This is a genomic window from Caballeronia sp. LjRoot34 (assembly GCF_964253815.1).
GTDB lineage: Bacteria > Pseudomonadota > Gammaproteobacteria > Burkholderiales > Burkholderiaceae > Caballeronia.
In genome coordinates, this window is the sequence record NZ_CAXUSB020000003.1 from 916,966 (window position 1) to 974,349 (window position 57,384).

Annotated in this window: 52 protein-coding genes and 1 pseudogene (2 of these 53 cut by a window edge); 28 read left to right on the plus strand and 25 right to left on the minus strand. The window is 59.6% G+C overall.

Annotation, left to right across the window (positions count from 1 at the left end; translation table 11 throughout):
- The 3 genes in view from ACSQ36_RS35095 to ACSQ36_RS35105 are tightly spaced (at most 50 nt apart) and all read left to right on the plus strand, a layout consistent with a single transcriptional unit that may run on beyond the window.
- Positions 1-341: the 3' end of a C4-dicarboxylate transporter DctA gene (locus ACSQ36_RS35095; RefSeq protein ID WP_436185631.1), read on the plus strand. It extends 982 nt beyond the left edge of the window; the window shows 341 of its 1,323 coding nt (coding positions 983-1,323); the start codon falls outside the window, past its left edge; it ends in the stop codon at positions 339-341.
- Between the two features lie 50 nt (positions 342-391).
- Positions 392-1,402 carry an allantoicase gene (gene alc / locus ACSQ36_RS35100; protein ID WP_436185632.1) on the plus strand — a complete coding sequence of 337 codons (1,011 nt, stop codon included), beginning with the start codon at positions 392-394 and terminating at the stop codon, positions 1,400-1,402.
- Between the two features lie 6 nt (positions 1,403-1,408).
- Positions 1,409-1,927 carry an ureidoglycolate lyase gene (locus tag ACSQ36_RS35105; protein WP_436185633.1) on the plus strand — a complete coding sequence of 173 codons (519 nt, stop codon included), beginning with the start codon at positions 1,409-1,411 and terminating at the stop codon, positions 1,925-1,927.
- A gap of 121 nt (positions 1,928-2,048) precedes the next feature.
- Here the strand turns inward: ACSQ36_RS35105 and ACSQ36_RS35110 are convergent, their stop codons facing one another.
- From ACSQ36_RS35110 to ACSQ36_RS35120, 3 genes and pseudogenes are all read right to left on the minus strand, one after another.
- Entirely contained in the window at positions 2,049-3,281 is a 1,233-nt protein-coding gene (locus ACSQ36_RS35110) for a diguanylate cyclase (RefSeq protein WP_436185634.1), read from the minus strand.
- A gap of 351 nt (positions 3,282-3,632) precedes the next feature.
- Positions 3,633-4,238 carry a pyridoxamine 5'-phosphate oxidase family protein gene (locus ACSQ36_RS35115; protein ID WP_436185635.1) on the minus strand — a complete coding sequence of 202 codons (606 nt, stop codon included), beginning with the start codon at positions 4,236-4,238 and terminating at the stop codon, positions 3,633-3,635.
- Between the two features lie 50 nt (positions 4,239-4,288).
- Positions 4,289-4,438, minus strand: a pseudogene (locus tag ACSQ36_RS35120) (substrate-binding domain-containing protein); the annotation flags it as partial.
- Between the two features lie 749 nt (positions 4,439-5,187).
- Here ACSQ36_RS35120 and ACSQ36_RS35125 point away from each other — a divergent pair.
- From ACSQ36_RS35125 to ACSQ36_RS35150, 6 genes are all read left to right on the plus strand, one after another.
- A complete protein-coding gene (locus ACSQ36_RS35125) occupies positions 5,188-5,619 on the plus strand; it encodes a hypothetical protein (protein WP_436185636.1) in 432 nt (143 codons plus the stop codon).
- A gap of 109 nt (positions 5,620-5,728) precedes the next feature.
- Complete coding sequence (locus ACSQ36_RS35130; RefSeq protein WP_213767519.1) at positions 5,729-6,427, plus strand: response regulator transcription factor; 699 nt, start codon at positions 5,729-5,731, stop codon at positions 6,425-6,427.
- Positions 6,428-6,456: 29 nt separating this feature from the next.
- Positions 6,457-7,854 (plus strand): FecR domain-containing protein, encoded by a 1,398-nt coding sequence (locus ACSQ36_RS35135; protein WP_436185637.1) that lies wholly within the window; start codon positions 6,457-6,459, stop codon positions 7,852-7,854.
- A 9-nt stretch (positions 7,855-7,863) separates the two neighbouring features.
- Positions 7,864-10,314, plus strand: coding sequence for a CHASE2 domain-containing protein (locus ACSQ36_RS35140; RefSeq protein ID WP_436185638.1), 2,451 nt, complete (start codon positions 7,864-7,866; stop codon positions 10,312-10,314).
- 19 nt (positions 10,315-10,333) lie between these two features.
- On the plus strand, positions 10,334-10,903 hold the full coding sequence (locus ACSQ36_RS35145; RefSeq protein ID WP_436185639.1) for a DUF4136 domain-containing protein: 570 nt from the start codon (positions 10,334-10,336) through the stop codon (positions 10,901-10,903).
- Between the two features lie 156 nt (positions 10,904-11,059).
- A complete protein-coding gene (locus ACSQ36_RS35150) occupies positions 11,060-11,887 on the plus strand; it encodes a MipA/OmpV family protein (RefSeq protein WP_436185640.1) in 828 nt (275 codons plus the stop codon).
- Between the two features lie 844 nt (positions 11,888-12,731).
- On the opposite strand, the gene ACSQ36_RS35155 is transcribed toward ACSQ36_RS35150, so the two are convergent.
- Positions 12,732-13,208 carry a transposase gene (locus ACSQ36_RS35155; protein WP_436185641.1) on the minus strand — a complete coding sequence of 159 codons (477 nt, stop codon included), beginning with the start codon at positions 13,206-13,208 and terminating at the stop codon, positions 12,732-12,734.
- 541 nt (positions 13,209-13,749) lie between these two features.
- On the opposite strand from ACSQ36_RS35155, the gene ACSQ36_RS35160 reads away from it, so the two are divergent.
- Positions 13,750-14,211: a hypothetical protein gene (locus tag ACSQ36_RS35160; protein ID WP_436185642.1), complete on the plus strand. Its 462-nt coding sequence runs from the start codon at positions 13,750-13,752 to the stop codon at positions 14,209-14,211.
- A gap of 531 nt (positions 14,212-14,742) precedes the next feature.
- Here ACSQ36_RS35160 and ACSQ36_RS35165 read toward each other — a convergent pair.
- From ACSQ36_RS35165 to ACSQ36_RS35175, 3 genes are all read right to left on the minus strand, one after another.
- Positions 14,743-15,381: an HAD hydrolase-like protein gene (locus tag ACSQ36_RS35165; protein ID WP_436185643.1), complete on the minus strand. Its 639-nt coding sequence runs from the start codon at positions 15,379-15,381 to the stop codon at positions 14,743-14,745.
- Positions 15,382-15,889: 508 nt separating this feature from the next.
- Positions 15,890-16,351, minus strand: coding sequence for a YccF domain-containing protein (locus tag ACSQ36_RS35170; RefSeq protein ID WP_436185644.1), 462 nt, complete (start codon positions 16,349-16,351; stop codon positions 15,890-15,892).
- 283 nt (positions 16,352-16,634) lie between these two features.
- Complete coding sequence (locus tag ACSQ36_RS35175) at positions 16,635-17,156, minus strand: GNAT family N-acetyltransferase (RefSeq protein ID WP_436185645.1); 522 nt, start codon at positions 17,154-17,156, stop codon at positions 16,635-16,637.
- A gap of 355 nt (positions 17,157-17,511) precedes the next feature.
- Between ACSQ36_RS35175 and ACSQ36_RS35180 the strand changes: the two genes are divergently transcribed.
- Entirely contained in the window at positions 17,512-18,339 is an 828-nt protein-coding gene (locus ACSQ36_RS35180) for a class I SAM-dependent methyltransferase (RefSeq protein ID WP_436185646.1), read from the plus strand.
- Positions 18,340-18,457: 118 nt separating this feature from the next.
- On the opposite strand, the gene ACSQ36_RS35185 is transcribed toward ACSQ36_RS35180, so the two are convergent.
- From ACSQ36_RS35185 to ACSQ36_RS35205, 5 genes are all read right to left on the minus strand, one after another.
- The gene (locus ACSQ36_RS35185; RefSeq protein ID WP_436185647.1) at positions 18,458-20,026 is read right to left on the minus strand and encodes a M56 family metallopeptidase; all 1,569 of its coding nucleotides are present in this window, start codon (positions 20,024-20,026) and stop codon (positions 18,458-18,460) included.
- 121 nt (positions 20,027-20,147) lie between these two features.
- Positions 20,148-21,716 carry a M56 family metallopeptidase gene (locus ACSQ36_RS35190; RefSeq protein WP_436185648.1) on the minus strand — a complete coding sequence of 523 codons (1,569 nt, stop codon included), beginning with the start codon at positions 21,714-21,716 and terminating at the stop codon, positions 20,148-20,150.
- Between the two features lie 5 nt (positions 21,717-21,721).
- Positions 21,722-22,090 (minus strand): BlaI/MecI/CopY family transcriptional regulator, encoded by a 369-nt coding sequence (locus tag ACSQ36_RS35195; RefSeq protein WP_436185649.1) that lies wholly within the window; start codon positions 22,088-22,090, stop codon positions 21,722-21,724.
- A 369-nt stretch (positions 22,091-22,459) separates the two neighbouring features.
- On the minus strand, positions 22,460-22,840 hold the full coding sequence (locus ACSQ36_RS35200) for a VOC family protein (protein ID WP_436185650.1): 381 nt from the start codon (positions 22,838-22,840) through the stop codon (positions 22,460-22,462).
- A 263-nt stretch (positions 22,841-23,103) separates the two neighbouring features.
- Positions 23,104-23,577 (minus strand): Lrp/AsnC family transcriptional regulator, encoded by a 474-nt coding sequence (locus tag ACSQ36_RS35205; protein WP_213767510.1) that lies wholly within the window; start codon positions 23,575-23,577, stop codon positions 23,104-23,106.
- A gap of 120 nt (positions 23,578-23,697) precedes the next feature.
- On the opposite strand from ACSQ36_RS35205, the gene ACSQ36_RS35210 reads away from it, so the two are divergent.
- Positions 23,698-24,597, plus strand: a complete 900-nt coding sequence (locus ACSQ36_RS35210; protein WP_436185651.1) for a DMT family transporter — start codon at positions 23,698-23,700, stop codon at positions 24,595-24,597.
- Between the two features lie 72 nt (positions 24,598-24,669).
- A complete protein-coding gene (dapA, locus tag ACSQ36_RS35215; protein WP_436185652.1) occupies positions 24,670-25,527 on the plus strand; it encodes a 4-hydroxy-tetrahydrodipicolinate synthase in 858 nt (285 codons plus the stop codon).
- Positions 25,528-25,580: 53 nt separating this feature from the next.
- Here dapA and ACSQ36_RS35220 read toward each other — a convergent pair whose 3' ends face one another.
- Positions 25,581-26,384: a hypothetical protein gene (locus ACSQ36_RS35220; RefSeq protein ID WP_436185653.1), complete on the minus strand. Its 804-nt coding sequence runs from the start codon at positions 26,382-26,384 to the stop codon at positions 25,581-25,583.
- Between the two features lie 308 nt (positions 26,385-26,692).
- Between ACSQ36_RS35220 and ACSQ36_RS35225 the strand changes: the two genes are divergently transcribed.
- The 3 genes from ACSQ36_RS35225 to ACSQ36_RS35235 all read left to right on the plus strand — a co-directional run bounded on the left by ACSQ36_RS35225 (position 26,693) and on the right by ACSQ36_RS35235 (position 29,687).
- A complete protein-coding gene (locus ACSQ36_RS35225; protein ID WP_436185654.1) occupies positions 26,693-27,841 on the plus strand; it encodes a CaiB/BaiF CoA transferase family protein in 1,149 nt (382 codons plus the stop codon).
- Positions 27,842-27,963: 122 nt separating this feature from the next.
- Positions 27,964-28,560 carry a hypothetical protein gene (locus ACSQ36_RS35230; protein ID WP_436185655.1) on the plus strand — a complete coding sequence of 199 codons (597 nt, stop codon included), beginning with the start codon at positions 27,964-27,966 and terminating at the stop codon, positions 28,558-28,560.
- On the plus strand, positions 28,557-29,687 hold the full coding sequence (locus tag ACSQ36_RS35235; protein WP_436185656.1) for a helix-turn-helix domain-containing protein: 1,131 nt from the start codon (positions 28,557-28,559) through the stop codon (positions 29,685-29,687). Before ACSQ36_RS35230 ends, ACSQ36_RS35235 begins: the two co-directional genes overlap by 4 nt.
- A gap of 150 nt (positions 29,688-29,837) precedes the next feature.
- Here ACSQ36_RS35235 and ACSQ36_RS35240 read toward each other — a convergent pair whose 3' ends face one another.
- A complete protein-coding gene (locus ACSQ36_RS35240) occupies positions 29,838-31,391 on the minus strand; it encodes a sensor histidine kinase (RefSeq protein WP_436185657.1) in 1,554 nt (517 codons plus the stop codon).
- Between the two features lie 257 nt (positions 31,392-31,648).
- On the opposite strand from ACSQ36_RS35240, the gene deoC reads away from it, so the two are divergent.
- From deoC to tnpC (ACSQ36_RS35285), 9 genes are all read left to right on the plus strand, one after another.
- Positions 31,649-32,662, plus strand: coding sequence for a deoxyribose-phosphate aldolase (gene deoC, locus ACSQ36_RS35245; RefSeq protein WP_213767502.1), 1,014 nt, complete (start codon positions 31,649-31,651; stop codon positions 32,660-32,662).
- A 42-nt stretch (positions 32,663-32,704) separates the two neighbouring features.
- A complete protein-coding gene (locus ACSQ36_RS35250; RefSeq protein WP_436185658.1) occupies positions 32,705-35,098 on the plus strand; it encodes an aldehyde dehydrogenase family protein in 2,394 nt (797 codons plus the stop codon).
- 83 nt (positions 35,099-35,181) lie between these two features.
- Entirely contained in the window at positions 35,182-35,670 is a 489-nt protein-coding gene (locus ACSQ36_RS35255) for an RbsD/FucU family protein (protein ID WP_436185659.1), read from the plus strand.
- Positions 35,667-36,623, plus strand: a complete 957-nt coding sequence (gene rbsK, locus ACSQ36_RS35260) for a ribokinase (protein WP_436185660.1) — start codon at positions 35,667-35,669, stop codon at positions 36,621-36,623. The genes ACSQ36_RS35255 and rbsK overlap by 4 nt, the downstream gene beginning before the upstream one ends.
- A gap of 15 nt (positions 36,624-36,638) precedes the next feature.
- Positions 36,639-37,673, plus strand: a complete 1,035-nt coding sequence (locus ACSQ36_RS35265) for an ABC transporter permease (protein WP_436185661.1) — start codon at positions 36,639-36,641, stop codon at positions 37,671-37,673.
- Positions 37,674-37,750: 77 nt separating this feature from the next.
- Positions 37,751-38,755 (plus strand): autoinducer 2 ABC transporter substrate-binding protein, encoded by a 1,005-nt coding sequence (locus tag ACSQ36_RS35270; protein WP_213767497.1) that lies wholly within the window; start codon positions 37,751-37,753, stop codon positions 38,753-38,755.
- A gap of 78 nt (positions 38,756-38,833) precedes the next feature.
- Positions 38,834-40,363: a sugar ABC transporter ATP-binding protein gene (locus tag ACSQ36_RS35275; protein WP_436185662.1), complete on the plus strand. Its 1,530-nt coding sequence runs from the start codon at positions 38,834-38,836 to the stop codon at positions 40,361-40,363.
- A complete protein-coding gene (locus tag ACSQ36_RS35280; RefSeq protein WP_436185663.1) occupies positions 40,360-41,433 on the plus strand; it encodes an ABC transporter permease in 1,074 nt (357 codons plus the stop codon). Before ACSQ36_RS35275 ends, ACSQ36_RS35280 begins: the two co-directional genes overlap by 4 nt.
- Positions 41,434-42,338: 905 nt before the next feature.
- Positions 42,339-43,751 (plus strand): IS66 family transposase, encoded by a 1,413-nt coding sequence (tnpC, locus tag ACSQ36_RS35285; protein WP_436183543.1) that lies wholly within the window; start codon positions 42,339-42,341, stop codon positions 43,749-43,751.
- Positions 43,752-43,948: 197 nt separating this feature from the next.
- Here the strand turns inward: tnpC (ACSQ36_RS35285) and ACSQ36_RS35290 are convergent, their stop codons facing one another.
- The 9 genes from ACSQ36_RS35290 to ACSQ36_RS35330 form a co-directional block, all read right to left on the minus strand.
- On the minus strand, positions 43,949-44,668 hold the full coding sequence (locus ACSQ36_RS35290; protein WP_213768352.1) for a DeoR family transcriptional regulator: 720 nt from the start codon (positions 44,666-44,668) through the stop codon (positions 43,949-43,951).
- Positions 44,669-44,834: 166 nt separating this feature from the next.
- The gene (gene mdcH, locus ACSQ36_RS35295; protein WP_436185664.1) at positions 44,835-45,764 is read right to left on the minus strand and encodes a malonate decarboxylase subunit epsilon; all 930 of its coding nucleotides are present in this window, start codon (positions 45,762-45,764) and stop codon (positions 44,835-44,837) included.
- The gene (locus ACSQ36_RS35300) at positions 45,761-46,402 is read right to left on the minus strand and encodes a malonate decarboxylase holo-ACP synthase (protein ID WP_436185665.1); all 642 of its coding nucleotides are present in this window, start codon (positions 46,400-46,402) and stop codon (positions 45,761-45,763) included. Before ACSQ36_RS35300 ends, mdcH begins: the two co-directional genes overlap by 4 nt.
- On the minus strand, positions 46,387-47,223 hold the full coding sequence (mdcE, locus tag ACSQ36_RS35305; protein WP_436185666.1) for a biotin-independent malonate decarboxylase subunit gamma: 837 nt from the start codon (positions 47,221-47,223) through the stop codon (positions 46,387-46,389). Before mdcE ends, ACSQ36_RS35300 begins: the two co-directional genes overlap by 16 nt.
- Positions 47,223-48,068, minus strand: coding sequence for a biotin-independent malonate decarboxylase subunit beta (locus tag ACSQ36_RS35310; RefSeq protein WP_436185667.1), 846 nt, complete (start codon positions 48,066-48,068; stop codon positions 47,223-47,225). Before ACSQ36_RS35310 ends, mdcE begins: the two co-directional genes overlap by 1 nt.
- A complete protein-coding gene (locus ACSQ36_RS35315; protein ID WP_436185668.1) occupies positions 48,065-48,367 on the minus strand; it encodes a malonate decarboxylase subunit delta in 303 nt (100 codons plus the stop codon). Before ACSQ36_RS35315 ends, ACSQ36_RS35310 begins: the two co-directional genes overlap by 4 nt.
- A 15-nt stretch (positions 48,368-48,382) precedes the next feature.
- Entirely contained in the window at positions 48,383-49,240 is an 858-nt protein-coding gene (locus tag ACSQ36_RS35320) for a triphosphoribosyl-dephospho-CoA synthase (RefSeq protein WP_436185669.1), read from the minus strand.
- A gap of 6 nt (positions 49,241-49,246) precedes the next feature.
- Positions 49,247-50,923 (minus strand): malonate decarboxylase subunit alpha, encoded by a 1,677-nt coding sequence (mdcA, locus tag ACSQ36_RS35325; protein ID WP_436185670.1) that lies wholly within the window; start codon positions 50,921-50,923, stop codon positions 49,247-49,249.
- A 45-nt stretch (positions 50,924-50,968) separates the two neighbouring features.
- Positions 50,969-51,709, minus strand: a complete 741-nt coding sequence (locus ACSQ36_RS35330) for a GntR family transcriptional regulator (protein WP_213768360.1) — start codon at positions 51,707-51,709, stop codon at positions 50,969-50,971.
- A 190-nt stretch (positions 51,710-51,899) separates the two neighbouring features.
- On the opposite strand from ACSQ36_RS35330, the gene ACSQ36_RS35335 reads away from it, so the two are divergent.
- Together ACSQ36_RS35335 and tnpC (ACSQ36_RS35340) are read left to right on the plus strand one after the other, a co-directional pair.
- On the plus strand, positions 51,900-53,207 hold the full coding sequence (locus ACSQ36_RS35335; RefSeq protein ID WP_213768361.1) for an MFS transporter: 1,308 nt from the start codon (positions 51,900-51,902) through the stop codon (positions 53,205-53,207).
- 930 nt (positions 53,208-54,137) lie between these two features.
- Positions 54,138-55,550 (plus strand): IS66 family transposase, encoded by a 1,413-nt coding sequence (tnpC, locus tag ACSQ36_RS35340; protein ID WP_436183543.1) that lies wholly within the window; start codon positions 54,138-54,140, stop codon positions 55,548-55,550.
- Between the two features lie 121 nt (positions 55,551-55,671).
- Here the strand turns inward: tnpC (ACSQ36_RS35340) and ACSQ36_RS35345 are convergent, their stop codons facing one another.
- Both ACSQ36_RS35345 and ACSQ36_RS35350 read right to left on the minus strand, forming a co-directional pair.
- A complete protein-coding gene (locus tag ACSQ36_RS35345; protein WP_436185671.1) occupies positions 55,672-56,031 on the minus strand; it encodes an EamA family transporter in 360 nt (119 codons plus the stop codon).
- A gap of 239 nt (positions 56,032-56,270) precedes the next feature.
- Positions 56,271-57,020 (minus strand): SH3 domain-containing protein, encoded by a 750-nt coding sequence (locus ACSQ36_RS35350; protein WP_436185672.1) that lies wholly within the window; start codon positions 57,018-57,020, stop codon positions 56,271-56,273.
- 324 nt (positions 57,021-57,344) lie between these two features.
- Between ACSQ36_RS35350 and ACSQ36_RS35355 the strand changes: the two genes are divergently transcribed.
- Positions 57,345-57,384, plus strand: partial view of an N-acetyltransferase family protein gene (locus ACSQ36_RS35355; RefSeq protein WP_436185673.1) — the 5' portion only. 524 nt of this gene lie beyond the right edge of the window; 40 of the gene's 564 nt are visible here — the first part of the coding sequence; its start codon is at positions 57,345-57,347; the stop codon falls past the right edge of the window.

The following is a 57,384-nucleotide window of genomic DNA, read 5'->3' on the forward strand; positions in this document are numbered from 1 at the left end:
ACCTGATAATAGTCGTTCTGGTGTCGCTGGTGACGTCGAAGGGTGCGCATGGCATTCCTGGTTCAGCCATCGTGATCCTTGCCGCCACGCTTTCTGCGATTCCCGCCATTCCCGTGCTCGGCCTCGTGTTGATCCTGCCGGTGGACTGGTTCGTGGGTATTGCGCGTGCTGTCACCAACCTGATCGGCAACTGCGTCGCGACGGTGGTCGTGGCCGTGTGGGAAAAGGATATTGACCGCGTTCGCGCGACACGTGTACTCAATAAGGATACCGAACTTCTTTTCGTCCCGGCCGATCACGCCGGCACAAGTCACGGCCACGAACCCGCACACGCTCTCTGAGCGCGCTCTTCATCGCCATCCCCTGAATCGTTAAAAAAGGAACTTACTTCATGGCCAGCCCCGTTCTCGACCCCAACGCTCCGGCATTTACCCGCCGTTTCATGAATCTCGCCGATCCGCGTCTCGGCGCCACAGCGCTCTTCGCCAGCGATGAATTCTTCGCGCCCAAGGAGCGCATGCTCGACCCGCAGCCGGCGGTTTTCATCCCGGGAAAATACGACCACAACGGCAAGTGGATGGACGGCTGGGAAACGCGCCGCAAGCGCACCACCGGTTACGATTTCTGCATCGTCAAGCTGGCGCGGCCGGGCACCATTCACGGCATCGACCTGGATACGAGCCACTTCACCGGCAACTTCCCACCGGCAGCGTCAATCGATGCCTGCACGAGCGACAGCGCCACGCCGCAAGACGACGCCGACTGGCGCGAGATCGTGCCGGCGACCACGCTGCAGGGCAACCAGCATCACTATCTTCCCATCGCCGATACTCGCGCCTACACGCACCTGCGCGTGAATATCTACCCGGACGGCGGCATCGCGCGTTTGCGTGTGTATGGTCAGCCGAAGGTGGACTGGACGCGCGTTGAACGCGGGTCGCGAGTGGACCTTGCGGCCATCGAAAATGGCGCTTATCTGGTGGCGGCGAACAACCAGCATTTCGGACCGGCATCGCAAATGCTGATGCCAGGACGCGGCGTGGACATGGGCGACGGCTGGGAGACGCGGCGTCGCCGTGAGCCCGGCAACGACTGGGCGATCGTGGCGCTGGCGCACCCCGGCGTGATCCATGCTATCGAAGTCGATACTGCACACTTCAAGGGCAATTTCCCCGATGGCTGTTCGCTGCAGGCAGCGCGTGTAACCGGCGGCACGGATGAATCGCTCGTCACCCAGGCCATGTTCTGGCCAGTATTGCTGCCGCAACAAAAGCTGTCGGCTGACAATATCCATCGATTCGAAAGTGAAGTGGCGGCTCTTGGACCTGTCACGCACGTTCGTTTCAACATGTTCCCGGACGGCGGCGTGTCGCGCTTGCGCCTGTTCGGTGCGATCGAGTAAGCAGCTATGCGCACGCTTACGCTCGAACCCCTGACGCGCGCGGCGTTTAAACCATTCGGCGATGTAATCGAACTCGACGGCGCGCAGCATTTTCCGATCAACGGAGGCACGACCGAGCGCTTTCACGATCTGGCGCGCGTGGATGTTGGCGCGCACGAGGGAGGCCGGCCGCTCATCAACGTGTTCCGGGGTCAGCCGCGTGCGCAGCCCGTCGAGATATCGATGATGGAGCGTCACCCGTTGGGCAGCCAGGCCTTCCTGCCGCTTGGCGCGGTGTCGTATCTGGTGGTGGTCGCGCCGGCAGGTGAATTCGACGCATCAAGACTGCGCGCATTTTTCACGCGCGGCTGGCAGGGCGTGAATTATGCGCGAGGCGTCTGGCATCATCCGCTGATTGTGCTGGATGTTGCTGCGGACTTTATCGTGATCGATCGTGGCGGGAAGGAGGGAAATTGTGAGGAAACCTATCTATTGGAGAGCCTGCGGCTGGTAGAAGGTGATCTTGTTTATTCGTCAGCCGCGTGAAGGCTGATAACCGGGCCTTGCTGTTTTTGTTCGCGTATATCGCGGCATCATGGCCCGGCTTCAAATCCACGATGTTGCCCGTGTCCGCGAGCCGATAAGCGCAGCGCTATAAAAACTAGGGCTATGTCACGGCAACCATGCCTTCTTGCCCGGCGTCCCGGCCCGACACGCTCGGTGCCGGACTGGCGCACACCCGATTACGCCCGGCGTTTTTCGCGCGATACAACTGCGCATCGGCGGCGCCCACCAGGCTTTCCTCGGTCACGAGACCTGAACCTGATTCGCCCGCGCAATTCACAGCCACTACACCGAAACTCGCGGTAGACCGCACTTCGCGGCCATCCCATGCGCGCGTGGCCGTCAGCTCGAACGACTGGCGTATTCGCTCGGCGAGCACCGTCGCGCCGGCGAGATCCGTTTGCGGAAGCAGCAGCAGGAATTCCTCGCCTCCGTAGCGAATCACGCTGTCGACCTGATGCCGCGTGTGAGCAAGCAGCATGGCGGCGAAAGTCCGCAAGACTGCGTCACCCGCGGGGTGCCCGTAGGTATCGTTGATCTGCTTGAAGTGGTCGATGTCGCACAGGATGACCGCAAGCTTGAGCTTGTACCGGCGGGTGCGCTGAAGCTCGGCGTCGAATAACACATCGGTCAGATACCGCCGGTTGAAGCAGCCGGTGAGATAGTCGCGCACAGAGAGGTTGCGCAACATGGCGTGCTGGCAGAACTCGTCGCGGACAAGACGATTGTGGCGGCGAGCCATCACATAACCGAGGGCGTTGGTGAAGACCAGGAGCATCGACGACGTCAGCAACGCCGACGAGTCCAGCACCTTCGACGCCGCGGAGATGGCGATAAATCCGCCCGTTGCAGCCAGTGCAATGAGCAAAGCCCAGATCAGCTTGTTCGGGATGAAGTTATAAACCACGATCAGCATGATGCCCATGGACATGCAGTGCACCGTCATTCCGGTCGGACGAAGCCATGTGATTGCCATGAAGGCGGCAAAGCCGACCACTTCGACCGCGCTCGCAGCCATGCGCAGGGAGGTGACCGAAACCTGCTGCAAGCCTGCGATGCGCAAGCTCACCACGCACGTCAACGCGACGGAGCAACGGGCCAGGAACAGCACAAGGGTCGTGCGGGAGTAGCCCAGGGCGCTTACGTCGGTTATCGCGAAAGCAACATAGAACAAGCTGCAAAAGACGAGCGCTCGCACGAGGGCAGCATGGTTTGCGCTCCGGTGATGGCGCTGAAACTCCTGTTCCACCGACGGGTCTTCGAACTCGGACCACAGGCGGTCAAGTCTGAAATTCGTCTCGGTGTCAAACCGTGAAATTTCGCTCAGTTCTGCCATCGCTCGCCATGTCGGATGTCGCGGTTGGGGCAACATCATAAGTCATTTCGATGTTCGACCCGACGGGCCGGCATTCCCAACCCCGCCCCTTGATTTGCGGCGAGCCCAGCCAGCGTGTCACGCAACCACACGTGCGCCGGATCGGCCCGACTGCGAGGCGGCCACGCCGCAAACAGCGTAAAACTGTGCGCCTTGAACGGCAGTTAGAAGATATCGAGGCATTCCCGATAACGCTCGGCAAAGCGGGCGTGGAGCGTCGAAATCCGTACGCCCGGTCCGGCCAGTGCCAGTAGTTGGTATGCGGTGACTCGCCGCGAGCGTGGGCGTAGGACGGGAGCGGGACGGCGCCGTTTAGTACAGGTCGGTCTTGAGGCGTCCAGGCAATGCGCGATCGTAGGCGTTGCCGTCGAAACTGGCATCGCTTACGTTCTGCAGCATGGCGCCGGCTGAGGGCAAGCTTGAGCGGTCGACGTATTTCTCGCCGTTCCACAAGTCCGATCTCACGACCGCCTTCGAACAGTGGAAATACACGGACTCCACATGCACGAGGATCACCGTGCGCGGCGGTTTGCCGTTGACGCTGAATGAGGCGAGCAGTTCGCTGTCGTCGGCAATGGATGCTCGGCCGTTCACGCGCATCATTTCTCCCACGCCCGGCACAAGAAACAGCAAGGCCACACGCGGGTCGTGCACGAGGTTCCTGAGTGTATCGATACGGTTATTGCCTGGGCGGTCGGGAATGGCGAGCGTATGGGCATCGACGATACGAACGAAGCCCATTGCATCACCTTTGGGCGAGCAGTCGAGGCCGTCCTCTCCCGCCGACGCCAGCATCACGAACGGCGACGCAACGATGAACGCCGCGTAGTCTTCGCTGATGAACGAAATTTCCTTGCGCACCGAACGCTCGTTCGGCTTGCCGTAGATACCTTCCAGTTGCTCGACGCTCGTCAACATGCTTCGCTCCTTCAATGACCGGGGTTCAGCCCATACATTAGCAGGCCGGCTCAGTGCGGCGTGACAGGATCGAGTCCCGTTTGCGTGACGACCGGCGCCGCTTCCGGCGAGGCGAGATAGTCGAGCAGCGCTTTCGCTCCTGCCGGATGTCGTGCGCCCACCGGAATGCCGGCCGCAAATCGCGTAATCGAATGCACGGAAAAAGACTGGATAAGTCGATAACGTTTGCGCAGGCAAAATTTAAACGCATTAACGGTAATGGTCGCTAGTGAACACCCGTCTTATTCAGCGCAGAAAGATGCGCAAACGATTACGGATTTCGCCTGACAATTAACTTACCGCGAAAGCAGACGCTTTACTTCAACGTCCTTGGGATGCATCCTGGGGCTGTGTGGGCGAATTGTTAAATACTGAAAAGTACGTCAAATAGTGCAGTGATTGGCGGTAGAGTGCGTCATCGAAAGACATTTTTCGGTTTGTCCTTCGATCAATAATATCAGTGGGAAAAAACATGCCCGGCGCCACACGCCAAAGGGATGAGAGCCCATGAAGGCGAACCGTATTATGTAGTGCTGAGAGGCGGGTTCGCCGCGCACAAGACGTCAGTTTTCGGGGATATCAATGGATACTAAAACGCCATACCAAGGAAATCGTGCGTCGATAATAATCGACGCGGAAATAGTGCATATTGAAGCGATCATGTCGCGTTGTCTCGCGATGGGAGCCGATGGCGCGATTTTTCACGCGAACTATTGGCGCAACCGTTTATTGACGTTGCGGGATTCCGGGCTGAGCCATATACAGAACGTCGCGGTGCAATCGCTTTTAGGCGATCTCGTGGAGTGCTGCTAGACCGATCGCTGGAAACAGGTCGGAATGAATCAACTGAATCCAGCTCGTTCTACAGTTCGTTCATGTCAGCCAACAGGACCGGACCAGGGTGCTTTGAATGTTGAATAAATCCAGCGGCGGCCCGCTTGCGTGGAAGTCGAAAATCCAGCCGGGGCAGCCGGCCGACAGCTTGCGTTATGTGACGCTGGATCTGGCGTCTGATTCGCATGCTCGTGCGGCAATCGAGGCTTATGCCGATTCATGTGCGGCCGAGCTGCCGTGGTTGGCGGATATTTTGCGAGCACGACTGGAGAGATTAAATAGTTCGGTGGACCGCGCTCAGGATCGGTTTACTGGACTTCAGGCCGGGCTTCAAGCCGGACTTCAGGAAGATGAGACCGCCCCAATGCCGCTGACTCATTGCGCACAGACGGCGCGGCGTTTGATGGCATTCGCGTGCATGTGCGCACGCACGCGTGAGGATTACTCGGATGCGGCGTGGGATCACGTCATGAAAAGCTTTGACCGGATGCTGATTCAAATGCGGTGATTCCGCATAAAAAAGTATAATAAAAATACAAAATAATCTGCCACCGGCATTCGGCGCCCAAGCAAATAAATGACATGGCCGTCTTGACTATTTAACGGGATATCAGGCAATGCGGATTTGCGTGCTGGACGACGACCTGAGCCAGACGGCGTTCGTGGCTCAGACACTGACTGCGGCCGGGCACTTCTGCCAGGTTTTTACGGATGGCAAGAGCCTGATCCATGAGCTGAGGCGTCAGCCGTACGACCTGCTGCTGCTCGACTGGAACATGCCGGAAATGCCGGGCGACGTCGTGCTGAAATGGGTCAGGCAAAACCTCACCACGAACCTGCCGGTTCTCTTCCTGACGAGCCGCAGTGTTGAAAGCGACATTGTCCAGATGCTCAACGCCGGCGCCGACGACTACATCCTCAAGCCAGTGTCGCGAGCTGTGTTGCTCGCTCGTGTCGAAGCGTTGCTGCGGCGGATCTACATGCTTCAGAACGAAGTGACCCAGGAAACCTACGGCATCTATCGATTCGATCTGACCGACCAGATCGCACTGGTCAGCGAAGTGCCGGCCGCGCTGACGCAGAAGGAATTCGAGCTTGCGCTGCTGCTCTTTCGCAACCTGTCGCGGCCGCTGTCACGCACCCATATCCGCGAATCGGTGTGGCGGCAGGACGTGGATATCCCGTCGCGCACGATCGATACACATGTGTCGCAGATTCGCTCCAAGCTGGTGTTGCGGCCGCAAAACGGTTACCGCATAACACCCATCTATAGCTACGGCTACCGGCTGGAAAAAGTGGGGAATGAAGCGCCGTGAACGGGATCCATAAAAACAGGCGGGGCCGGGTGGCGCATCAGCGTTTGCGTTCGAGGCTGAAGGCTGCAATGGCGGTGGCCGGTGTCATGGTCACTGTCTGTTCGATCCAGGCGGCCTACGCCAAACGCGTGCCGCAGCAGGACATGACGCCCTATGTGGTGCGCGCGGACGATTCGCTCTACACGCTGGCGGACCGCTACATGCAGAGTCCTGCCGACTGGCGGTTGTTGCGCGCCATCAATCACGTGGCGAACCCGCGGCGCCTGCAGGTCAATGCCCATCTCTCGATGCCCACTTCGCGCCTCAGGCAGACACTGCTGACGGCCCGAGTGGTGGCGGTGCGCGGCAGTGTCGATAAGCTCGGCACCGCGGGCGCGCCACCCATGCCGGTGAGCGCGGGGACGTTGCTGATGGAAGGCGACGAAATCAGCACCGGCCGTGACGCGTTTGTTTCCATGCTGCTACCCGACGGCTCGCATGTCGTCCTGCCGTCGAGCAGCCGGATCCGGATCGGACGTTTGCGGACCACGTTGCTGACCGGCGCGGTCGACCGGCAGTTCGACCTGAAGCAAGGCGAGGTCGCGACCGACGTCACGCCGTTCAAGAATCCACGCGATTCGTTCCGGGTCATTACGCCGTCGGTTGTGGCAGGCGTGCGCGGCACACGTTTTCGGGTGAATTACCTGGCGACGCAGGATGCGACCACCGTCGAGGTGCTGGCGGGCAAGATCGGCGTGGATGGAGCGGGGCCTGACGGAGCGGCCAACCGTACGGCCGCCCCGCAGCCGATCCAGGGCGGTGCGCAGACGCTCGTGCTGGCCGGCTACGGCAACCTGACGCGCACGGGCGATGCCGCCGGCGCGTCGGTGCGGCTGCTTGATCCGCCGGAGATTGCCGATCCGGGCAAGTTGCAGAATGCCCCCCAGGTCGCCTTCGACCTGACGCCGGTCGACGGCGCCGGCGCGTACCGTACGGAGATTGCGACCGATGCCGACTTCCTCGACCTGCTTCGCGACCAGCGCACGACAGGCCTGCACGCGGCGTTCGACAACATCCCGGACGGCAACTATTTCGTGCGCGTCTCGGCCACGGATACCCACGGCATCGACGGCTTGCCGCAAGTGTTCACGTTCAGCCGTCATCTCGATACCACCAACGCGGCGGCTACGCCCATCGAAGGTAATGGCTACGCATTCCGCTGGCATGTCGATGGCGAGGCGAACGGCGCGCGGTATCGGTTCATCCTGTCGAGTCATGCGGACCTGAGCGCGCCGCTTATCGACTTGCTCGACGTGTCGGGCGGCGAGATGTCGGTGGCGCATCTGAGCCCAGGCAAGTACTACTGGACGATCGTTGTCGATACCTTCGAGAACGGCCGGCTCTTGTCGATCCCGAGCGAAATCCGGTCGTTCACTCAAACGCGGTAGGCGCGACCCATGCCGTGGCGCTTCCCCTTCCACAACCGGCGCTGGGCGGGGCCGTCGATCGGCAAGCGCTTCTTCCTGGAATGGACGCTGATCGGCGTGGTGGGCGTGGCTGCAGTGCTCTTCGGCGTGGCGAGCCCGCTGACGGAACGCGCCAGTTTCCTGTTCTACGACCAACTGTTGTTGCACGCGGCGAGCCATCCGTCGGCCGGCATTGTGATTGTCGCGATCGACGACGAGAGCATTGCGGAACTCGGGCGCTGGCCGTGGCCGCGCGAGACCCACGCGGCGCTGTTGACGCAACTCGCGAAGGCGAAACCGGCGGGCGTCGCGTATGACGTGCTGTTCACCGAACCCTCTCCCGGCGACGCCGCCTTCGCCGAGGCAATGAAACATGTGCCGACCTATCTGCCGCTGCTCGTCGACCAGCTGCCCGTCAACCAGAACGAGCCCGCCGCGGTCGAACCCGTTCCGGTGTTGCGCGAGGCGGCGGCGGGCATGGGCCATATCGATCTGGAAGTGAATCACGACGGTATCGTGCGCAGCGTCTCGCTGTTCGAAGGCAGCGGCAAGGATTGGTGGCCGAGCATCACGGTACCGGTGTATCAGGCGTTGCGGGGGCCGGACGCCGTGTTGCCCGGGACTGGACGATCTGCTGTGGACGCCCAGTTCGCGGCGTCGGGACCGGCGGGCGCGGGCGACCTGAAGCGCGCGCACCGGATGATGATTCCGTTTTCGCGCACGTCGCTGGATTATCCGCGGGTGTCGTTCGCGGCCGCGATGCAGGGCGAGGTCCCGCCTGAATTCTTCGCGGGTAAGATCGTGCTGGTCGGCGCAACGGCGGCCGGCCTGCGCGACCGCTTTGCCACGCCGATCTCGGGCGAAGTGGGCGAACTGCCGGGTGTCGATATCTACGCGACCATCCTCGACGCGTTGTTCGACGGCCGCGCCATTGAACCGATAGGCGACAAGGCGGCCGGCTGGGCGAGTCTCGTGCCGGTCGGCATCTTGCTTGCGGGCCTGCTGGTGGTGTCGCCGTTGCAGTCGCTCATGCTGACGATCGCACTAGCCTGCGCGAGCCTGATTGCGAGCGCCTGCATGGTGTATCTGCGCTCGCGCTGGCTCTCGCCGGTGCCGGCGCTCGGTGGCCTGGCGCTGATCTATTTGCTGTGGAGCTGGCGGCGTCTCGAAGTCGCGATGTCGTATCTCGGACAGGAACTGCGTCTGCTTGCCGCCGAGCCGAATCTGCTGGCCGATCTCCAACCCAAACCGCAGGGCACGGCGGGCGACGTGCTCGAGCGCCTGATCGCCCTCACGCGCCAGGCCGTGCAGCGCCAGCGAAATATGCGGCAGTTCATCTGGGACAGCCTGAACAGCTTGCCCGAGCCGATCATGGTCTGCGATCGCGACGGCCGCATCCTGATGGTCAACGATCCCGCGCGGCTGCATTTTGGTCCGTTGCAGTTCACTGACCTGTCGATCACGCAGCTCTTCGGCGAGTTCCATTTCGTGCGTCTCGTCGACGAAGACAGCAGCGGCGCGCTGCCGACCGGCATGCAATGGCCGGCGATGCTCGACCCGCGCGTCGAGCGTCACACCGCCGTGATGATGCACGGCATTGAAGTGCGCGACCGCTACGGCCGCGATCACATGCTGCGGTATGCGCCCTGCACGACCAGCACGGGTGAGTCGCTCGGGTGGATCGCGAGCTGGGTCGATATCACCGCGCTGCACGCTTCCGAGCGGCAGCGCGACGACATGCTGCATCTGCTGTCGCACGACATGCGCTCGCCGCAGGCGTCCATTCTTGCGTTGCTCGACACCGAGCGGCCGCACATCGACTCGAAGCCGGCGATGGAGTTAATGGAGCGCGTCGAACGCTACGCGCGGCGCACGCTCGCACTGGCCGATGATTTTGTGCAGCTTGCCCGCGCCGAGTCGCAGCACTACAGCCTCGAACTGCTGAACCTGCATGAACTCGCGATCGACGCCAGCGACGAAATCTGGCCGCTCGCGAACGCGAAGGACATCGAGGTACGTTGCGAGAGCAAAGGGCAGGCCTTCTGGGTTTTGGCGGACCGGTCGCTGATGACGCGCGCGCTTATCAATCTGCTCAGCAATGCGGTGAAATACAGCCCGCCTGGCACGTGCGTCGACTGTGTCGTCACGGAGATGCCCGGCGCGATCGTGTGTATGGTGCGGGACGCGGGTTACGGCATTGCGCTTGAGCAGCAGGCGCATTTGTTCGAACGCTTCCGGCGCTTTCATCTCGATGGCCAGCCGCCGAGCGACGGAACCGGGCTGGGGATGGCGTTCGTCAAAACGGTGGTCAGCCGCCACGCGGGGGAGATCGCAATTCAAAGCGCGCCGGATCGGGGGACGACGGTGACGATCACCTTGAGCTCACAGACAATCGAACCACGCGAAGCGGGCGGCGAACAACCCGCGGTGCAGAAGCAATAAATGTTTTTTGGGGAACGAAGTGAACATACGATCGATGGCAAGCGCCATTTTCCTTCTCGCGCTCCTGAGCGGTTGCGCCAGCGAGCCGCCGGTGAGGATCAGTGCTTACAGTGCATCTGGCGGAGATTTCGCGACGGCGGGCGTCAAGACCTATGCGTTGCAATCATCGAATGTCGAGCCTCAGGGCGACCCTGCGGCCTCTGCCGCGTCGGCGCGCAGGCTTGATGAAGTACTGGCTGCGAAGGGCTTGCGGCAGGCGCCGCCGAACAGCGCGGACTACCTCGTCAAGCTGGCTTATGCAACGCGTCCGCAAGCCGTGCGCGTGCGCGCCGAGTGCACTGGCGCGCCCGAAAGCGCATGCGATGACGTCGTGCCGCAGAAGGAGTGGTTTGGACGCAAACACTATGTTCATGCGCTGACCGTCCAGTTTGTCCAGCGGTCGAGCGGAGCGCTGAGTTATCAGGTGAGCGCGACGCATGCGGATCGCGACCCGGCCGGCGGGGCGGCGCTGCACAGCCTCATGAGTTGTGCGTTCGCGGACTTTCCCATGCACAATGCCGAGCGGCGCGAAGTCGCGCATTGTGATTAGCGGCTAACGGAAGATCAGCGTGCGGGAGATTGGTGCGCGGAGATTGGCGTATTCTTGCGCCGGAACGAAGCGGCGAGCATTGCAGGCGACGCCCAAGCCGCTGAAGACGTTCAGTCCACACGAGTCCGAAGGACTCGATATGCCAGGGAACCCGCAGTGAAGTTTGCCGATTTTTGCCGTTGCACCGTAGCCTCATTCACTTGCGTCTGGCTGACGAACGCCGCCGTTGCGGACGAGCCAGGCACTGCGGCGGATGCCGGCGCTTCCCCCGACGCAAGCGTCGCTGCCGCCGGTCTATGGAAGGTTTCGATCGGCCCCGCGTTGATGGTGTCGCCGAAATACCCCGGTTCCCGTGCGTTCCAGGTGCTGCCGCTGCCGTCGCTCGATATTTCCTACGACGACCGGATCTTCTCACAAGGTCTCGACGTGCTCGGCATCAATCTCCTGAAAGGCCCGGCTTATCATTTCGGCACGGCAATCAGCTTCGATTTCCAATCGCGTAACGAGTCCGACGATCCGCATCTCCGCGGCCTGGGTAATGTGCATTACGGACCCAAGCTGAAAGTGTTTGCGGATTATTCGGTGTCTCTGTTGATGGGCTCGGTCGCGGCTTATCAGGACATCGCGGGGACAGGGCAGGGTTTGCTCGTCAGTGGCGATCTGGTGGCGAATATGCCGCTTACTTCGAAGCTGCTGGTGTCGGTCGGGCCCGGCGTGACGTGGGCTAATGCCGTCTATAACCGGACACTGTTCGGCGTTTCCGCCAGTCAAAGCGCTGCTTCTGGTTTGCCGGTCTATGACACGAGCTCGGGCATTCGGGACGTTCACCTCAACACCTACGTCAGCTACGATTTTTCGAAGAAATGGACGGGTTCGGTCTCGCTTACGGCGGGTCGGTTGGAGCACAACGCAGGGCATAGCCCAATCACCGAGCAACGAACTGAATTGAATTTTCTCGCTGCAGTGAATTATCGGTTCGAGTGAGTTGGGCCTTGGCGGTTGATGTGGTTCGGTTTGGAATTCGCGCTAGGCTTCGACTATACCGTGGTCGGTGGCGAGAGGTTTCCTTCGATGGGCGTCTGGCCCATCGATATCGGAACGAGTCCGACAAGCAAACCGAGATCATCCTGTCGGTGACGCCGCCGAATCCCTATGCGCCGCGTTAACACCGAATCGGGTCAGACCGATTTCGTTCGATCGAAGCTCGCGTCAGGCGAGCTTCTCTCCATCGATATCCGATGCAGGTTTATAAATTCAGGTATCCTTCATTTCTCATCGATCTAGGAATTCCGCTGTCTGGTCATGCATATCAACTCAGTACAACCAACTTTAAGCCAGCTGTTTGTACAAGTTCGAGGAACCAGACCGTCCGCGCTATTGCGAGTGCCGGACACAGTGAGACCGCAGTGATTGCCGTTGTCAAAGGAGAAAAGGATTTCTATACTTTGCAATGGTCTCGGAGAGGCGATGCAATGCCGACTCCGATGGATATCGACGTGAACATGTGGGCCGGAAGGATGAAAGGTCTCATGCCTTTGAAGCTTTGCTCGATCGTACCCGGGGAACAACCACCGTATCCGAGTTGCGTCGGACATTGAAGTGGGACGAGGCATTCACTCTGCTGATAAAACCACGACGCCTGTCATGGCCATCGCTTCAGTCGGTGACTGTTTTAACTCACAAAAGAGGCGTTCGGCAATAGAAGGCGGGCGTCCTACAATCCTTGACAAGTACCGAGTAGCCGGTCAAAACCGGTCAGTCAACACTGGCGTCCAGATCTTCGACAATCGGGAGCAGCAGTGCACCCGACGTCGCCAGGCTCGACGTCTTACGTGATTTGTATCATTCGCTCGCGCGTCAGGGCGTCGAGCTCTCTGGGTGGTTGGGGACGATCGGAGTGGCGATACTGCGCCGTTAGGCCAGTGCGCCGCGATGCTGGATCGGTCCAGAACGCGCCGCGCGAGCGATCGCTTAACGACTGTGTCAGAGGCTTTGCAGACGTGACGCGAATCTTGCCTGGCAGCGAAATTTCACGACCACTTGTCCCGAGTCGCCTGACTATTTCAGCGAACGTGCCATCGGCCTGCCACTTCTCGAAGCGGCGGCGACAGGTCTTCGGCGACGTATACCGGCCAGGCAACTTGGCCCAAGTTCCCCCTGACGCCACAACCCAAAGCACGGCGTTGACGACGGTGCGCGCTTCCACTCGCGGCCGACCGCGTCGACTGCTCGGGGCAAACTCCTCGTCGAATAATTTTTGGATCAGCTCCCACTCTTTATCTGTCAAATCGTCGAACACCTTCATCTGTTACCTCGTACAAGTTCATTCTGGTGCGCGGCCCCGCATACGTGCTCTGTTTCCGCACCCAAAATCGTGCCAATCAGGCACAGGTGCGAATCCCTGCGTACCTACACGGTTGACGCGCTCACCGACTTTGCGCAGTTAGTCTCTAAGTCGATGCCGGCTTAGATGGTTTGATAGTTGGCGCGAAAGCCTACCCGCTACGGAATGCTCGTCAAACGAAGCTTTCCGCCTAAGCTTATTCACATGGTTACCGCGCTAAACCCGTTCATGCTTTAGAGGATCCTCAGCCAGCAACTGAACTGAACATCATGTTGGCGGACGGGTGAGTGCGTCCAGCGCGAGGTTTCGAGCGTCTCTACTCGGAAAGTCGGCGGGCTGTTATGGGCTGCGTGCGTCGATCGCCGACAGGCGGCGTGCGGCCAGGAAGGGACGTTCGACGGCCGATGCTAAATCGTTGACAATGGAGCACTCGCCGCACTTCGGACATGGCGTGCGATGGCGTAGCGGGCGCAATAAAGCGTCCCTTGTAAAGAACGCATCAATGAAAATATTAGGCGTATTTCTAGGGTTATTCGGGGCACTGGTCGGCGTCGCTGCAATGTCGATTCTCATTGGTTTTTGGCTGGAGAATCCAGTCGGCCTTCCGTGCAATGTAGTTAGCCACGACGGAATACTGCACATCGACGGTGGATTTGGAACGAAGGCATATTTAGTCAATGGTAGCGATGCCTTTCTTTTGGCTGCGGGCGGCAGTCATCCCCACGGCGTTGTTCCGATGACTCTGCTTAAGGGGCTGCCGTCAGGTTCGCCCATGCATGTAGAGTTTTGTGGCTCTCAGCCTGTCCGTTTGCTTTCAAACGGGTATGAGGTCTTTAAACTGATTCAGAAGCAAGCGGAACAAAATATTGCAGGCGGCATGGCAACGATGGGGCGCGTCGCAGTGGCTTCTTTTTTCGCCGCCATATTAGGAATTTTGTTGATAAGGCGGTCATCTGCGTCTTGATTGCTACCCTTTGATAGACGGTTTCAGAAGTGTCCTTTTGGCGACAGGGATTACGCTGCTGTGCATCGCCTGCGAATCTTGCGCCAGTGCTCCAACCGCAGCGCCTTACAACACATCCTTCTGGGGCGGCGATGATTCGAATGTCATCGCATGTGCTGAGGCGGTCATCTACCCACGTAACGAGTTAGGCACGCTTTTCAAGTGTCAGTATCTTGAGCACGCGGCCGAGAATCACAAGGCACTTGACCGAATCGGTCGTACCGCATCTGGTCCGCAAGACCTGTCTACGCTCCACGTTCCTGGCGCATTCCATGTCGGACGCGACAAGCAGAATTGCGCCTTCAGGAGTACGCGCTCCCGACTCACCTTCAAGTTCCACATGCCGAACACGCCCACTTGAACGTCTCCTACAGGTATGGCCGAACGTCAGTAGTAGGTCGCGTACGGCCGAACGGAACAGCCGGGAAACGTCGGCCCGGAACGGCAGTTCAATGCATCTGCCAGTTGGGGCCTTGATCTTCGAGACCTACGTTAGTCCGAACGGAAATCGGGGAGAGTCTTTAGCTCATCGACTGCTTCGAGCAGCCGTAGGGGTGATTGCTGCGCCAATTCCGCCCTTGACCCGTAGCCCCATAGGACGCCGACAACTGTAATACCGTTCTCATGCGCAGCAAGCATATCCACCGCCCGGTCTCCTATCATGAGGGCCCGAGAATTCACCGTGCCTTCGACAAGCAGCCCAGCTATCTGTTGTCGCTCCGTCACCCCGACGTCGTCGCCGCTCACGAAGCCGAAGTACTCGCGTATCTCGAACAGCCGGAGGATCTTTTCCGCAAAGTCCGCGCGCTTCGAAGTACACACACCTAAACGGGCATCCCTTTCCGATAGTTCCCGAAGCGTCGATGGGATGCCCGGATAGATTGTGTTTTCGGAGAAACCGACTTCTGAGTAGCGACTGCGATATACAGAGACAAGATTAAGGATCTCCGCGTCGGACGCTTCGGTGAGAACCTTGAACGTCTCGTCCAGTGGCGGTCCGATATACTGCATAAGCTCGGACTGTGCGCGAGCCGGGTAGCCTGCGGCGGTGAGCGCGTGGTTTATGGACCGGCTAATGCCAAGTATAGGATCGCTCAGCGTACCATCCAGGTCGAAGATTAGAGTTGTCATATCCAGACCAGAGCGCTCATGCGGTAGCCTTGATTGTAACGTCAACGAACCCATCTCCGAGCGTCGCCGAGAGGCGACGCTATTAAAAGTGCGGCTTTCACTGGCAGCTCGCTGCCAGTCCCACCAGTATCGATGAAAGCGAGACGGGCTATCTATACCAGGTCGACTTCTGCCCGACGTGGACCGGATCAATGGTGGCCCACTCCGCCAGTTCAACGTCGCACCGGCCAACAACGGTCAGTCGGCAGACTTCGTCAGATCGTCGACGATCGATGTGTTCGGGGAATCATCTGAGAGTATCCCGCTAGCGGGTACTAAACGATCGCCATATCGCGCTGTTGATGGGACGGGCCTGGATAGCGGACGTTTTCGATAAGCCCTGCTTCGCCGCGTTCGACGCCGATTAGCTCACGTCCTGGATGGGCGGCCCAACCTTCACCCCTTCACCAAACGCCCTGTGCATCATTCGATGGATACGAAAGCGCGGCGCAGGGGCATGTGGCGTTAGTTACCCACCCGCCCGCAGGTTGGCTACATGTGCTTCGGCATTCATTTTGGCTGCGACTAACGCCACCTCGAGCGGCACCACGGTCTTACCAATGGGCATCAAGGCTAGTCCACCAAGCTTGAAATGCTGAATGCCGAAAGGGATGCCGATGATCGTGACGCAGCAGCAGGCACCGTAAAATGCGTGTGACAGCGCCATAATCCAGCCTCCTGTGACCAGCCACACAATATTTCCAAGTGTGCCAAGCGCGCCGGTTCCGACGTCCTTCTTAAGGCTCAAATCCTTTCGTGACATGACCGTCTTACCGAATGGAGCTAGTGTGAATTTCGCCATTACGAAACACGCGCGGCCCCAAGGTATCCCGATGATCGAAAGAAAGGCGATACAGCCAATAATCACCCATGCGAGGCTCGCAAAAAGTCCCCCCGCGATAATCCATAAAAAATTCCCCAATGCACGCATCTATATTCCCTTGGTTTCTGTTTTTTTAACCGCTCAACGGCCCAACTCGTCTTATCGACACCACTGAGAAAAACTTTAGAGTGGCATAGGGCCGACGGGCGATGGCGGCGGCGACCGTAAAGGCGGAGGGACTCGCCGATCCACACAGTTGCGGACCTGACTGTTGTATCTTGCGGGCTGCCGTTGCGGTCGCGTCGGGCCGGAGGGCAGAATCGGCTCGGCGTGTACCTGACGCATCGGGCGGCACGCGGCCAACAGGAGACGTTCGAGACGATGTTCCATGTTAGATCGAAGAACCGTCGCGACAAAGACGCCATCGAACCAGTTCCTCGCCATCGAAGTCGGTAAACTGGTCTCGGCGTTCGAATCCGAGTTTTTCCACCACCCGGTTTGACGCGACGTTTTTTGGGTTAATTGTTGCCAGTACCTGAGAGACAGACCGATCCGCGAAGGCTAGCTTGAGCAGCTCGCGAACGGCAGCTGTCGCTATTCCCTGGTTCTGGAAACTTGGGGTAACACCATAGCCAATCTCTACTTCGCCCCGAGTTGGCTGACCTTTAAAACCGCAACTTCCGGCGATGCCCAACTTCTGCGCGCCGACGATGAGAAACGGTAGGCACCAACTGGACGACTGTTTTGCCTCTATCCTCTCCAAGGCCCGTCTTGCCACATGCGGGGGAGGTAACCCCATCTCGGGAGCCGACAACCTGTCGTCGCGGTCAGCGATGCCGGCGATCTTTTCGAGTTCGAGAACCGACATCGGTCGAAGCGTGACGAACGACTTTGCGGAATCGCTGTTTTGCATTGATTGCCTTTTGGGAACGTAGCAGCCTTGTCTCCCGATGATGGTAGCTTATTGCTGCTTTCCGACCTCCATCGAGGAATAGCCAACAGGCCTTCATCGATTTTGATATCGGCGCACCTAGTAGAGGAATTTTCGAGGACGTGAGATGGTCATCTGGCAAATTCGTGAACGACGAATGACTGTTTTCGATAAATCTGGGGGACCGCTCAGGGTCGATGTTAGCCGATCGCCATCGGTCGCGGTCCGGCCAGCTGAGTCAATCGACCCACAGGGCTAGATCGTTGACAATTCCTCGAGAGGGACGATCCAGAGTCCAGGCGTAGAATCAAGAATTGAACAATCGGGTAACGCAAGAATGACATCCCAAGCAGAAATCTATTTAAAAGATTTTCATCGGCGCCGGGCGGGAGCAACGCGCCGGGCCTATGGCAACCACCCGGCGCGATCCACGCATGCAGAATACCCGTCTTCCTATCATGCGCTGGCAAAGCGGGTGCCGAATGATGGGATGTCGCGCACCGTGCTCGATCTGGCATGTGGTGATGGACCACTGCTGCAAATTCTGAACGACAGGGGCAACGCAGGAACGAAGTTGATCGGCCTCGACATGAGCGACGGCGAGTTGAGCGCTGCCCGGGCGGTGCTGCCGCAGGATGTTCGCTTGATCAATGAGCGCGCACAAGAGTTGTCGCTTGATACCGGTTCGGTCGACTACGTTCTGTCGCACATGGCTTTGATGTTGATGGACGACATAGAGCAAGTCATCCGTGAAATTCGTCGGGTATTGCGTGAAGGCGGTAGTCTTTCCGCTGTCGTCGGGCGGGCCTTTCTGACCGGGGAAGTTGGTGAAGTCTTTTTAGACATATTCAGGCCGATTGCGAAGGCGAACCTGACACACCTACCACTCGGTGACGCGCGCACACGCAGCGAAACCGGTTGGAGCGAACTACTCCAGCATGGTTTCGTTAATGTCGTCTTCGAGGACATCGAAGTTGACTGGACGCCTACGCCCGAGCAGTTATGGTTGGACATGCTGGACACTTACGATGCAGACAGGATGTCGGAAACAGCGCGCGCACGGTTCAAGAGCGAACTATTGTCGGCGTTTGCGCCCATGCAACGCGAAGACGGAACGTTAAAGACGGGATGGGGCCTGCGTCTTATCCAGGCTAGTGCTGCCTAACGGCCAAATTGAGCCACTCCCCGTGGCTCGTGCGCGGACATTCGGTTGTCCAATTCGGCCGGGAAGCGGTCGTTGAATCGATGCTGGCGGTTTCAGGCTGCTCGATCCCAGAACCCATTCATGGGCCTGACTGCACTAGCACGCCATCGATAATGCCGTTGTCCGCGATGTGAATACGCCAGGTAGACGATCCCGAATCATGTGTAACCTGATATATGTCCCAACCCTGGTTGCCAACACCCACGAACTGGACACTTTTAACAGGGCCTAATCGCTTTAGGCCCTCTTTCAGATCGGGCAGTTGCTTCCGCGTAGCCTCCTGTAAGACGGGCGACATTTCGGAATATATTGGGTTTCCCGACTGTAAGCCCTCAATGTTCCGGCGCAGTGCATTTTCGGTCCCTGGGGTGGCAATCTGGCTCTTGACCTTCGCGGCGAGAATCGCCTCAATTCTCTCCCCCTGGGCAGTATCGATTCGTGGATATGTGGCTTCGCGGCCGTTCTGGTAATGAATCAAGGCAGTAACGTGCCCCGAATCGTCAACCACAAATGTATCGGTTGCTTCGACGACCTTCGCAAAAAATTTTGTATCGCTCATTGGATACTTTCCAATCCATCCTTGCCCTGTACGTTGCGACATTAGGTGGTCGTCTTCACGTCGGAATTTCAGCACAGTTGTTTCGCTAGCTTTGTACGTGCCAACATACCGATCCAGAACTTCAGCGGCTATCTGCACTTGAGTATATTCATTCGAGGCATCGTTCATGATAGGAGGGCTCACTTGTGCGGCCAGAGTGACCAGCGTTATTGACATACATCCGAGAAGTACTGCGACCAGCAATTTCCGCTTAGCCGGTTTCCGTAGCATCAGTTTTAGACGTCGCTCTAAAAACGATCTGGACTCGGACATGCCGGCTACTGATCCGATGTATCGGGACTGCCGCTCTCCGACTGCGATTAGCGTTTCGCCGTAAACAGCAATCTTTTGCCCAGCTCTCAGGACTCTGGCGTCGCAGTCGACCTCGACGGCACATCTGAGTCGTCGCAACTGCCACCAAAGGGGCAGATTCCACGGCATGAGCGCGATCAGGCAGAGTGCGATCGTAAAGACGGTCGAATCATGGGCGTCCATGTGCGAGTTCTCGTGCGCCATGACGGAGGCCTGTTGCTCCGGAGGCGAATCGAGGAGCCAAACCGGAAGAACAATCCGCGGGTGGAGAAGGCCGACAACAGCAGGGCCGACGTCGGTCGATATATACACCGAAACGTCGCAGACGGACGCAGTAGCCCATTGCCGTTTTCGCCACTGCAAATGCGTTGCGCTGGCTAACAAAGCCAGAATCATTAATATCGACGCGCCATACCACGCATCTTCGGCATGGAGTTGCACGTGCTGGAACGCTAGGGAGCCACTGCCGTGATTTTCGACCCAGACCGCTGGGGATAAATGCATTGATGTGATCTCATGCAGGGCGATCACATTGCGAGGCACTGACGGCCTTAGCTCCGCGGGGATGTCAATGGACACCAACGTCGTCACCGCTGGGATTGCAAGAGATGCAACGATCGCGAGGAGCCAGAACCGTCTGCTGGGTGATCGCCGTTGCCGCGCGGAGTGTTCCGCAATGAGTGCAGCCACCGATAGAACTGCCGACACCGACACCGCATAAATCATCCACGTCAGCATCAGAGCTACTCCTCGTTGGGTTTCTCTTTCAATAGCTCACGCATACGACGAACTTCCTTGGACGTGAGATTCTTGCCGGTCGTCCTGTGGCGGCTTTAGACCTTTCGATTCCAGAAGCGATTCAGGGACCCACTTGTACCAGCAGGCCGTCGACAATGCCGTTGTCAGCGAGGTGAATACGCCAGGTGGAAGACCCCAAATCATGCGTAACCTGGTAGATGTCCCAGCCCTGGTTGCCAACACCCACAAACCGGACGCTTTCAACAGGACCTATTCTATTCAGGTCCTCTTTGAGTCTGGGCAGTTGCTCGCGCGTAGCCTGTTGTAAGTCGGGCGACATTTCGGAATAGATCGGGTTGCCAACCTGCAAGCCGTCAATATGCCGGCGCAGTGCAGCTTCGCTTCCCGGAGTGGCCATCTGGCTCTTCACCTTCGCAGCGACAGTCGCCTCAATTTCTTCCGCTTCGGCAGAATCGACGCGTGGCAATGTGAAATCGCGACCGTTCTGGTGATGAATCAAGGCAGTAACGTGTCCCTGATCATCAACCACAAACGTCTGGGTCGCTTTGACGACCTTTGCAAAAAATTCCGTCTCGCTCATTGGAAACTCCTCAACCCATCCTTGCCCTGTAAGTTGCAAAGCCAGGTGGTCACCTTCGCGTCGGACTTTCATCACCGATGTACCGGTGAACTTGTAGGTTCCAACATACCGATCCAGAATTTCGGTGGCTATCGGCACTTGAGTATGTTCGTTCGAGGCATCGTTCATGATAGGAGGGCTCACTTGTGCGGCCAGAGTGACCAGCGTTATTGACATACATCCGAGAAGTACTGCGACCAGCAATTTCCGCTTAGCCGGTTTCCGTAGCATCAGTTTTAATCGTCGCTCTAAAAACGATCTGGACTCGGACATGCCCGCTACTGATCCGATGTATCGGGACTGCCGCTCTCCGACTGCGATTAGCGTTTCGCCGTAAACAGCAATCTTGTGCCCAGCTCTCAGGACTCTGGCGTCGCAGTCGACCTCGATGGCACACCTGAGTCGTCGCAACTGCCACCAAAGAGGCGGGTTCCATGGCATAAGCGCGATCAGGAAAAGTGCTACTGTGAGGAAAAGCGGGTCATGGGCGTCTATGTGCGAGTTCTCGTGCGCCATGACGGCAGCCTGTTGCTCTAGGGGTGAATCGAGAAGCCAAACTGGAAGAACAATCCGCGGGCGGAGTAGGCCGACAACAGCCGGGCCGACGTCGGTCGATAGATACACTGAAACGCCGCAGACGGACGCAGTAGTCCATTGCCGTTTGCGCCAATGCAAATGCGTTGCGCCGACCAGCAAAATAAAAATCATTAGTATCGACGCGCCATACCACACGTCTTTGGCATGGAATTGAACATGCTGGAACGTTGCGGAGCCACTGTCGTGATTCTCGACCCAGACTGCAGGGGATAAATGTGTTGAGGTTATCTCATGCAGAGCGATCACATTCCGGGGCACTGATGGCCTCAGGTCCATGGGGATTTCGATTGAAACCGACGTCATAATCGCTGGAATTGCTAGCGATGCGACAATCGCGAGAAGCCAGAACCATCTGCTGGGCGATCGCCGTTGCCGTGCCGAGTGTTCCGCAATGAGCGCAGCCACGGATAGAACCGTGGATACCGACACCGCATAAATCATCCACGTCAGCATCGGGACTACTCCTCGCCGGGTTTCTCTTTCAATAGCTCACGCATACGACGAACTTCCTTCGGCGTGAGATTCTTGTCGGCCACCAGCTGCGCAAATAACAGTTCTGTCGATCCACCGAATAGCTTGCTCGTCAGGTGCCGCAGAGCACTTTTCCGGGCCGCTTGTTGCTGAACAGCGGCTGCGTAGCGGTGTCCCCGGCCCTCTTCCACGTGGGTTACATACCCTTTGCTTTCAAGCGTGCGAAGGATCGTCAAAACCGTGGTGTAGGCGAGGTCATCGGTAAGTCCAGCACGAACCTCACTGACAACCGATGGACCACGTTCCCACAGTATCTGCATGACGTCAGCTTCCCGGTCAGTCAGCGAGATGTCCAAAACGCCTCCTACTAGAGATGTAGTAGATCGTAGGATCGAAGTAATACTCTGTCAACTATTTTAATAGTAGGCAGGAGCGACGAAGGTAGCGAGGGAAGCTGGAGGCTTTCGCCGTGGCGATCATTAGAATTTGCAGCATTTACAGTCGACTTCCCACCGACGGTTCTCAAGAAGATCGACCATCCCTAACAAGGGCCATGCGCTATAGGTGCGCGAGGACTGCTGTACTTCCGAAAGCGGACATCAGGGGCGTATCGGTCGAAACAGCCGAGTTGGGTCGCTTGCTGCCGACCTGGCGCGAATCGCCCAGCTTGAGTCATTTACGGGGATTTGAATACAAACGGTCAATGTTGTTGCCCCATCGCGCGCTCAGCTCAATGGCCGCGCGAAGCTGATTTCGTGCCCGTCGGGGTCCATGACATGGAAATAGCGTTCGTTCCAAGGCGCATCGCGCGGGGTGAACGCCGACGGGAACCCGGCTGCGAGCGCCTTGCGGTACATTGCATCGACGTCTGACACATAGATGATCACCCGACCCCACCAGTTGATTGGACCGTGCATCTCGACTGTCAGATTGAGAAACGACACGCCCGCTGCGAATGATGTAAACGGTTCGTTTTCGCCGCCATGCAAGAGCGGGAAACCGAGCGCCTTGTAAAAACGCACGGCGCTCCGCATGTCGCGAGTGGACAACGTGATGGCGCTTAAGCCTTCGATCACCGGCTCGGTTTCGACGGGGGGCAAGTTCATCGACTGGTGTCCTCTATATAACAATGCCGTTGATAGCCTGGATGATGACGATGGCTCATCAAGACGGCCAAAAAGATGTCACCGGTCTGGCTCGCCGGGGGCTCAGAGTATCGCCGCGTTGCCTATAGTCTACCTGCCGCCGCCTATCGCAATCAACGTAGTGACTCGCCGCGACAGCCCGCTGAGGCCGGCCGCTTCGTCGCTGCTCGATCGTCCGCAGGACGCGGCGACGTCGCCAAGGTTTGCACGTCCCGACGCGCGGTTCAATCCAGGGGCGGTAACCGGCGTTCGACCGGCGTTGACTTGATGATCGCCGTGCTCGTCTCCGCTCGCTCTGCGACCTTCGAAAGAATCTCGTCGAGTTGTTCGATCGTCTTGAGAAATAGCCGGCAGACAAAACAGTCGTCGCCGGTGACCTTATCGCATTCGACGAATTCGGGAATGCGTCGGATGGCTTCTTCCACCAAGTGCAGTTGACCAGGCAACGGCTTGACTCGAACGATGGCCTGAAGCGTGTATCCCAGCGCACGGGGGTCGAGCCTGACCGCGAACCCCTGGATCACGCCACGCGCTTCGAGCTGACGCACGCGCTCGGCTGTGCTGGGCGCCGACAAGCCAATCCGGCGCGCGAGTTCGCTCATCGCGATCCGGCCGTCCTCGGATAGAACGGTGAGCAATTCGCGGTCGGTCTGGTCGAGCAAAACAAGACCCGGCGGGGAAGAAAGGCGATTCTTCAAATGGACCTTCGATTTGAAGTTAAAACGTCGATGTCCGCTCATTTTACACATGGAATCGCGCTTGGCCGCCTACTAAACTTACTAGACAGATGGAGTTGGCACCACTTGAAAGGCGAGGCGATGAGCTCGAGAGAAATGCGCGTTGGCTGCGTAGAAATGACTGTAGCAATGGTGATATCCGGCACGGTCGGCTGGCTCGTCGTGTCGTCGCAGCAGACGCCGCTGAACGTCGTGTTCATTCGTTGCGTGTTCGGCGCGGCGACGCTGCTTGTGATCTGTGCGTTAAAAGGGATGCTGCGCAAAAGCTTGTTTTCATGGCGCATGCTTGGACTGGTTGCACTCGGCAGCGTCACGATTGTCGGCAACTGGGTGCTGCTGTTTGCGGCTTATTCGCGAGCTTCCATATCGATGGCGACCACGGTCTATAACACCCAGCCGTTCATGCTCGTCCTGCTTGGCGCAGTAGTGTTTCGGGAACGAATTACCCTGCGTACGATTCTCTGGCTCAGTGTCGCGTTTGTAGGCCTCGCGCTGGTCGTGCGAGTGGAGCCTGCGGTGCTGGCCAAGCCTGGTGAATATCTGGAAGGTATCGGCTATGCGCTCGGCGCCGCATTTCTCTATGCGATCTGTTCAATCGTGACCAAGCAGCTCAAGGGAACGCCACCGCATCTGATTGCGTTGTTGCATGTGGCGCTCGGCATCATCATGCTAGCGCCATTCGTCGACTTTCACCATTTGCCGACCACCCCAAATCATTGGGCGGATCTTGTCGTGCTCGGTGTGGTCAACACCGGCATCATGTACGTGCTGCTTTATGGCGCCATCCAGAAACTGCCGATCGCGGTGACGGGGGCGTTGTCCTTCATCTATCCGGTCGTGGCGATCATTGTGGATAGGGTTGCATTCGGACAACGTTTAGGATGGCTACAGATTGTTGGCGCGGCGCTGATTCTGCTGGCGGCGGCTGGAACTACGTTAGGTTGGAAATTCACGCCGCGCAAACGAACGGCTTTCGAGTAGCCGATCATCAAGCATTTTTCCCGATCAACAAGCACATCCTGCGTTTTTATCGGTCGAACAGGAGAGTATGGAATGTCGATTTTTTCTGGTATCTGGATTCCGTTGGTCACGCCGTTTTCAAACGGACGTGTCGATCACGACGCGCTGCGAAACCTGGTCAAGTCTTACATTGAAGCAAAGGTATCGGGGTTCGTTGCGCTGGGAACAACGGGCGAACCTTCGTCGCTCGATCACGCTGAGCAAGAACAGGTGCTTGCGACCATCCTGAATGAGGCGAAGAACCTTCCGGTCGTGGTGGGACTGGCCGGCAATAACGCGATGGAGCTCCGCGAGCGCGCGCTTCGCTTGAACGAGCTTCCGATCGCCGGCTTGCTGGTTCCTGCGCCTTACTATGTGCGTCCGTCGCAGGTCGGCTTGACGAACCACTTCACCACCCTCGCCGATACCAGCAAGACCCCGCTGATTGTCTACGATATCCCCTATAGAACGGGTGTACGCCTGGATATAGCAACCCTGTTGACGCTCGCCGGTCATCCGAACATTCACGCAATCAAGGATTGCGCAGGCTCGCTGGAAACAACCCTCACGTTGATCCTTGATGGACGTTTGTCCGTGCTGGCGGGCGAAGACCTGAATATGTTCAGTACGATATGTCTTGGCGGCCACGGTGCGATCGCGGCGAGTGCGCATGTGCGCGCGGCGGACTTTGTTGCGGTTTATAACGACATCAAGGCGGGGCGTCTTGATGAAGCGCGTGCGCGGTTCCATCGACTAGTGCCGTTGATTCAAGCACTTGTGTCTGAGCCCAATCCGGCACCCGTGAAATGTGCGCTCGAAGTCTTGGGAATGATTCGCCAGGAACTTCGTGCGCCGATGACGCAAGCGACGGATCGGCTGCGCAACCAGCTTGGTGCCTTGTTGTCGAGCTAGCCGAAAATCAGCGTGGTGGCCGGCGCATGCGATTCACGTGAACAGGCCCGCGCTTATTTCACCAAGCGCAGTCCCTTCGCTAGCACGATGCCCTTTTCTCGATTGATCAGCCAGATATCGCCGACGTTCGCGTGCAGCGTTGCCGTGCGTGTGGTGATGTCGGTGGGCTCCTCGTTGCTTGGGTCGGTATGGTCCTTGGTCTGCGTCAGATAAGGCGGCACCACGCGACAGATCAACACGAGCGCGAGATCACCGTCTTCTGCGGAAAATGCCTGCGGCGAGAGCACGAAGCGCCCATGCACTGTCGTCTTGTTGTGCTTGTTGACGGGATCCAGTTCGACGATATCGATGTTCTGTATATAGCCCTTGGATTTCGCTTCGGCCGCTACCACCAGCTTTCGGCCGCGCGGTCCGGTGATGGTCCTTTTGAGGACGATGGTGTCGGGGTGATCGCTGTCCGACAGATCCACGTCTACCGTCATCACGTGGACCTTCGACCGATAGCGGATTCCATACGGTGCGGGCACAACGAACGCGAGATCGCGGCTTAGCTTGGCGTCCATCAACGCAGAGTCGTGCAGCGTCTTCGGCAATGCATCGCCGATCAGATCTTCTACTCGATGCGTGAACGAGAGCGTCTTGCCATCGGTGACTTTTCGGGCCAGCGCGTCCCTGACGGCAGCCGGCTCGTCGCCGGTGAAACCAGGCGACACCACAATGCCGACCGGCGTAACGTCAGGGGAGTGCGCGGGCGTAGCGACCGCGCTGCTGGCCGTTTGAGCCTGGGCAGTCGCGCACACGCAAAGAAGAACCCAGGCGGCGCTTGCGCTCGCTACCTTGATGTTCTGAAGACTCATTAGCAGACTCCCATGGACATGATCGCGGACCGCCTGGTCTTCGTGCTGCACGAGCAGCATTCGAGTCAATTCGTTGCCATTCAATTCTATTCAATGGTACCCGGCTAGAAAAGATAAATGGGGGACATTGGCGCGAGAGCGTATTAAACGTAAGGTGTAGAGTTTCTTGAATCGGAGAGCATCGGGAATTCAGGTGCTTAAGAGAAACGCTGGTCTCGAACAACCTTTGCGCTAGGGAAAACCAATATGAAGTCTCCCGCAATTCATGCGTCGCCGGGCCGGGATTGTTTATCGCATGGGACGTTGCGATGAGCGGGCCGCTCAAGGGGATCCGGGTAGTCGAGATGGTCGGGCTCGGGCCGTGTCCGTTCGCCGCCATGATGCTCGCCGACATGGGTGCGGAAGTGATCCGCATCGATCGTAAGCAGACCGGCGGTGCCACGCCGTATCCCATGCAAGGCACGAAATTCGATGTGATGGCGCGCGGACGCCGCTCGCTCGCGCTGGATCTCAAGCAACCGGAAGGACGTGAGCTGGCGCTGCATCTTGTTGCTCAGGCCGATGCGCTGATTGAAGGTTTTCGCCCTGGCGTGATGGAGCGGCTTGGCCTCGGGCCGGACGTATGCCTGGAACGCAATCCGAAGCTGGTGTACGGCCGTGTCACGGGCTGGGGCCAGGACGGTCCGCTAGCGAGGACTGCCGGGCACGATCTGAATTACATCGCGATGAGCGGGATGCTGCACGAGATTGGACGTAGCGATGCACCGCCGGTACCGCCGCTGAATCTGGTCGGTGACTTTGGCGGTGGCGGGATGATGCTCGCGTTTGGCGTGTTGTGCGCGCTGCTGGAAGCGCGCGGGTCGGGCAAGGGCCAGGTGATCGATGCCGCGATGGTCGAAGGCTCCGCACTACTGGGCGCGATGATCTACGGTTATAAGGCGTTTGGCGCGTGGGCGGGCGAACGAGGCTCGAGCATGCTTGCCGGCGGCGCGCATTTCTACAATACCTACGCGTGCGCGGATGGCAAATTCGTGTCGGTGGGGGCGATCGAACCGCAGTTCTATGCTTTGCTGCTGAAGCTCTGCGGAATCGACGATACGGCCTTCAATAGCCAGATGGACCGCGAGCAATGGCCGTCGCTGAAAACGAAAATAGCGGCCATCTTCGCGACGAAAACTCGACAGGCATGGTGTGAATTGATGGAAGGCACGGATGTGTGCTTTGCGCCGGTGCTCGATATGGACGAGGCGCCGGAGCATGTGCATAACCGGACGCGGGGAACGTTCATCGACGTGGATGGGGTGACGCAACCGGGCCCGGCGCCGCGCTTTAGCCGCACGGTGCCGGAGGTGAGTTCGCCGCCCGCGAGTCCGGGGCAGGATAACGACGCGATCCTGCGGGACTGGAACGTACCGGGCGAATTGATCGAGAGGTTGCGAGAGACGAAGGGGGTTTAGGCGGGGGCTATCCATCGCCTTTCGCCGACAGACTGTTGACATCGATCCCGGTTGACGAATCTACGCATCTCCGACAATATGCGGTTGACGATTTCGTCAAAAACCGAAAAAGAGATGGGTATATGGATTTGCCGCTGCCTTGGAAGTCGAAGCCCGTGCTCACGGAAGAACGTCTTAACGTCATCGCCCGCGATCTTCGCGAGATCTATTACGGCGTCGAGTCGCTGCTCGATTCAGAGGACGACTGCTCCTATGGCCGCGGGACGCTCTTTTTCGGCCGTTCTCGACAACGCCTTATCCGGCTGGGTACCTCGGGTGAACATGATTGGCTCAAGCTCACCAATAGTGCGATGGACGTTACGCTGGAAATCGAGGGTGTTCCCTTTCGGTTTTTTCGCGACGATCATGAGTCGCCCAAGAAGAAGGGCTTTTGGCGTCGAAACCAGACCGATCAATTGTTCGCGCCGAGCGACGCGGAGGCAGTGATTTTCCGGTTTATTGTTCAACGCCCTTTGACTGAAAACGACGAACTCGAAATCTATTTCGTTGGTTATAACGCTGAGGAAGATGCGCTGTGCGAATGGCGATTTGGCGATGTTCGCGTCCTCAGCAGCATGGATGACCAATTACCGGATGCGGTTCATCAGGACGCTCCCCGGGCCGACCTGCTGCACACGGACGACGACGTCTCCCGACCTAACGCTGATACTGGCAAATGACAGTTGAATTCGATGCGGCCAATCTGAGACTGGTCCGCTGCGCCCAAAGCCTTTCGCTTGCTGACGTCGGAGACGCCGTCGGCAAGTCGAAACAATTCATCCAGCGGGTTGAGTCAGGAATGGCTCAACCTACAGATGAACTCGTCGATGCGTTGGCTTCGGTGCTTCGCGTGCAGCGGCAGTTCTTTTTCCCGGGCGCGCCGCAAGCGTTGCCGGAAGAGGCATTCCATTTTCGCAAGTTGACCACTGCGAAGCTGAGCGACAAGCAGACCGTCATCGCCAAAGGCGAACTCTTCCGCCGGTTCGTCGCTTCGATTGATGCCAGATTGCGGCTTCCCAAGCTGGACTTTCCCGAATATCCCATTGACAGCCCTGAAGCGGCCGAGCGTGCCGCTGAGAAATGCAGAGCGCATTGGGGGTTAGGAATGGGACCGATCGGCAATATGGTTCGCGTGCTTGAAAACGCAGGAGCGGTTGTGACCGCGTTTGAAAACTCGGCGAAGGGTATCGATGCGTTGTCTATCGCATCGTCCCGGCCAATCGTAGTGACCAACCGCGCCGACGCGTCAGCGTGCCGCGTACGCTTCGGATACGCGCACGAGTGCGGTCACTTCGTTGGACATGTCGGCCGCAAGACGGGAGACAAAGAATCGGAGTCCGAAGCTAATCGTTTTGCCAGTGCTTTCTTGCTTCCTCGAAGCAGCTTCGTCAAAGAATTTCCGGCCTTGAGAGGTGGCACGCAGGTTAACTGGATAGCGTTGTCGCAACTGAAAATGCGGTGGCGCGTGAGTAAGGCAGCGATGCTGTATCGCGCCCGGCAACTGAACATTCTTGGTGAAGACCAATATAAGCGCGCGCTGTTAGGACATCTGTTTGAAAAAGGCGAGCGCCACATCGAGCACGAGGACATGTCCATTCCGCATGAAAAGCCGGAGCTTCTTCATAGCGCGATGACCGTTCTCAGAGAAAAACTGGGTTTATCGTTGAACGATATTGCCGTGTCCGTGCACATGACCCGCGCCCTGCTCGCAGAAATTGCTCCCCTGGCGGACGACGAGCATGAGGCGGGGAATCGTGTTGTTTCGCTTGCGCAATTCCGGCAAACTCGCGAGAAAACCGGCGGTTGATGAACGCTCTTGCACACCGGACTGGACCTGAGGCCGATGTCCCTGTCGTGCGCTTGGCGAAATCGCTGGTATCACCGGTATTGCTCGTCTCACCGGTCGCTAATTGGCTTGCGTCGTAAAAGCGAACCAACGCTATCCGTCAGCTCGCCTTTACCCCGCCGGAAACCTCACCACAATCCGGCTGAACGGCACCGACCTGTCAACCGTAACCGCCCCCGTGCCCTTGCCCGCATAAGTCGTCACGAGCCGCATGCCGAGGCCCGTGCCCTGCGGTTTCGGGAAGTCGACGGGAAAGCCGTCTCCCTCGTCCTCCACGGTCAGCAGCACGACTGCCTCGGATCGTTCCAGCTTCACGCGCACCGTCCCGCGCCCGTACTTGAGCGCGTTGGTCACGAGTTCCGCTGTCACCAGCCCGAGCGGCGCGAGCCGCGCGGCGGGCAGCACGATCGACTCGCCTTCCAGCGATACCTCTCGCCCCGCCGCCAATTCAGCCAGATCGGCCGTCAAGCCGCGCAGGTAAGTGGTGGCATCCGTGGCTTCCGCGCCGTCGTCCTGATAGAGCCGGTGATGCACCGACCCGACCGTGCGCACGCGCGTGGCTGCCGCCTGCAAATGCGTGGCGACGGACTTATCACCGGCGAGGTTCGCCTGGAGCGCGAGCAGCGTCTGCACAAGTTGAAGACTGTTGCGAACCCGGTGATGAACCTCTTTCATCATCAACGCCGAATTGCCAAGCTGCGTCTCCTGGCTCAACACAAGCGCGGCGAGTTTCTCCTCGTTCTCGTGCCGCTCGGTGACATCGCGCATGGTCAGCACGATGCGCTTGACGCGCTCATCGGTATCGAGAATAGGCGCGACGGACACATCCCACCAGCGGGCATCGCCGGCACGGGTCGGGCAGGGACCTTCGAACCGGACCGGTTCGCCACCCACGGATTTCATCAGTGCCTGCAGGACTTTCTGGCGTTGATCGTCAGGCCATAGGTCGGTGCAAGTGGTGCCGCCGACCTCCGCGAAGTCGTCGATGCTCAGCGCTGCCAGGCCGTTGTCGTTCATGAATTCGATACCGCCATCCAGCGACAGCACCTGGATGCAGTCGGTGCTCGCGTTCAGCACGCTGGTGGAGAACAGTTCGTCGGCGCCGGTTTGCGATTCCGCGGCCAGCCGTTCGCGGCTCATGGAGATGACGTTCGCGATCGCTTCCAGAAATACGATATCGGTTTCGCTGAAGTCTTCGTCGTCGGAGCTATCGGCTTCGAGCACGCCGAAGGTTTCAGGAATGCCGCGAATGGGGACGTTGATGGCGCGCTTGATGCCGTGCCGGGCGAGCAGTTCAGGCGTGCGGAAACGGTGTTCGGTGCCGAGATGATTCGACAACACCGGGCGGCCGCTGACGAATGCGTGGCCGGCGGGGCTGGCGTCGTCGGCGCCGAGTTCGGTTGTGCCGATGTCCGCCGGGTCCCAGCCGATGCCGGCTTCCAGCACGAAGGTTTCGCTTTCGGGTTGATAGCGCAGCACCTTGGCGAAGCGCGAGCGCAGTCCAGCCGATACCGCCTTGCAGGCTTCGTCGAGGAGCACGTTGGCGCTGTGCACGCGCAGCACGGACGTCGCGAATTGCACGGCGATCTCGTGCTGAAGGCGCAGACGGTTTACCGACCGGTCGACGGCACTGCGGATGGTTTCTTCGGGTGGCAATGCATCCATCGGGTTCTCCTTGACCGCGGTGTCGCCTATGCTTTTTTCCGGCGATTGGTGCTGAAGGGGCAATTCTAACCGTGGAGATTAAAAGGCCACATATTTGGACGGGTGTTCGTTCGTGCCGGTGCTACCCCCAAACTGCCACAACAATGCGAATGACCTCCCTCCGTATAATCCCGAATGTTATAATCGTAACAACAAGGTGTTAGAATAATGCATCGATTAACCGGAAAATGTTGTGCGCTGCACAACCGGCCATGCTCATGCTCGATGTTGCTTCCCAACCCGTCGTCCCCTTGCGCGGCAAACCGCTCTTCCATCTTGAGCAACAGCAGCGCAATCCCGGCGTGCCGCTGGACCTCTCCTGGCTAGATAGCCTGCGGGTCAATCAATCGGCGGTCGTCAGGCGAGTCAGTACGCTAGGCACGCGCCGCGCGGTTAAAAAAGATGCACAAGCCGCCTGGCTGCTCAAAGCCATCACCTGCATCGACCTGACCACGCTCAACGGCGACGATACCGCCGCCCGCGTCGAACGCCTGTGCGCCAAAGCACGCCGCCCGATTCGCGACGACCTGCTCGAAGCGCTGGGCATGCCGCCCGGCTCGATCAAGACCGGCGCCGTGTGCGTGTATCACCGCTTCGTCGGCATCGCCGTCGCCGCGCTTGCCGGTAGCGGCATCCCGGTCGCGGCGGTCTCCACGGGCTTTCCGGCAGGACTGATTCCCCATCCGCTGAAGTTGAAAGAGATTGAGGCGTCGGTGAAAGACGGCGCGGCGGAAATCGATATTGTCGTCACGCGTGAACATGTGCTCACCGGCAACTGGCAGGCGCTCTACGACGAAATGCGCGACTTTCGCGCAGCGTGCGGCGCGGCGCATATCAAAGCGATTCTCGCCACCGGCGACATCCGCACGCTCTCGAATATCGCCAAGGCGTCCATGGTCTGCATGATGGCCGGCGCCGATTTCATCAAGACGTCCACCGGTAAGGAAGGTGTCAACGCCACGCTCGACGTTTCGCTCGTCATGGTGCGCATGATTCGCGACTACCTTGAACGGACCGGCGTGATGATCGGCTTCAAACCAGCGGGCGGCGTGTCCGCCGCCAAGTCGGTGCTCGAATACCAGATCCTGATGAAGGAAGAACTCGGCCGCGAATGGCTTGAACCGGCGTTGTTCCGCATTGGCGCATCGAGCCTGCTCGCCGATATCGAACGGCAACTCGAGCATCACGTCACCGGCCGCTATTCGGCTTTCCATCGACATCCGGTTGCTTGAGTTGATTAACCAGCACCGCATCATCCCTTACACGAGCTCCACATGAGCGTAGCCGACTACTTCACCTCGATGGATTACGGACCTGCACCGGAAGACGACAGCGCCGCGCGCGCCTGGCTGGATCAACACGCGGCCGGCTTTGGTCATTTCATCGACGGCGCCTTTCGCGCGCCTCTGGCCGGTGAGCAATTCGACTCGCTGGAACCCGCGACCGGGCGCGTGATCGCGAGCATCGCTCAGGGCGATCAGGCGGATATTGACGCAGCGGTTGATGCCGCGCATCGTGCGCTGCCCGCGTGGCAAGCGCTGGGCGGCGCGGGCCGCGCACGGCATCTGTATGCGCTGTCGCGCATGGTGCAGCGGCATGCGCGCTTATTTTCTGTGCTCGAATCGATGGATAACGGCAAGCCGATCCGCGAGTCGCGCGACATCGATATCCCTCTTGTGGCAAGGCACTTTCTGCATCACGCAGGTTGGGCACAATTGCAGGACCGCGAGTTCGCCGACTGGGCGCCGCTTGGGGTTATCGGCCAGATCGTGCCCTGGAATTTTCCGCTGCTGATGCTCTCATGGAAGATCGCACCGGCACTCGCGCTGGGTAATTGCGTGGTGCTGAAGCCGGCCGAATACACGCCTCTCACGGCGTTGTTGTTCGCTGAACTGGCAGCGCGTGCAGGCTTGCCCGCAGGCGTGCTGAACGTGGTCACCGGCGACGGCCGCACCGGTGCTGCGCTAGTCGAACATCCGCGAGTGGCGAAGATTGCGTTCACCGGATCGACAGAAGTGGGTCGGCAGATTCGCGTGGCGACCGCAGGCTCGGGCAAGTCGCTCACGCTTGAACTCGGCGGCAAGTCGCCGTTCATCGTATTCGATGACGCCGATCTCGACAGCGCCGTGGAAGGTGTCGTCGATGCAATCTGGTTCAACCAGGGCCAGGTCTGCTGCGCCGGTTCGCGGCTGCTGGTGCAGGAAGGCGTGGAGAAGCGCTTCATCGATAAATTGAAACGTCGCATGGATACGCTGCGCGTCGGGCCGTCGCTCGATAAAGGCATCGATCTGGGCGCGATTGTTGATACGGTGCAGCTCGAACGCATTCGCATGCTGGTCGAGCGCGGTGTGCAGGAAGGCTGCGAGATTCATCAGCCAAAAGGGCTTCGGATGCCCGAGCAAGGCGCGTTCTATCCGCCTACTTTGGTGACGAACGTCGCGCCCGCGTCCACGCTCGCACAAGAAGAAATCTTCGGGCCGGTGCTGGTGACAATGAGCTTTCGCACGCCTGACGAAGCGGTCGCGCTGGCGAATCATTCCCGTTATGGACTGGCTGCGAGCGTGTGGAGCGAGACCATCGGCCGCGCGCTGGATATAGCGCCGCGCCTGCAATGCGGCGTGGTCTGGATCAACGCGACCAATCTCTTTGATGCCGGTGTCGGCTTCGGCGGGTATCGCGAATCAGGCTTCGGGCGTGAGGGCGGACGCGAGGGGATTTACGAGTATCTGAAGCCGCGTGCGTGGACTAAGCTGGCCGTTCGCTCCGCGCCTGGCGAGCGAGTTGCGCAGCCTTCCGCTTTTGAAGGCGACACGAATAACGTCAGCGCGCTCGACCGGACCGCGAAGCTGTTTATCGGCGGCAAGCAGGTTCGGCCGGACAGCGGTTACTCGCGGCTTGTGCATGCGCCGTCGGGGGCGATCGTCGGAGAAGTGGGCGAGGGTAATCGCAAGGACATCCGTAACGCTGTAGCCGCTGCGCGCAACGCTGAAAAGTGGTCGCAAGCCAGCACGCATAACCGTGCCCAGGTGCTGTATTACCTTGCGGAAAACCTGTCGGCACGCGCAGACGAATTCGCGAGGCAACTGGTGGCGCGGACCGGCGTTTCTGCCGTCGATGCCGAGCGTGAAGTCGAAGCATCGATCACGCGTTTGTTCACCTACGGCGCGTGGGCCGACAAGTTCGATGGCGCGGTGCATTCACCGCCGCTAAGAGGCGTTGCGCTGGCGATGCACGAACCGCTCGGCGTGATCGGCGTGGTGTGCCCGGACGAAGCGCCGTTGCTGGGCCTCGTCTCGCTGATCGCACCGGCGCTTGCGTTGGGTAATCGCGTGGTCGCCGTGCCGAGCGAAACGTGTCCGCTGATGGCGACCGATTTTTATCAGGTCGTCGAGACGTCGGATGTGCCGGCGGGTGCGTTGAACATTGTCACCGGCGAGCGTCGGGCGCTGGCGTCGACCCTGGCGAAACACGACGATGTAGACGCGTTGTGGTGCTTCGGCGGTGCGGATTTATCGACGGTGACTGAGCGCGAATCGGTGGGCAACCTGAAGCGCACGTTCGTCGATTATGGCCGCGTGTTCGACTGGTTCGACGCCGCAAGCGAAGGCCTGCCGTTCCTGCGGCAAGCCGTGCAAGTGAAGAACATCTGGATCCCGTACGGAGATTGAACATCAGAAGCACGGGTTCAAAATAGAATCATGAGCGATGACCTCGCAACACAGCGAGGCACGCTCAACATGAAGGAGACGCAATGCTGAAGAACCTCGATCCGCTGCTGAACGCCGACGTCCTGCACGCGCTGTGCGCAATGGGACACGGCGACGAAGTCGTGATCTGCGACGCCAATTTTCCCGCCGATTCCGTCGCGCGCCAAACGGTGCTTGGCCATGTGCTTCGGCTCGACGGCGTGAATGCGCCGCGTGCGATTCGCGCGGTGTTGTCGGTGTTGCCGCTGGATAGTTTCGTCGATCATCCGGCCGAGCGCATGGAAGTCGTTGGCGACGCCAACGCGCTTCCCGCCGTGCAGCGCGAAGCGCAAACCGAGGTGGATGCCGCCGAAGGGCGCGCGACGCCCTTTGCTTCCATCGAACGTTTTGCGTTTTATGAACGCGCCAAACAAGCGTATTGCGTGATCGCGACCGGCGAAGCACGCGGCTATGGTTGCTTCATCTTCAAGAAGGGCGTGAACCTTGCGCCCGATGCACCGGCTGCCGCTTCGGATTCGGAGAGCACGCGATGAACCGCAGCGTCGTCATCCTCGGCATCTACGTGACGGATCTCACGTTCCGCGCCGAGCGCATGCCGCTGCTTGGCGAGACCATCGCCGGATCGGCGTTTGCGATGGGACCCGGCGGCAAGGGGTCGAACCAGGCCGTGGCCGCAGCGCGCGCCGGTGCCGACGTGATCTTCTGCACGCGCCTTGGCGCCGACGCATTCGGCGACATCGCACGCTCGACGTGGGCCGCGGAAGGCATCACCGCGCGGGCAATAACGACTGACGGCGTGGCAACAGGTGCAGCGCATATCTTCGTCGACGACGCCACGGGCGGCAACGCGATCATCGTCGCGGCGGGGGCGGCAGGACGCTTGTGCCCTGAAGACGTCGAAGCGATAGAAGCCGATATTGCGACCGCCGCCGTGTTCGTCACGCAGCTTGAACAACCGGTTCCTGCCGCGCGGCGCGGCCTTGAACTCGCGCGTCGCCACGGCGTGACGACCGTGTTCAATCCGGCGCCCGCGTCGCCGCTCGACGACGACATCTTCCCGCTCTGCGACTACATCACCCCGAACGAAACCGAAGCGACCGCGCTGACGGGTATCACGGTGGCTTCCGTCGACGATGCCCGCCGTGCCGCCGATGTCCTGCTCGCAAAGGGCGTGCGTGCCGTGATCGTGACGCTGGGTGAAGCGGGTGCGTTGCTGCATACGCCGAAGCAGTCGGTACTGGTGCCAGCCTTCAATTGCGGTCGCGTGGTCGAGACGGCCGGCGCGGGCGATGGCTTCACCGGCGGCTTTGCCGCAGCGCTTGCACGCGGCGAAAGCCCGTTGAACGCCGTGCGTTTTGGCTGTGCGCTGGCGAGCTTGTCGGTTACGCGCCCCGGCACCGCACCGTCGATGCCGAAGCTTGCTGAGATCGAAGCAGTGCTGGGCGTTCCTGTGCAATCCGGCAGCGTGTCGGCTAACCATTCCTGAATGGAGGAGCACTCGATGAACACATCGAAATGGCTCGCCGACCGGCAACTGAACTTCCTGGTCGCGGTGAACTTGCTGGTCGTGTTGGTCGCGACCGCGTTATCGCATGGCCAGTTCGTCGATATCGACAACCTCCAGTCCATGGGCAGTCAGTTGCCCGAACTGGGCTTGCTCGCGCTCGGCATCATGCTCTCGATGGTGTCGGGTAACGGTGGTATCGACTTGTCGGGCGTTGCGCTGGCGAACCTCTCGGGCATGGTCGCCGCGCAGTTGCTGCCGATGCTCGTTTCCGCCGATAACTCGCCCTCGCTCTACACCGCCGTGTTCTGCGTGATTACGGTCACGCTTGGCGCTATCGGCGGCTTGATGAACGGCGTGATCATCGCGCGATTGAAACTCACACCGATCCTCTGCACGCTCGGTACGTCGCTGCTGTTTACTGGCATCGCCGTGGTATTGAGCAACGGTGCGTCGGTGCGGGTGGAATACGTCGATGCCCTCTCCGACATCGGCAACGGCACCTTCCTGCAAGTGCCTATCTCGCTGTGGATTTTCGTCGTAACGGTGTTGCTGCTCGGTTGGGTGTTGAAGCGCACGCCCTTCGGTTTGCGGCTCTACCTGATGGGCACGAATCCGAAAGCCGCGTTTTACGCCGGCATTCCGCGTGACCGCATGTTGATCCTGACCTACGGCATGTGCGGCGTGCTCGCGTCGCTTGCCGGGCTCATCAGTGCATCGCATACGTCGAGCGCAAAGTGGGATTACGGCAACTCGTACTTGCTGATCGCGATCCTGATCGCCGTGATGGGCGGCGTGAATCCGGCGGGCGGTTACGGCCGGATCGTCTGTGTTTTCCTGGCCGCGACCGTGCTCCAGTTCTTGTCGAGCCTGTTCAACCTGATGGGCATATCGCAGTTTTTCGGCGACTGTGCGTGGGGCTTTCTGCTGCTTGCGTCGCTTGCGCTGGCGGGTGGAGAACGCGTGCGTGCGATCTTCGGCCTGGGCGGTGCCGCGCCCGTTTCGAAGGTACCGAAACCGCCAGCGGCATGACCGGATAAAACAAGCTTCCCTCGGTTTCAAAACTTCATCTCATGTGCAGCACATACAAACCATAACGGAGACAACGCATGAAACTCAATCGAATCGCCATCGCGCTTACCGCTGTCACGCTTGCGGCCGGAGCCATTGCTGTCGCGCAGGCCGCGACCGACGAAACCATCGTCACGGTGGTCAAGGTCACGGGTATCAACTGGTTCAACCGGATGGACGAGGGCGTGAAGGAATTCGCCAAGGACAACCCGGGCGTGAACGCGTATCAGACCGGGCCGGGGCAGGCGGACGCCGCGCAACAACTGAAGATCATCGAAGACTTGATCGCGAAGAAGGTCACGGCGATCGCGGTCGTTCCCTACGATCCGCCGACCCTCGAACCCGCGCTCAAGAAAGCGATGGATCGTGGCATCAAGGTCGTCACGCATGAAGCGGACAACGAGAAGAACACGATGGTCGACATCGAAGCGTTCGACAACACCGCGTACGGTGCGGGCCTGAACGAAAGGCTTGCGAAGTGCATGGGCGACCAGGGCAAATGGGCGGTACTGGTCGGCTCGCTCGGCAGCCGTTCGCAGGTTCAGTGGGCGGATGGCGGTATCGGCAATGCGAAGCAGAAGTATCCGAAGATGGATCTGGTCGAACCGAAACTCGAAACCAATAACGACGGCGAACGTGCTTACCAGGTTGCGAAGGAAGTGCTGCGCAAGCACCCGGACCTGACTGGCTTCCAAGGGTCGTCGTCGCTGGACGTGATCGGCATTGGGCGTGCAGTGGAAGAGGCCGGCAAGATTGGCAAGATCTGCGTGTACGGCACGGGTCTGCCGACGGAAGCCGGCAAGTTCCTCGAGAGCGGCGCAATCAATGGCATTGCGTTCTGGGACCCGAAGCTCGCCGGTATCGCAATGAACAAGATTGCGAAAATGCTGATCGATGGCAAGACGGTGGAGAACGGTACGGACCTGGGTCTGGTTGGTTATAACAAGGTCACGGTCACCAAGGGTCCGGGCAAGGGCATCATCGTGCGCGGCACCGGCTGGGTGGACGTCGACAAGACCAACTACAAGCAGTATCCGTTCTGATTGTCTTCGAGGAAGCAATAAAGCGCGCACGGCTGCCGTGCGCGCTGTCTTCAGGAAGTTGAAAGGGTAGAAGGTTCAATGATGAGTACAGCGCCGCTTCTCGAAGTCGTCGATATCCACAAGCGCTTTACCGGCGTGTATGCGTTGCGTGGCGTGAGCCTTTCGTTCCAGCGTGGGCAGATTTATCACCTGCTCGGCGAGAACGGCTGCGGCAAGAGCACGCTGATCAAGATCATCTCCGGCGCGCAGCCACCCGATCAGGGCGAGCTTGTGATCGAAGGCGTAAGGCACTCGCGGCTTGCGCCGCTGGAGGCGTTGTCGGCGGGTATCGAGACCGTGTATCAGGACCTTTCTTTGCTGCCCAACATGAGTGTTGCAGAGAACGTGGCGTTGACGTCCGAACTCGCCGCGCACGCGGGGCGGCTTACGCGGACCTTCGATCGCCGTGCGCTGGCCAAGACAGCGGCGCGTGCGTTGGAAGCGGTGGGCTTACCCGGCGATGCTGATTTTCAAGCGACGCTGGTCGAGCAGTTGCCGCTGGCGACGCGGCAACTCGTGGCTATCGCGCGGGCGATAGCGAGCGCGGCGAAGTTCGTCATCATGGATGAGCCGACCACGTCGCTCACGCAAAAGGAAGTCGATAACCTGATCGCTGTGCTGGCGAAGCTGCGTGCCGACGGCGTAGCCGTGCTGTTCGTGAGTCACAAGCTGGATGAGTGTTACGCGATAGGCGGTGAAGTGATCGTGCTGCGCGATGGCCAGAAGATGGCGCAAGGGCCGATCGAGAATTACACGAAGGCGCAGATTGGCGAGTTGATGACAGGCAAGCAGTTATCGAACGAGCGATATCGGCAGGCTGAAGTCATGGATGGCCACGACATTGTGCTCGATGTGAAGGCGTTATCGCGGTCGCGTCAGTTCGCCGATGTCACGTTCTCGCTGCATCGCGGAGAGATTCTTGGCGTGACGGGTTTGCTCGACTCGGGGCGCAATGAATTGGCGCGGGCATTAGCGGGTGTCGCGCCTGCGGATAGCGGGACGGTGACGCTGGATGGTTCTATCGTGCGGCTTAAAACACCGTCCGATGCAAAGTGGCAACGCATAGGCTATGTGCCGGAAGACCGCTTGAATGAAGGACTTTTCCTCGATAAATCCATTCGCGACAACGTCATCACCGCGATGATTTCGAGTTTGCGCGACCGCTTTGGACAGGTTGACCGCAAGCGCGCACGCGAGCTTGCCGAGCGCACCGTGAAGGAGTTGCAGATCGCGACGCCTGACGTCGATAAACCGGTGCAATCGCTTTCCGGAGGAAACCAGCAACGCGTGTTGATCGGCCGATGGCTGGCCATTGACCCACGCGTCCTGATCCTGCACGGCCCGACGGTGGGTGTGGATGTGGGATCGAAGGACATCATTTACCGCATCATGCAGCGCTTGGCGGAGCAGGGCATCGGCATCATTTTGATCAGCGATGACCTGCCCGAGTTGCTGCAGAACTGCGACCGAATCCTGATGATGAAGAAGGGGCGTGTCTCGAACGAATATCGTGCGGGGCAATTGACTGAAGCCGATCTTTATCACGCTTTACTTTCAGAGGCAGCATGAGCGAGTCACTTCATCGCGTTGCTCAGACATCGCAAGGCGCTTCCGCGCTGAGTCCGGCATTGGCCGAGGTTGCGCCGCAGGTGCGGCGGCCCAGTTTGATTGGGCGGCTGGTGCGCAATCCAGAGTGGTTCACGGTCGCGCTGATTCTTGTGACGTGCCTGGTGGTGGGCACGTTGAATCCGCGTTTCTTCCAGTTCGCGACGCTCTTCGATTTGCTGCATTCGGGGACGACCGTGTCGTTGTTTGCGCTGGGGACGCTGGTCGTGCTGGCATCGGGTGGTATCGATGTGTCGTTTACAGCCATTGCTGCTTTTACGATGTATTCGATCACCAAGGCCGTGTTTGCCTGGTGGCCCGATGCGCCGGTTTTTGTGATTCTGGTTTGCGGCGCGGTGGGCGGCGTGTTGCTTGGGTTGATCAATGGCGTGCTGGTGCATCGGCTGAAAGCGCCTTCGTTGATCGTGACTATTGGCACGCAGTATTTGTATCGTGGGTTGCTGCTGACGTTCGTGGGTACGCAGTTTTTCATGAATATCCCGCATAGCATGGATAGCTTCGGGCAGTTGCCGCTGTTTTTCTATCACACGAACGATGGGCTTCGGGCCGTGCTGCCGATCTCGGTGATTGCGCTGTTTATTGCTGCGGGCGTGACGTGGTGGTTGCTTAATCGCACGATGATGGGACGCGGTGTGTATGCCATGGGCGGCAGTTTGCCGATTGCCGAGCGGCTTGGTTATAACCTGCGGGCTATTCACTTGTTTGTTTTTGGTTACACCGGGATGCTGGCGGGGATTGCGGGGATATTGCATGTATCGACGAACCGGCTGGCGAATCCGTTTGATCTGGTGGGGACTGAGCTGGACGTGATTGCGGCGGTGATTCTTGGCGGCGCCAGGATTACCGGTGGGACGGGGACGGTGGTGGGGACGTTGCTCGGTGTGGTGCTGGTTACGTTGATCAATAGCGTCTTGATCTTGATTGGCGTGCCGAGTACCTGGCAGAAGGTGATTATTGGGGCGTTTATTCTGGTGGCGGGGACGCTGTTCGCGTTGGGGAGGCGGGCGGCGTAGGGGGGCGGGGTCGGGGTGGTCGGTTTTGGGGTTAGTGGTCAGGGGTCAATGCCGGGTTGGTGCTTTCAGTGTTAGTGGTCGGGGTCGATGCTGGGTTGGTGCTTTCGACGTTAGTGGTCTGCGGGAGTCGGATTTTCTCTTTATCACTATTAGCCACTGTGCGTGGCGGCACGTCATTTCTTTGTCCAAAGCGACAAAGAAACGAAGCAAAGAAAACGCTTTTAAAACACGCTACCCTAAGTGTCCACAGCGTGCAGTTTTGATTCATAGGTGCCCCAAAAGCACGGTGCTCGCCAGAGCCACGGATGTGTGAACCCCTCCTTCTCGCGAATCCTGACACGAACACGCTTCGCCCCGTACGCTCTCGGGCAAGCACAATTGCTAAGGAACCCGCACCGTCTTACGGGTATTTACGGCTGCGGTTCTTCGCGGGTTAGCTACTTGGTCTGTGCGACCGTATTCGTTCGCCACAGCTTGATGCATGTTTGTGTTTGCTGCTTCAGTTTCTGTGAATTGGCGGCGCGTTCTGTACAGCTATTTTCGTCGGTTACGGCCGCCCGCATCTTCGCGGCCTCGTTTCCTGGCGGGTTGGCGACGTGGTTCGAGGCGCGTACACATTTGGAGGGAGGTTGTCCGCGGATAGCGCGGGGTGCCCCTTGGGCAGGTTCAATCACTGGTGGCGAAGCGTGTGGGTATCCGTGTTCGGAGAAGGAGGGGTTCAAACATCGGTGGCTCTGGCGAGCACCGTGCTTTTGGGGCACCTATGAATAGAAACTGCACGCTGTGGACACTTAGGGTAGAGCGGTTAAAGCGTTTTCTTTGCTTCGTTTCTTTGTCGCTTTGGACGTAACTAGTCAGCACTTGTAAACTGCTGCGAAGCTCGGCATGATTCGGAGATGACATTAGTGCCCAACCTTAAAAATCTAACGGACGAGCAGAAAGACGCGCTCATCATTGAGTTGGTGAGGCGTCTGAATGAGATTGAAGCGAAGCTGGAGAAGGACAGCCACAACTCAAGCAAGCCACCGTCCTCGGATGGCTTGAAGCGCAAACCCAAACCCAAGTCGCAGCGCACGGCGAGCGGCGCCATGCCAGGCGCTCAGCCAGGTCATGAGGGCAAGACACTCAAACGCGTGGCGCAGCCAGATCACGTTGAGATTCATCGCGTGAGTCGGGTATGTGATAACTGCGGGAAAGAAATCATGCCCGATCGCATTTCAGTGCTGGCCGAAGAGCGCCAGGTCATCGATTTGCCGGTGATCCGGTTTGAGGTGACAGCCCATCGCGTGGAGCGGGCGCAATGCGGCTGCGGCCAATTACATCGGGCCGAGTTTCCCAAAGGCGTAAGCCAGGCGGTGCAGTACGGCAGCCAGATCCAGGCGGCGGCGGTCTATCTGACGCAATATCAGCAGTTGCCCCTGGAGCGTACCTCGCAGGCGTTGCGCGACCTGTTTGGCCTGAGCATGAGTTCGGGCACGGTGCAAAACTGCATCACGCAAGCGGCACGGATGTTGAGTCCGGCCGTTGAACTCATTGGGCAAGCGCTGCAAAGCGCGCCGGTCGTGCATTTCGATGAAACCGGCATGCGCGTGGGACGTACCCTGCACTGGCTGCACACGGCCTCGACCCAGGCGCTGACGTGGTATGGCTCGCACCGCACGCGTGGGCGCGAAGCACTGGACAGTTTCGGTATCCTGCCCTCATTTACCGGGATCGCAGTGCACGATGGCTGGGTGCCTTACTCCTACTACGAGTGCGAGCATGCGTTATGCAACGCGCATCATCTGCGCGAGTTGATCGGGGTGTGGGAATCCACCCAGCAGCCCTGGGCCGAACACATGCTCAAGCTGCTGCGCCAGGCCAAGCGCGAGGTCGATGACAGCATTGCCTGCGGCCGCACGGGCTTGAGCCGCACGCGCACCAACTACTATCGGCGACGCAGCCGCGCCCTGATCAGAGAAGGCCGCAAGCTCAACCCGCAACAAGCGCGCGACCCCACGCGTGAAGATGTGCGCGGCAGAATCAAACAAAGCGAAGCCTACAATCTGCTGGGGCGCCTGGAGCGTCATACCGCGCAAGTGTGGCGTTTCGTGGCCGACCATCGCGTGCCGTTCGACAATAACCAGGCCGAACGCGATATCCGCATGCCCAAGCTCAAACAAAAAGTCTCGGGATGCTTCCGCACAGCGAGCGGACTTCAGGCGTTTTGCACCATCCGATCGTATCTGGCTACCCTGCGCAAACAACGCCGCCCACTCATGGCCGCGCTCGCTCTTAGCTTCGCTGGCCACGTCCCTTCGCCTTTAGCGGCTGACTAGTTACCTTTGGACAAAGAAATGACGTGCCGCCACGCACAGTGGCTAATAGTGATAAAGAGAAAATCCGACTCTCGCAGACCACTAACGCCGAAAGCACCAACCCGGCATTGACTCAGAACCACTAACCCCAGAACCGACCACCCAGCACCTCCCCAGGCTAACCCTCCCCCAAATCCCGGATCGAGTGCGAACGGAACTCACTTCCTCACCTCCATCCCCTTCTCCGTAATCAACGAATCAAACTGATCCAGCTGAGAAAACCGCACCGCCTTGACCTTTCCCAACTTGCTGGCATCAACAACCAGATGTCTTTCAACCGCGCTCTCCATCGCCGCCTGCTTGATCGCGACTTCGTGGAAGTTCCAGCACGTCACGCCACGCGTCTGATCCACCCCGCCAGCCGAGATAAACGCCTTGTTAATCCCCATCCGCCGCAACGTCTCGATACTTTCATCGCTGGAAAACGAATCCGATGAAGGCGCATAAACGCCGCCCAATAAAATCATTCGCACGTTGGTCTTGCGCCGCAAAATCTCGGCCACGTTCAGCGAATAACACAACACGGTTAAATGCATGTCGGCCGGAATGAGCCGCGCCAACGTGGTCAGCGTTGTCCCGCAATCGATGAAAATGGTCTCGTTGTCCGCAAGCAAGCGCGCAGCCACCGCTGATGCCTCCGCCTTGGCCTGCGCAAAATGATCCTGCTCTTCGTCAATCGTATAACCCGCGCCGTTCGGCACATCCGAGGCTCGAACGATATAACCGCCAAGGTAAGTGAACGTCCCCGGACTCGACGCTATGTCGCGGCGAACCGTCATCTCCGATACATCGAGCAAGGTCGCCGCATCACGAAGACGCATCACACTTTGCTCACGCAAAGCATCGGCAAGAACACGCAAGCGATCGCTTTTGGTCATTCGCAGAGGACAGTGGACGCAAGCTGCACGTCGTGGATGTGGTTGTTAGATTTTGTTCGCCAGATGAAATGATTATAACAAGCGACCCCGCGAAAGGTGATCGGGGAAAACGCTTTGCATTTGCAGGGCTGATGAAGCAGGCGGCACGCTCAAGGACCCAACACGACTAGGCGGCGGCGCGTGCCCGGATCAGCGCGGCGGCCGATGCAATCGATGTCTGTTCTATCGCAACTTTGGCGATACCCGGCAGCGCGTCTTCCGCGAGTTGCGTCAGCGTACTCCCCGGTGGCATTTCAACGAACACCCGTGCGCCGAGTTCGCCCAGCACGATAGTGGAGTCGTGCCAGCGAACGGGATATCGGAGATTCGTCGCGAGGTCGGTACGGATAGCGTCAGCCTGGCGCAAAGGCCGTGCGCCGCGATTGCTGATATACGGAATCGTCGGCGCGCGGAACGCGATCTTGTTTGCGGCTTCGGTGAGTTCGCGAGCGGCATCGTCGAGAAGCACGCAGTGGGACGGCACGCTGACAGCCAACCGCTCGGCCTTGCGCGCGCCGGCTTCCAGTGCGCGTTTAGAAACGTGGTCGAGATCGGCGTCGGCGCCTGCCACCACGATCTGTCGCGGCGCATTCAAATTCGCAATGTAAGCGGCTTGCGTATGGGCATTCGCGATCACGGCGTTCAGTTCGCGCTCGCTTATGCCGGATATCGCCAGCATCCCGTAGCCGCGCGGAAAAGCGCTCTCCATCAATTGCGCGCGAAGGTGAAGTAGCTTCAAGGCGTCGCTGAAAGATAAAGCATTGCACGCAACCGCAGCGCCATACGCGCCGACCGATAAACCCGCCACCGCATCCGCCACGATGCCTTCATCCTGCAACGCTCGCACAGTCGCGACGCCCGCAACAAGCAAGCTGAGTTGCACGGCGATGGTTGAACTCAAAGCATCGGCGTGATCGAGCGAGAGCACGTCTATATGCAGTACGTCGGACGCTTCTTCGATGGTTTCAGCGAAACGCGCGTGCGGCGTCGTGCCTCCAAGCGTGCGCAAAAAGCCCGCGAATTGCGAGCCTTGGCCAGGGAAAAGGAACGCGATCATGCCGCTTGACTCGTCTGCCATGGATCGGCGACGAGCTTCGGGCCATCGGCGCAACGCAGCATCACGCGCGCGCCAGGATGCACGTATTCGGCCAGCGAGAACGCGCCGTCGCGCGTCTGGATTTGCATATCAATGCGTGTGCCGCGGTCGAGCGCGGCTTGGGAGAGGGCATCGAATAATAGCTTCGCTGCGGTGCGATCGAGTCGATCTGGCGCGCGCAGCAGCAGGTCAAGATCACTCGTTTGCGTGACCGTTGGACAGCCGCTTGCGAGTTCAAAGCCGACGCTGCCAGTAGGTCCCCACGTGCAGCCGGTTGCATCGCAGAGTGGGGCGACTGCTTGCAGCAATGCAAACGCGGACAACTTTGTGCGCGTCGTTGAGGGCTTTGAGTTTGCAAGAAGCGTTTCGGGTTCCAGGACCTGTTCAACATAACGCGGATCAAGCCATGAGCCGAAACGTTCGCTGCGTATCGTGCCGCGAATACCGACCGCGATCAGCGCGTTCACCGACACCGCCCGTCGAACCACCACGAACGGTGCTCGCTTCAGCGATGCTGCCACCCACGCCGGGGCATCGGAGAAATCCGGCGTACCCGGTGCGAGCCGCAACAGGTCATGGGGACTCACGACGCGTCCCATTGCTCCGCCATGCGCTTGCGGACTTCTATTGACGCCGCGCGAATCCGCTTGGCATCCGCCGACTGCAACCGCGATGAGAGATCACGCGGACCTTTGCGCGTATCCTCAATGGCAGCGATCAACGACCCACGCACGCGCTCGATATCTTCGTGCCCGGGCATATCCGCATTGATTCCGGCGATAAGCTCATGCAGCAGCCCAAGCTTCGCGTAAGCGCTTATCTTGTACGACATCGGCAACACGCGGTCACCGAGTTCATCGAGTCCTTCAACGCTACGGCGCGTGACCCGCGCGGCGGCTTCCTTGCCCATTGCATGCACGGCGATGCCGTCCGCGTCCAGCGCGATGATCCGGTTCGCCTGATAACCATGCGCGAGGAACGCACCGGACATTGCCGGGCCGACAATCAACGCGATCACAGGATGACCGGCGAGCCGCGCGCTTGCATACGCATCGACGCCGGCGGCGCACGCGAGATGCACGCCAAGCAGTTCTTCGCGGCGCCCATAAGCCTGGCTCTTCACATCGACGATAGCCACGATCGGACGCTTCACCGGAGCATCGCGGTCCGCCTCCATCGCGTTACGCACGGCGCGCGCGAGCAGCCAGCCTTGTTCGAGGCCGACCACGTTATCGGTCGCACGCGGAAAGCGGTTATGCGGATCGGGAACGACGGTGATGAAACGCGCGCTTGTGTCGCCAAGCGGTGCGTCGGCGCTGCGGATCGGGCCTTCGTTGCCTTCATTGCCCGCGGCCGAGCGCTCGTTCGACGCGTTCGACGTTAGTGCGTCAAACCAGATTTGCCCACGTGATGCGCTCATCAAACCTCTCCTTGCCAAAGCGTCCGCAACACAGCGGGATCGATTGCCGCCGGGTCCACACGCGCAAGCCGTTCAAGTTGTGCATCGACCTGTTCTGTCCGATGGCTCGCCGGCACCCCGCTTGCGAACGCGCCGAGCACGGCGTCGCGAACCTGATCGGTATCGTCTTCCACGAGGGTATCGACCAGGCCCACGGCCGCGCGTTGCTCGCCGCCGATCATCGACCAGATGAGGCGCCGGTCGTGTGAATCGAGTTCTTCCACTCCAGCTTCCTGTTCGATAACTTCAGGCCCGTTCATCCCGAGCCGTGCCTGCCGCGTCATGATCAACCGCGTGCACAACGCCGCTGCCAGCGACATCCCGCCGAAGCAGCCGACCATGCCGCCGATCACGCCGACCACCGGCACATGCCGCCGCAATGCGACGATTCCCGCGTGAATCTCCGCGATCACCGCGAGACCGAGATTCGCTTCCTGCAGCCTGACGCCACCCGTTTCGAACAGGATCACTGGCAGGATCTTGCGGCCTGCTTCGAACTCGCGCACGGCCATTTCAAGCGCTGCCGCGATCTTCGTACCCGACACCTCGCCGATGCTGCCGCCCTGAAACGCAGGCTCAATCGCCGCGATGACCGCCGCTTCGCCGCCAAGCGTACCGCGTGCGATGACCGCGCCGTCATCGGCCTGACAGACCACATTCTGCATGGCGAGCCACGGCGATTCGAGCCGGTCGAACGGCCCGATCAACTCGCGGAAGGTGCCGGCATCGAGCAATGCGCGGGCACGTTCACGCGCGGTCAGTTCGATAAAACTATGCTGGGCGATGAAGGTTTCGTGAACGCTCATGACACGTCTCCTTCGCTCGCTTCCACCGCTTCGGCGAGCCGCAGCATGACAACGCCGGGCGTTGCGCCGAAGTCATTGAGTTCGAGCCGCGCGGCGCCGTCGTAGCGCGAGAAGAAGCGGTCTAGCACGCTTTTCCACACGTGTTCATAACCGTCCACGCTCGTGCGGATCACGACTTCCGCGTGTTGACTCTTCGACGGCGACAGCAGGATCTCCAGGTCGCCCGAGCCGACCACGCCCACATGCGCGCGTTGCGGCACGGGGCGGGTGGCGGGATATTCGTAGCGCAAGTTTTCCATGGCGTATTCTCCGCGTCAGCCGACGCGCGGCAGGGTATCGAGGAAGAGGGTGGCAGCCAGCAAATCCGCCGCGCCTCCGGGAGATGCGTTCAATTCGGTTAGACGTTGGTCGAGGCGGGCGAGCGCTGCGCGGCCTTGCGGTCGTGCCGCGCCGCCGGCTTGCAGTGCGTCGCGGGCGCCTGTTTGCGCGGCCTCAAGCGCGACCTGGCCGCCGCGATGCAGCAGGCAGGTATCGTCAAGCGTCGCGATGATGGCGAGCAGTGCGTCGAGCCGCGCTTCATCTTCGGTTGCGCCGTTCTGACGCGATAGATTCAGCGCGGGCAAGCCGACATCGAGCACGTGCGGAAAACCTTCCGCAGCCTGACCGCGTGCGCCGGCCACGCCGAAGCGCTGGACCACACGCGCACCGTTGCTCAGCGCAGTGGGCGCTGGCGCGAAACGGTCGTCGAAGCGAGCAATGCCCGCCGCTTGCGCGCAAAGTTCGAAGGGCTCTCCCAAAGGGCTCATTGCTGCGGCTGCGCATAACAAGCCGACAATCCAGATCGCCCCGCGATGCGCATTGCTGCCATTCGTCGCGCGCAGCATCGCCACTTCACCTTCACGTCCGATACGCGCAAGTTGTTCGCGCAGCCGTTGCGAAGGTTCTTGATCAACGGCTGCGCGAGCCAGCGCGAGAAAAGTCGGCCGCAACGAGCGCGCCGAACGCAGCATGGTGTCGAGGTCGAGATCTCGATGCGCGCCGCTGCCACGCCGGTCCACGAGCGCGGGTTTCGGCGTGAGGCACGCCTCATCGATCAACGCGATGACTGCCAGATCCGCGAGGGTCGACGGAGCGCAGGCAACGTCGATGAATACGGGTTGAGTGCAGGCCATCGCGTTTCACCAGCTACGGAATTGTGCCGGCGGCTGGTACAGCCCGCCCGACCACGCGACCAGGTCGTCAATACTCCGTGCCGCCAGCAACGAGCGTTTCGCCTCGCCGCGCCGGATGCCCAGGTCTTCCGGGTACGCAACAATGCCACGCCGCCGCAATTCCGCCGTCTTGGCGGGGTCGGCGCGCATGCCGATGGGTGTGACCCCCGCCACGGCGCGCAACGCCGCGCGGCGCTCTTCCACGCCTTCGGCCGCGTGTAGATACGCGATTCCTTCTTCCGTCACGACATGGCTTACGTCGTCGCCGTAGATCATGACTGGGGCGATCGGCATGTTGCTTTGCTTGCCGACGGCGATCGCATCGAGGGCATCGACAATAGTCGGCTCACCGCCCTTCTTGAAGGTCTCGGCGGTTTGCACGACAAGCTTGTGCCCGCGCCCGATATCGCTGTTCGGCCCATCTTTTTTCATCAGCGATAACCACGCCGCGCTCGAATGACGGCGCCCGCGCGGATCGTGTCCCATGTTCGGCGCACCGCCGAATCCGGCAAGGCGGCCGAGCGTGACGGTCGATGAATTCGCGTCGGCATCCATCTGCAGCGTCGAGCCTATAAAAAGATCCACGCCATATTGACCCGCAAGCTGGCACAACACGCGGTTTGATCGAAGGCTGCCGTCGCGGCCGGTGAAAAACACATCCGAGCGCGCTTCGATGTAATCCTCCATGCCCACCTCGCTGCCGAAGCAATGCACGCTTTCTACCCAGCCGCTCTCGATGGCGGGGATCAGCGTGGGGTGCGGATTGAGCGCCCAGTGCGTGCAGATCTTGCCCTTCAGCCCATGCGCTGCGCCATAGGTCGGCAGCAGCAATTCGATCGCGGCGGTATCGAAGCCAATGCCGTGGTTCAGCGCCGTCACGCCATAACGCTCGTAGATGCCGCGTATGGTCATCATTGCCATCAGGATCTGCAACTCGCCGATATGACGTGGATCGCGCGTGAACAGCGGTTCGACGGCAAACGGCCGGTCGGCCTGCACGACGACATCGACCCACGAGCCGGGGATATCGACGCGCGGCAGTTCATCGACGATCTCGTTCACCTGCGCCACCACGATCCCATGACGGAACGCGGTCGCCTCAACAATGGTCGGCGTGTCCTCGGTGTTCGGGCCCGTATACAAATTGCCGTGGCGATCGGCCTGCACCGCGCAGACCAGCGCAACTTGCGGCGTCAGGTCGATGAACATGCGCGCATACAGTTCTATATACGTATAGATCGCACCAATCTCGAGCTGCCCGTCTTCAAGCAACTGCGCGACGCGCAGGCTCTGCGGTCCCGCAAACGAGAAGTCCACCTTGCGCGCAATGCCGCGTTCGAACAGCGTCAGATGCTCGGGCCGGCTGATGCTGGAAATCAGCAGATGAACGTCATGCACGCGCGACGGATCAAGCTTCGCGAATGCGCGCGAAAGAAAGTCGGCCTGCTTCTGGTTGTTGCCTTCCAGCGCGACGCGATCACCAGATTGAATCAGTGTTTCCAGGGCGTCGACAATGCGTTCAGCCTTGAGCACACCGTTGTCGAGCCAGCCTTCGATGCCCTTCAGGCGCCGGGCCTTTTCCAGTGCGCGCGTGTTCCACTGGCGCGGTGCTGGGGTGGTGTCGGCTTGTGCGGGAGGATTCATGCGGTGGCCTCGTATTGAGCAGGATCAGCGGAACGAAATCAGCGCTCAGGCTGACCGCGCAGTGGAAGGACGGCGACGCTTCTTTGGCTGCGTGGCCTGAGCCTGCACTTGAGCGTCGTGGAGAAAACGATAAACCAGTTCGCCGGTCGCGAGCAGATGGCGTGCGACCAGCGTTTGCGCCGCTTCGATATCGCGGGCGTGCAGTGCGTCAAGAATGGCTTCGTGCTCGGCGTCGGACTGTCCCTTGAACGTGGGCATGCCGAACTTGAGCCGCAGATAACGCTCGCCCCGCCGATGCATCGTACCAATCAACTCCATCAAATGGGGGCGCTCAGCGGGCGCGTACAGGCTCATGTGGAACTGCTCATTACGTACTACATACAGCGCCTGATCCTGTTCGCTGGCGGCGGCCTCGAGCAATCGGCGCGCCTCGGCCAGTGTTGCGTCTGTATGGCGCTCGATCGCAATGCCGATCGCCAGACTTTCCAGCGATGCGCGGATCTCATAGATCTCGCGGGCCTCATCGGGCGATTGCAGGCTGACCGACGCACCACGGTTCTGCTCGATGGTGACCCAGCCCTCGGTGTCCAGCTGCCTGAACGCCTCGCGCACAGGAATGGCGCTGACGGAGAACTGCCTGGCAATAGCGTCCTGACGCAACGGTTCGCCCGGCAGCAGCGTGCCTTCCACGATAGCCGAGCGCAACGCGTCCGCTATATAACGCGACGTGCTCTGGCGTGGCTCGAATTGCGCCTCGCGAAAAAGGGGATTCAGCTCGTTTTTCATGCTTTTTTCTACCGAAGCTAGGTACAAGTGCGGAGTGGTCAACAGCTCATTTTCAAATATTATATATGAAAATGAACTTTTGAGGCCTGAAAAGCAGACCCGGTGCTCAAGCGCAGACGTCCGGACTCGCAAACAGAGCGCGTCGTTCATATCAGACTCATTCAGGTTTACACCTACCAGGAAGACAGTCATGCCAAGCACGCTGGAACGTTCGATAGGCGCCAACCGGCGCATCCGTACGCCACTGAACCGGACACAGATCGTAGGCTTCTGGGGTGCCTGGGCCGGATGGACGCTCGATGGCATGGACTCGTTCATCTATGCACTGGTGCTGGCGCCTGCGCTGACTGAACTGCTGCCGAAGTCCGGCTATGCAGCCACGCCCGCGAATGTCGGGCTGGCAGGCTCCATCCTGTTCGCGCTGTTCCTTGTGGGTTGGGGGCTGTCGTTCATCTGGGGGCCACTCGCTGACCGCTTCGGACGCACCAAGGTGCTCGCCGCCACTATTTTCACCTTCGCGATCTTTACCGGACTCGCGGCGACTTCACATACCGTCTGGGAGCTGGGTATCTATCGTTTTCTTGCGGGCGTGGGTATTGGCGGGGAGTGGGCGCTGGCCGGGACCTATGTGGCGGAAGCGTGGCCGGAGGATCGCCGCAAGATGGGCGCGGGGTATCTCCAGACGGGGTATTACGCGGGCTTCTTCATGGCCGCCGCACTCAACTATACGATCGGCGCGACCTTCGGCTGGCGCGCGATGTTCCTTGTCGGCATCGTGCCGGTGGTGGTGTCCATTGTCGTGTTGCTGCGCGTGAAGGAAACCGACAAGTGGCAGAAGGTCGAAGCGACCGTGGTCAAGAAGGCGGGTTCGCTGCGATCGATTTTCTCGGCGCAATATCGGCAGCGCACCATCGTTGCGACTGTGTTGCTGACTGTTGCGATTATTGGACTGTGGGCTGGCGCGGTGTATGAACCGTCGGCGGTTATTCAGCTTGCGACCAAGGCTGGAATGACGAAGGCGGATGCATCACGGACTGCGTCGATTGCGACGGGTTTGTTGTCCATCGGAACGATCATCGGCTGTCTCGCGTTGCCGCCGATGGCTGAACGTATTGGGCGGAAACTCACGCTCGCGGTGTACTTCGTGGGTATGGCGGTGTCGATCGCACTGGCGTTTGGTTGGGCGTTTTATCTCGAGAATGGACTCGTGCCGTTCATCGCGTTACTGGTCGTGCTTGGGTTTTTTGGCGGTAATTTCGCGTTGTTCAGTTTGTGGCTGCCGGAGCAGTTCGAGACTCGCGTTCGAGCGACGGCGTTTGCGTTCTGCACTTCGATAGGGCGCTTCTTCGGGGCCATTGTGAATTTTGGGATCGGCGCGATGGTGTTGCACATGAAGACGCTCGGCATGCCTATTGCGCTGACCGCTATCGCGTTTGTGATCGGGTTGGCGGTGATTCCGTTCGCGCCGGAAACGAAGGGGCAGGATTTACCAGGTTAGGGGCGCTCGCGCTGGTGGACGGGGAGGGGATGTTGGTCGGGGGTGGTGGTTTGGGGGGTAGTGGTCGGGGTCTATGCCGGGGTGCTGCTTTCAGCGTTAGTGGTCAGGGGTCTATGCCGGGTTGCTGCTTTCGGCGTTAGCGGCTTGCATGAGTCGGATTTTCTCTTTATCACTATTAGCCACTGTGCGTGGCGGCACGTCATTTCTTTGTCCAAAGCGACAAAGAAACGAAGCAAAGAAAGCGCTTTAACCGCTCTACCCTAAGTGTCCACAGCGTGCAGTTTTGATTCATAGGTGCCCCAAAAGCACGGTGCTCGCCAGAGCCACGGATGTTTGAACCCCTCTTTCTCCGAACACCGATACCCACACGCTTCGCCACCAGTGATTGAACCTGCCCAAGGAGCACCCCGCGCTATCCGCGGACAACCTCCCTCCAAATGTGTACGCGCCTCGAACCACGTCGCCAACCCTGCTGGAAATGAGGTCGCGAAGATGCGGGCGGCCGTAACCGACGAAAATAGCTGTACAGAACGCGCAGTCAATTCACAAAAACTGAAGCAGTAACCACAAACACGCATGAAGCTGTGGCCTATGAATACGGTCGCACAAACCCGGTAGCTAACCTGTCAAAAAACCGCAGCCATAAATACCTGTAAGGCCGTGCGGGTTCCTTAGCAATTGTGCTTGCCCGAGAGCGTACGGGGCGAAGCGTGTTCGTGTCAGGATTCGCGAGAAGGAGGGGTTCAAACATCCTCCGCTCTGGCGAGCACCGTGCTTTTGGGGCACCTATGAATGAAAACTGCACGCTGTGGACACTTAGGGTAGAGCGGTTAAAGCGTTTTCTTTGCTTCGTTTCTTTGTCGCTTTGGACGTAACTAGTCAGCACTTGTAAACTGCTGCGAAGCTCGGCATGATTCGGAGATGACATTAGTGCCCAACCTTAAAAATCTAACGGACGAGCAGAAAGACGCGCTCATCATTGAGTTGGTGAGGCGTCTGAATGAGATTGAAGCGAAGCTGGAGAAGGACAGCCACAACTCAAGCAAGCCACCGTCCTCGGATGGCTTGAAGCGCAAACCCAAACCCAAGTCGCAGCGCACGGCGAGCGGCGCCATGCCAGGCGCTCAGCCAGGTCATGAGGGCAAGACACTCAAACGCGTGGCGCAGCCAGATCACGTTGAGATTCATCGCGTGAGTCGGGTATGTGATAACTGCGGGAAAGAAATCATGCCCGATCGCATTTCAGTGCTGGCCGAAGAGCGCCAGGTCATCGATTTGCCGGTGATCCGGTTTGAGGTGACAGCCCATCGCGTGGAGCGGGCGCAATGCGGCTGCGGCCAATTACATCGGGCCGAGTTTCCCAAAGGCGTAAGCCAGGCGGTGCAGTACGGCAGCCAGATCCAGGCGGCGGCGGTCTATCTGACGCAATATCAGCAGTTGCCCCTGGAGCGTACCTCGCAGGCGTTGCGCGACCTGTTTGGCCTGAGCATGAGTTCGGGCACGGTGCAAAACTGCATCACGCAAGCGGCACGGATGTTGAGTCCGGCCGTTGAACTCATTGGGCAAGCGCTGCAAAGCGCGCCGGTCGTGCATTTCGATGAAACCGGCATGCGCGTGGGACGTACCCTGCACTGGCTGCACACGGCCTCGACCCAGGCGCTGACGTGGTATGGCTCGCACCGCACGCGTGGGCGCGAAGCACTGGACAGTTTCGGTATCCTGCCCTCATTTACCGGGATCGCAGTGCACGATGGCTGGGTGCCTTACTCCTACTACGAGTGCGAGCATGCGTTATGCAACGCGCATCATCTGCGCGAGTTGATCGGGGTGTGGGAATCCACCCAGCAGCCCTGGGCCGAACACATGCTCAAGCTGCTGCGCCAGGCCAAGCGCGAGGTCGATGACAGCATTGCCTGCGGCCGCACGGGCTTGAGCCGCACGCGCACCAACTACTATCGGCGACGCAGCCGCGCCCTGATCAGAGAAGGCCGCAAGCTCAACCCGCAACAAGCGCGCGACCCCACGCGTGAAGATGTGCGCGGCAGAATCAAACAAAGCGAAGCCTACAATCTGCTGGGGCGCCTGGAGCGTCATACCGCGCAAGTGTGGCGTTTCGTGGCCGACCATCGCGTGCCGTTCGACAATAACCAGGCCGAACGCGATATCCGCATGCCCAAGCTCAAACAAAAAGTCTCGGGATGCTTCCGCACAGCGAGCGGACTTCAGGCGTTTTGCACCATCCGATCGTATCTGGCTACCCTGCGCAAACAACGCCGCCCACTCATGGCCGCGCTCGCTCTTAGCTTCGCTGGCCACGTCCCTTCGCCTTTAGCGGCTGACTAGTTACCTTTGGACAAAGAAATGACGTGCCGCCACGCACAGTGGCTAATAGTGATAAAGAGAAAATCCAACTCTTGCAGACCACTAACACTGAAAGCACCAACCCGGCATTGACCCTCGACCACTAACACTGAAAGCACCAACCCGGCATTGACCCCCGACCACTAACACTGAAAGCACCAACCCGGCATTGACCCTCGACCACTAACACTGAAAGCACCAACCCAGCATAGACCCCGACCACTAACACTGAAAGCACCAACCCGACATTTCCCCAGGCAGTTCGATTCTTCGGCAGCGCAGGCTTGGTGATGACGAAGAGCGGGATGAGCAGGCAGACGGTGCATCCATATCGCAACGCCAGCAAGGTTAGCGGCGGTGCATATCCGACTGCCATCTTCGCTATCGGGAATCCTCCCGACCAGAGCAGCACAAAAGCCATCTTGGCGGCGGAAGTCTTAACGCTTGCACGGCGTCGAAACATCGGCTTGCAGCATTATTCCTGACTCGAGTGTTCTGCTATCCCGCGTTGCACGGGTAGCGTTTTCTTTTCTTATCGATGCTTCAAGCGCCCGCCGAAGCAGGCGCCTGGTCGGGAAGGCAAATTTCCAAATGCCTGGCGCAGGCGCAAGCGACGCGAAACCCGCGATGTTTCCGTCGTCGCCCGCATGTTGCCGGCGGCGCAGAGGCGCACCATTGCCGCCGACCGTCAAAAGATAGCGGTTAACCGTGCTGCTGCTGGTTGCCTCCACCGCCGTGGCCGCCTTGCCCCCCACCGCCGTGGCCACCACCATTGTTCCCTCCGCCGCCATGACTCGGCGGTGGTCCCTGAGGGCGCCCACCGCCGCCGGGCTGCCCTGGAGGGCGGCCGCCAGCGCCATGACCGGGCGGTGGTCCGGGAGGACGCCCACCTGCACCTTGACCCGGCGGTGGTCCGGGAGGACGCCCACCCGCACCTTGGCCCGGTGGCGGTCCAGGAGGACGACCGCCGCCATGACCGGGCTGAGGTCCCGGCGGAGGACGTCCGCCATAACCCGGCGGGCGGCCGGGACCGCGCCCAGGAGGCGGATGATTCGCCCAGCGTGATTGCTGGTTATACCAAGGGCGGCCGCGATAATAACTGCCCCAGTACGAACCGATGGAAAACGTCACAATAGGCAAACCGATCGTGGTTCCGTAAGTCAGGATCGGTACATTGCCACCCTGATACGGATAGCTGAGACGCCCCGCGTAGACCCAGCCGCGCAAGTTGGGCACCACCACGTCGCACCAGGTGTAGCCACTGACGCAACCCATGACCGTGACGGGCACGCCGCCCGGCAATTGAGTCACGATCGGATAGTCGCTCGCCGGCCCGGCGCGCATGTTGACCGGGCTATTCGTGTACGCCTGCTGCTGCGCGAACGTCACGCCCGGCATCGCCAGTAACCCCGCAAATCCAATACAACCCCATTGAAGCAATTGTTTTCGCATGTGGCCTCTCATCGTTGGAGTGCGACTTCCGATGCTTATCGGGAACCGTCCCCTTAATAGCAGTATTCGATCCCGACATCCCGAAAGCCGGACGGATTAAGCAAGTATGGAGTTCACTCTTCATGGCGTCTATGCGGGTGAAACCTCCCGAAACAGAAATTTGGATAAACTTGAATCCGTCCCCGATGACCCGCAGCGCTTGGGGTCCGCTCAAGCATCGCCGCAGCGAACCCACCGTTGACGCAGAATGGCGACAACACCTGACATGAGGATTACGAGGATCGCGGCGCTCCCGCCCGAGATGGAGACGCTCGAAGCGGCGTCATGGTCGCAACCAACATCAACCAGGGACACCGCATGCTTG

Bases quoted from the DNA above. Each gene is read 5' to 3' on its own strand.
- alc (WP_436185632.1), top strand. From the start codon at position 392: ATGGCCAGCCCCGTTCTCGACCCCAACGCTCCGGCATTTACCCGCCGT.
- ACSQ36_RS35105 (WP_436185633.1), top strand. From the start codon at position 1,409: ATGCGCACGCTTACGCTCGAACCCCTGACGCGCGCGGCGTTTAAACCA.
- ACSQ36_RS35110 (WP_436185634.1), bottom strand. From the start codon at position 3,281: ATGGCAGAACTGAGCGAAATTTCACGGTTTGACACCGAGACGAATTTC.
- ACSQ36_RS35115 (WP_436185635.1), bottom strand. From the start codon at position 4,238: ATGTTGACGAGCGTCGAGCAACTGGAAGGTATCTACGGCAAGCCGAAC.
- ACSQ36_RS35125 (WP_436185636.1), top strand. From the start codon at position 5,188: ATGTTGAATAAATCCAGCGGCGGCCCGCTTGCGTGGAAGTCGAAAATC.
- ACSQ36_RS35130 (WP_213767519.1), top strand. From the start codon at position 5,729: ATGCGGATTTGCGTGCTGGACGACGACCTGAGCCAGACGGCGTTCGTG.
- ACSQ36_RS35140 (WP_436185638.1), top strand. From the start codon at position 7,864: ATGCCGTGGCGCTTCCCCTTCCACAACCGGCGCTGGGCGGGGCCGTCG.
- ACSQ36_RS35155 (WP_436185641.1), bottom strand. From the start codon at position 13,208: ATGAAGGTGTTCGACGATTTGACAGATAAAGAGTGGGAGCTGATCCAA.
- ACSQ36_RS35160 (WP_436185642.1), top strand. From the start codon at position 13,750: ATGAAAATATTAGGCGTATTTCTAGGGTTATTCGGGGCACTGGTCGGC.
- ACSQ36_RS35165 (WP_436185643.1), bottom strand. From the start codon at position 15,381: ATGACAACTCTAATCTTCGACCTGGATGGTACGCTGAGCGATCCTATA.
- ACSQ36_RS35170 (WP_436185644.1), bottom strand. From the start codon at position 16,351: ATGCGTGCATTGGGGAATTTTTTATGGATTATCGCGGGGGGACTTTTT.
- ACSQ36_RS35175 (WP_436185645.1), bottom strand. From the start codon at position 17,156: ATGCAAAACAGCGATTCCGCAAAGTCGTTCGTCACGCTTCGACCGATG.
- ACSQ36_RS35180 (WP_436185646.1), top strand. From the start codon at position 17,512: ATGACATCCCAAGCAGAAATCTATTTAAAAGATTTTCATCGGCGCCGG.
- ACSQ36_RS35185 (WP_436185647.1), bottom strand. From the start codon at position 20,026: ATGCTGACGTGGATGATTTATGCGGTGTCGGTGTCGGCAGTTCTATCG.
- ACSQ36_RS35190 (WP_436185648.1), bottom strand. From the start codon at position 21,716: ATGCTGACGTGGATGATTTATGCGGTGTCGGTATCCACGGTTCTATCC.
- ACSQ36_RS35200 (WP_436185650.1), bottom strand. From the start codon at position 22,840: ATGAACTTGCCCCCCGTCGAAACCGAGCCGGTGATCGAAGGCTTAAGC.
- ACSQ36_RS35210 (WP_436185651.1), top strand. From the start codon at position 23,698: ATGAGCTCGAGAGAAATGCGCGTTGGCTGCGTAGAAATGACTGTAGCA.
- dapA (WP_436185652.1), top strand. From the start codon at position 24,670: ATGTCGATTTTTTCTGGTATCTGGATTCCGTTGGTCACGCCGTTTTCA.
- ACSQ36_RS35220 (WP_436185653.1), bottom strand. From the start codon at position 26,384: ATGAGTCTTCAGAACATCAAGGTAGCGAGCGCAAGCGCCGCCTGGGTT.
- ACSQ36_RS35225 (WP_436185654.1), top strand. From the start codon at position 26,693: ATGAGCGGGCCGCTCAAGGGGATCCGGGTAGTCGAGATGGTCGGGCTC.
- ACSQ36_RS35230 (WP_436185655.1), top strand. From the start codon at position 27,964: ATGGATTTGCCGCTGCCTTGGAAGTCGAAGCCCGTGCTCACGGAAGAA.
- ACSQ36_RS35235 (WP_436185656.1), top strand. From the start codon at position 28,557: ATGACAGTTGAATTCGATGCGGCCAATCTGAGACTGGTCCGCTGCGCC.
- ACSQ36_RS35240 (WP_436185657.1), bottom strand. From the start codon at position 31,391: ATGGATGCATTGCCACCCGAAGAAACCATCCGCAGTGCCGTCGACCGG.
- deoC (WP_213767502.1), top strand. From the start codon at position 31,649: ATGCTCGATGTTGCTTCCCAACCCGTCGTCCCCTTGCGCGGCAAACCG.
- ACSQ36_RS35250 (WP_436185658.1), top strand. From the start codon at position 32,705: ATGAGCGTAGCCGACTACTTCACCTCGATGGATTACGGACCTGCACCG.
- ACSQ36_RS35255 (WP_436185659.1), top strand. From the start codon at position 35,182: ATGCTGAAGAACCTCGATCCGCTGCTGAACGCCGACGTCCTGCACGCG.
- rbsK (WP_436185660.1), top strand. From the start codon at position 35,667: ATGAACCGCAGCGTCGTCATCCTCGGCATCTACGTGACGGATCTCACG.
- ACSQ36_RS35265 (WP_436185661.1), top strand. From the start codon at position 36,639: ATGAACACATCGAAATGGCTCGCCGACCGGCAACTGAACTTCCTGGTC.
- ACSQ36_RS35270 (WP_213767497.1), top strand. From the start codon at position 37,751: ATGAAACTCAATCGAATCGCCATCGCGCTTACCGCTGTCACGCTTGCG.
- ACSQ36_RS35275 (WP_436185662.1), top strand. From the start codon at position 38,834: ATGATGAGTACAGCGCCGCTTCTCGAAGTCGTCGATATCCACAAGCGC.
- ACSQ36_RS35280 (WP_436185663.1), top strand. From the start codon at position 40,360: ATGAGCGAGTCACTTCATCGCGTTGCTCAGACATCGCAAGGCGCTTCC.
- ACSQ36_RS35290 (WP_213768352.1), bottom strand. From the start codon at position 44,668: ATGACCAAAAGCGATCGCTTGCGTGTTCTTGCCGATGCTTTGCGTGAG.
- mdcH (WP_436185664.1), bottom strand. From the start codon at position 45,764: ATGATCGCGTTCCTTTTCCCTGGCCAAGGCTCGCAATTCGCGGGCTTT.
- ACSQ36_RS35300 (WP_436185665.1), bottom strand. From the start codon at position 46,402: ATGGGACGCGTCGTGAGTCCCCATGACCTGTTGCGGCTCGCACCGGGT.
- mdcE (WP_436185666.1), bottom strand. From the start codon at position 47,223: ATGAGCGCATCACGTGGGCAAATCTGGTTTGACGCACTAACGTCGAAC.
- ACSQ36_RS35310 (WP_436185667.1), bottom strand. From the start codon at position 48,068: ATGAGCGTTCACGAAACCTTCATCGCCCAGCATAGTTTTATCGAACTG.
- ACSQ36_RS35315 (WP_436185668.1), bottom strand. From the start codon at position 48,367: ATGGAAAACTTGCGCTACGAATATCCCGCCACCCGCCCCGTGCCGCAA.
- ACSQ36_RS35320 (WP_436185669.1), bottom strand. From the start codon at position 49,240: ATGGCCTGCACTCAACCCGTATTCATCGACGTTGCCTGCGCTCCGTCG.
- mdcA (WP_436185670.1), bottom strand. From the start codon at position 50,923: ATGAATCCTCCCGCACAAGCCGACACCACCCCAGCACCGCGCCAGTGG.
- ACSQ36_RS35330 (WP_213768360.1), bottom strand. From the start codon at position 51,709: ATGAAAAACGAGCTGAATCCCCTTTTTCGCGAGGCGCAATTCGAGCCA.
- ACSQ36_RS35335 (WP_213768361.1), top strand. From the start codon at position 51,900: ATGCCAAGCACGCTGGAACGTTCGATAGGCGCCAACCGGCGCATCCGT.
- ACSQ36_RS35345 (WP_436185671.1), bottom strand. From the start codon at position 56,031: ATGTTTCGACGCCGTGCAAGCGTTAAGACTTCCGCCGCCAAGATGGCT.
- ACSQ36_RS35350 (WP_436185672.1), bottom strand. From the start codon at position 57,020: ATGCGAAAACAATTGCTTCAATGGGGTTGTATTGGATTTGCGGGGTTA.